The organism is Streptomyces sp. NPDC048111, assembly GCF_043202815.1.
Lineage (GTDB): Bacteria > Actinomycetota > Actinomycetes > Streptomycetales > Streptomycetaceae > Streptomyces.
On the sequence record NZ_JBIDBD010000043.1, the window covers coordinates 1 to 43,178 of the forward strand.

39 protein-coding genes are annotated in these 43,178 nt (G+C 71.2%); 28 read left to right on the forward strand and 11 right to left on the reverse strand.

The features are described from left to right. The first annotated feature begins 82 nt into the window (after nt 1-82). The 12 genes from uvrC to pgi all read left to right on the forward strand — a co-directional run bounded on the left by uvrC (nt 83) and on the right by pgi (nt 15,433). Entirely contained in the window at nt 83-2,191 is a 2,109-nt protein-coding gene (uvrC, locus tag ACGF3I_RS33275; protein ID WP_393138703.1) for an excinuclease ABC subunit UvrC, read from the forward strand. Continuing rightward, nucleotides 2,188-3,132 carry an RNase adapter RapZ gene (gene rapZ / locus ACGF3I_RS33280; RefSeq protein WP_393138705.1) on the forward strand — a complete coding sequence of 315 codons (945 nt, stop codon included), beginning with the start codon at nt 2,188-2,190 and terminating at the stop codon, nt 3,130-3,132. Before uvrC ends, rapZ begins: the two co-directional genes overlap by 4 nt. Beyond that, nucleotides 3,129-4,151, forward strand: coding sequence for a uridine diphosphate-N-acetylglucosamine-binding protein YvcK (gene yvcK / locus ACGF3I_RS33285; RefSeq protein WP_393138707.1), 1,023 nt, complete (start codon nt 3,129-3,131; stop codon nt 4,149-4,151). The genes rapZ and yvcK overlap by 4 nt, the downstream gene beginning before the upstream one ends. Beyond that, entirely contained in the window at nt 4,142-5,131 is a 990-nt protein-coding gene (whiA, locus tag ACGF3I_RS33290; RefSeq protein WP_120724474.1) for a DNA-binding protein WhiA, read from the forward strand. The genes yvcK and whiA overlap by 10 nt, the downstream gene beginning before the upstream one ends. A 164-nt stretch (nt 5,132-5,295) precedes the next feature. Next, nucleotides 5,296-8,244, forward strand: coding sequence for a M14 family zinc carboxypeptidase (locus ACGF3I_RS33295; protein ID WP_393138709.1), 2,949 nt, complete (start codon nt 5,296-5,298; stop codon nt 8,242-8,244). A gap of 211 nt (nt 8,245-8,455) precedes the next feature. Continuing rightward, complete coding sequence (gene gap / locus ACGF3I_RS33300; protein WP_393138711.1) at nt 8,456-9,466, forward strand: type I glyceraldehyde-3-phosphate dehydrogenase; 1,011 nt, start codon at nt 8,456-8,458, stop codon at nt 9,464-9,466. Nucleotides 9,467-9,586: 120 nt separating this feature from the next. Further along, nucleotides 9,587-10,798 (forward strand): phosphoglycerate kinase, encoded by a 1,212-nt coding sequence (locus ACGF3I_RS33305; protein WP_393138713.1) that lies wholly within the window; start codon nt 9,587-9,589, stop codon nt 10,796-10,798. A gap of 6 nt (nt 10,799-10,804) precedes the next feature. Beyond that, on the forward strand, nt 10,805-11,581 hold the full coding sequence (tpiA, locus tag ACGF3I_RS33310) for a triose-phosphate isomerase (protein WP_393138715.1): 777 nt from the start codon (nt 10,805-10,807) through the stop codon (nt 11,579-11,581). Between the two features lie 106 nt (nt 11,582-11,687). After that, nucleotides 11,688-11,921 carry a preprotein translocase subunit SecG gene (gene secG, locus ACGF3I_RS33315; RefSeq protein ID WP_393138717.1) on the forward strand — a complete coding sequence of 78 codons (234 nt, stop codon included), beginning with the start codon at nt 11,688-11,690 and terminating at the stop codon, nt 11,919-11,921. A 113-nt stretch (nt 11,922-12,034) separates the two neighbouring features. After that, complete coding sequence (locus ACGF3I_RS33320) at nt 12,035-12,370, forward strand: RNA polymerase-binding protein RbpA (RefSeq protein WP_003976875.1); 336 nt, start codon at nt 12,035-12,037, stop codon at nt 12,368-12,370. 120 nt (nt 12,371-12,490) lie between these two features. Further along, complete coding sequence (locus tag ACGF3I_RS33325; protein ID WP_393138719.1) at nt 12,491-13,714, forward strand: MFS transporter; 1,224 nt, start codon at nt 12,491-12,493, stop codon at nt 13,712-13,714. Nucleotides 13,715-13,780: 66 nt separating this feature from the next. Beyond that, nucleotides 13,781-15,433, forward strand: coding sequence for a glucose-6-phosphate isomerase (gene pgi, locus ACGF3I_RS33330; RefSeq protein WP_393138775.1), 1,653 nt, complete (start codon nt 13,781-13,783; stop codon nt 15,431-15,433). Nucleotides 15,434-15,516: 83 nt separating this feature from the next. Here pgi and pgl read toward each other — a convergent pair whose 3' ends face one another. From pgl to tkt, 5 genes are read right to left on the reverse strand one after another with little or no spacing between them, the layout of a single operon-like run. Next, the gene (pgl, locus tag ACGF3I_RS33335; RefSeq protein WP_393138721.1) at nt 15,517-16,299 is read right to left on the reverse strand and encodes a 6-phosphogluconolactonase; all 783 of its coding nucleotides are present in this window, start codon (nt 16,297-16,299) and stop codon (nt 15,517-15,519) included. Continuing rightward, on the reverse strand, nt 16,296-17,339 hold the full coding sequence (gene opcA / locus ACGF3I_RS33340; RefSeq protein WP_393138723.1) for a glucose-6-phosphate dehydrogenase assembly protein OpcA: 1,044 nt from the start codon (nt 17,337-17,339) through the stop codon (nt 16,296-16,298). Before opcA ends, pgl begins: the two co-directional genes overlap by 4 nt. Continuing rightward, entirely contained in the window at nt 17,336-18,859 is a 1,524-nt protein-coding gene (gene zwf, locus ACGF3I_RS33345) for a glucose-6-phosphate dehydrogenase (protein ID WP_393138725.1), read from the reverse strand. Before zwf ends, opcA begins: the two co-directional genes overlap by 4 nt. A gap of 3 nt (nt 18,860-18,862) precedes the next feature. Then, the gene (tal, locus tag ACGF3I_RS33350) at nt 18,863-19,981 is read right to left on the reverse strand and encodes a transaldolase (RefSeq protein ID WP_393138727.1); all 1,119 of its coding nucleotides are present in this window, start codon (nt 19,979-19,981) and stop codon (nt 18,863-18,865) included. A 35-nt stretch (nt 19,982-20,016) separates the two neighbouring features. Continuing rightward, nucleotides 20,017-22,104, reverse strand: a complete 2,088-nt coding sequence (gene tkt, locus ACGF3I_RS33355; RefSeq protein ID WP_393138729.1) for a transketolase — start codon at nt 22,102-22,104, stop codon at nt 20,017-20,019. A 307-nt stretch (nt 22,105-22,411) separates the two neighbouring features. Here tkt and ACGF3I_RS33360 point away from each other — a divergent pair, with 307 nt between their 5' ends. The 3 genes from ACGF3I_RS33360 (at nt 22,412) to ACGF3I_RS33370 (ending at nt 24,955) form a co-directional block, all read left to right on the forward strand. Then, entirely contained in the window at nt 22,412-23,365 is a 954-nt protein-coding gene (locus ACGF3I_RS33360; protein ID WP_393138731.1) for a heme o synthase, read from the forward strand. Nucleotides 23,366-23,454: 89 nt separating this feature from the next. Beyond that, complete coding sequence (locus ACGF3I_RS33365; protein ID WP_393138733.1) at nt 23,455-23,796, forward strand: hypothetical protein; 342 nt, start codon at nt 23,455-23,457, stop codon at nt 23,794-23,796. 76 nt (nt 23,797-23,872) lie between these two features. Then, complete coding sequence (locus ACGF3I_RS33370) at nt 23,873-24,955, forward strand: amidohydrolase (RefSeq protein WP_393138735.1); 1,083 nt, start codon at nt 23,873-23,875, stop codon at nt 24,953-24,955. A 36-nt stretch (nt 24,956-24,991) separates the two neighbouring features. Here the strand turns inward: ACGF3I_RS33370 and ACGF3I_RS33375 are convergent, their stop codons facing one another. The 4 genes from ACGF3I_RS33375 to ACGF3I_RS33390 all read right to left on the reverse strand — a co-directional run bounded on the left by ACGF3I_RS33375 (nt 24,992) and on the right by ACGF3I_RS33390 (nt 28,707). After that, entirely contained in the window at nt 24,992-25,987 is a 996-nt protein-coding gene (locus ACGF3I_RS33375) for a heme A synthase (protein WP_393138737.1), read from the reverse strand. A gap of 95 nt (nt 25,988-26,082) precedes the next feature. After that, the gene (locus ACGF3I_RS33380; RefSeq protein WP_393138739.1) at nt 26,083-26,850 is read right to left on the reverse strand and encodes an ABC transporter permease; all 768 of its coding nucleotides are present in this window, start codon (nt 26,848-26,850) and stop codon (nt 26,083-26,085) included. After that, entirely contained in the window at nt 26,847-27,827 is a 981-nt protein-coding gene (locus ACGF3I_RS33385) for an ABC transporter ATP-binding protein (protein WP_393138742.1), read from the reverse strand. Before ACGF3I_RS33385 ends, ACGF3I_RS33380 begins: the two co-directional genes overlap by 4 nt. A gap of 58 nt (nt 27,828-27,885) precedes the next feature. Next, nucleotides 27,886-28,707: an aminoglycoside N(3)-acetyltransferase gene (locus ACGF3I_RS33390; RefSeq protein ID WP_393138744.1), complete on the reverse strand. Its 822-nt coding sequence runs from the start codon at nt 28,705-28,707 to the stop codon at nt 27,886-27,888. 172 nt (nt 28,708-28,879) lie between these two features. Here ACGF3I_RS33390 and ACGF3I_RS33395 point away from each other — a divergent pair, with 172 nt between their 5' ends. From ACGF3I_RS33395 to ACGF3I_RS33435, 9 genes are all read left to right on the forward strand, one after another. Next, nucleotides 28,880-29,632, forward strand: a complete 753-nt coding sequence (locus ACGF3I_RS33395; RefSeq protein WP_393138746.1) for a helix-turn-helix transcriptional regulator — start codon at nt 28,880-28,882, stop codon at nt 29,630-29,632. Then, entirely contained in the window at nt 29,629-31,050 is a 1,422-nt protein-coding gene (sufB, locus tag ACGF3I_RS33400) for a Fe-S cluster assembly protein SufB (protein ID WP_393138748.1), read from the forward strand. The genes ACGF3I_RS33395 and sufB overlap by 4 nt, the downstream gene beginning before the upstream one ends. A 62-nt stretch (nt 31,051-31,112) precedes the next feature. Beyond that, nucleotides 31,113-32,294 carry a Fe-S cluster assembly protein SufD gene (gene sufD / locus ACGF3I_RS33405; protein WP_393138750.1) on the forward strand — a complete coding sequence of 394 codons (1,182 nt, stop codon included), beginning with the start codon at nt 31,113-31,115 and terminating at the stop codon, nt 32,292-32,294. Beyond that, entirely contained in the window at nt 32,294-32,611 is a 318-nt protein-coding gene (locus ACGF3I_RS33410) for a bifunctional 3-phenylpropionate/cinnamic acid dioxygenase ferredoxin subunit (protein WP_267053846.1), read from the forward strand. The genes sufD and ACGF3I_RS33410 overlap by 1 nt, the downstream gene beginning before the upstream one ends. 7 nt (nt 32,612-32,618) lie before the next feature. Then, nucleotides 32,619-33,383: a Fe-S cluster assembly ATPase SufC gene (gene sufC / locus ACGF3I_RS33415; RefSeq protein ID WP_393138752.1), complete on the forward strand. Its 765-nt coding sequence runs from the start codon at nt 32,619-32,621 to the stop codon at nt 33,381-33,383. After that, a complete protein-coding gene (locus ACGF3I_RS33420; RefSeq protein WP_393138754.1) occupies nt 33,380-34,651 on the forward strand; it encodes a cysteine desulfurase in 1,272 nt (423 codons plus the stop codon). The genes sufC and ACGF3I_RS33420 overlap by 4 nt, the downstream gene beginning before the upstream one ends. A 10-nt stretch (nt 34,652-34,661) precedes the next feature. After that, on the forward strand, nt 34,662-35,126 hold the full coding sequence (gene sufU, locus ACGF3I_RS33425) for a Fe-S cluster assembly sulfur transfer protein SufU (protein WP_393138756.1): 465 nt from the start codon (nt 34,662-34,664) through the stop codon (nt 35,124-35,126). Continuing rightward, nucleotides 35,123-35,461, forward strand: a complete 339-nt coding sequence (locus ACGF3I_RS33430) for a metal-sulfur cluster assembly factor (protein ID WP_393138758.1) — start codon at nt 35,123-35,125, stop codon at nt 35,459-35,461. Before sufU ends, ACGF3I_RS33430 begins: the two co-directional genes overlap by 4 nt. A 205-nt stretch (nt 35,462-35,666) precedes the next feature. After that, the gene (locus ACGF3I_RS33435) at nt 35,667-37,061 is read left to right on the forward strand and encodes a DUF3616 domain-containing protein (RefSeq protein ID WP_393138760.1); all 1,395 of its coding nucleotides are present in this window, start codon (nt 35,667-35,669) and stop codon (nt 37,059-37,061) included. 7 nt (nt 37,062-37,068) lie between these two features. On the opposite strand, the gene ACGF3I_RS33440 is transcribed toward ACGF3I_RS33435, so the two are convergent. Further along, nucleotides 37,069-38,214, reverse strand: coding sequence for a hypothetical protein (locus ACGF3I_RS33440; protein WP_393138762.1), 1,146 nt, complete (start codon nt 38,212-38,214; stop codon nt 37,069-37,071). 134 nt (nt 38,215-38,348) lie between these two features. On the opposite strand from ACGF3I_RS33440, the gene ACGF3I_RS33445 reads away from it, so the two are divergent. Together ACGF3I_RS33445 and ACGF3I_RS33450 are read left to right on the forward strand one after the other, a co-directional pair. Next, nucleotides 38,349-38,894, forward strand: a complete 546-nt coding sequence (locus ACGF3I_RS33445) for a TetR/AcrR family transcriptional regulator (RefSeq protein WP_393138764.1) — start codon at nt 38,349-38,351, stop codon at nt 38,892-38,894. A gap of 147 nt (nt 38,895-39,041) precedes the next feature. Then, on the forward strand, nt 39,042-39,365 hold the full coding sequence (locus ACGF3I_RS33450) for a DMT family transporter (protein ID WP_393138767.1): 324 nt from the start codon (nt 39,042-39,044) through the stop codon (nt 39,363-39,365). Between the two features lie 6 nt (nt 39,366-39,371). Here the strand turns inward: ACGF3I_RS33450 and ACGF3I_RS33455 are convergent, their stop codons facing one another. Continuing rightward, a complete protein-coding gene (locus ACGF3I_RS33455) occupies nt 39,372-40,253 on the reverse strand; it encodes a winged helix-turn-helix transcriptional regulator (protein ID WP_393138769.1) in 882 nt (293 codons plus the stop codon). A 136-nt stretch (nt 40,254-40,389) separates the two neighbouring features. On the opposite strand from ACGF3I_RS33455, the gene ACGF3I_RS33460 reads away from it, so the two are divergent. Together ACGF3I_RS33460 and dapD are read left to right on the forward strand one after the other, a co-directional pair. After that, nucleotides 40,390-41,622, forward strand: a complete 1,233-nt coding sequence (locus ACGF3I_RS33460) for an MFS transporter (RefSeq protein WP_393138771.1) — start codon at nt 40,390-40,392, stop codon at nt 41,620-41,622. Between the two features lie 10 nt (nt 41,623-41,632). After that, the gene (gene dapD, locus ACGF3I_RS33465; protein WP_393138773.1) at nt 41,633-42,628 is read left to right on the forward strand and encodes a 2,3,4,5-tetrahydropyridine-2,6-dicarboxylate N-succinyltransferase; all 996 of its coding nucleotides are present in this window, start codon (nt 41,633-41,635) and stop codon (nt 42,626-42,628) included. Nucleotides 42,629-43,178 lie beyond the last annotated feature (550 nt).

Consider the following 43,178-nt stretch of genomic DNA (forward strand, 5'->3'; position numbering starts at 1 on the left):
GTAGCCGGTTGAGCGCGTTGCGGGGGCCCCGGTCCCGGTACGGGGGGCGGGGTTGTCGGTGGGCGACAGTAGGGTGGTGGGCATGGCAGACCCCTCCAGCTACCGCCCCAAGCCGGGACAGATCCCCGACTCGCCGGGGGTCTACAAGTTCCGCGACGAACACCGCAGGGTGATCTACGTCGGCAAGGCCAAGTCCCTGCGAGCCCGGCTCGCCAACTACTTCCAGCCGCTGACGAGCCTGCACCCCCGCACCGCCACCATGGTCACCACGGCCGCCTCCGTGGAGTGGACGGTCGTCGCCACCGAAGTCGAGGCGCTCCAGCTCGAATACTCCTGGATCAAGGAGTTCGACCCCCGCTTCAACGTCAAGTACCGCGACGACAAGAGCTATCCGTACCTCGCGGTGACGATGAACGAGCAGTTCCCCCGGGTCCAGGTGATGCGCGGCGCCAAGAAGAAGGGCGTGCGCTACTTCGGCCCGTACGGGCACGCCTGGGCGATCCGCGAGACCGTCGACCTGATGCTCCGCGTCTTCCCCGTGCGCACCTGCTCCGCGGGCGTCTTCAAGCGCTCGGCCCAGATCGGGCGCCCCTGTCTGCTCGGCTACATCGGCAAGTGCGCGGCCCCCTGCGTCGCCCGCGTCACGCCGGAGGAACACCGCGAACTGGCCGAGGACTTCTGCGACTTCATGGCCGGCCGCACCGGCGCGTACCTGCGCCGCGTCGAGCAGCGGATGATGGAGGCGGCCGAGGACATGGAGTACGAGCGCGCCGCCCGGCTGCGGGACGACCTGGGGGCGCTGCGCAAGGCCCTGGAGAAGAACGCGATCGTCTTCAACGACGCCACCGACGCCGACCTCGTCGCGCTCGCCGAGGACGAGCTGGAGGCGGCCGTGCAGATCTTCCACGTGCGCGGCGGCCGGGTCCGGGGCCAGCGCGGCTGGGTCACCGACAAGGTGGAGGCCGTCGACACCGCGGGTCTGGTCGAGCACGCCCTCCAGCAGCTGTACGGCGAGGAGACGGGCGACTCGGTGCCCAAGGAGGTCCTGGTCCCCGCCCTGCCGGAGGACGCGGACGCGGTGGGCCGCTGGCTGGCGAGCCGGCGCGGTTCGGCCGTCTCGCTGCGCATCCCGCAGCGCGGCGACAAGAAGGCCCTGATGGAGACGGTCGCGCGCAACGCCCAGCAGGCGCTCACGCTGCACAAGACCAAGCGCGCGTCCGACCTGACGACGCGCTCGCGGGCCCTGGAGGAGATCGCCGCGGCCCTCGACCTCGACAGCGCGCCGCTGCGCATCGAGTGCTTCGACATCTCCCACCTCCAGGGCGACGACGTGGTGGCGTCCATGGTCGTCTTCGAGGACGGCCTCGCCCGCAAGAGCGAGTACCGGCGCTTCCAGATCAAGGGCTTCGAGGGCCAGGACGACGTCCGGTCCATGCACGAGGTGATCAGCCGCCGCTTCAAGCGCTACCTGGCGGAGAAGGCGCGCACGGGGGAGTGGGCCGACGAGGAGGGCGAGGGGCCCGGGCGCGACGGCGCGCAGGCGCTCGGCCCGGAGCCCGGCGCGGTCCCGGCCGCCGCGCCCGGGGCAGCCGCGTCCGGCACGGTCCCCGACACCCTGCCCGCGGCGGTGTCCGGCGAGGTCTCGGCGCTCCAGGACGAGGACGGCCGCCCCAAGCGCTTCGCCTACCCCCCACAGCTCCTGGTCGTCGACGGTGGACAGCCGCAGGTCGCCGCGGCCAAGCGGGCCCTGGACGAGCTGGGCATCGACGACATCGCGGTGTGCGGCCTGGCCAAGCGCCTCGAAGAGGTCTGGGTGCCCGAGGAGGACGACCCGGTGGTGCTGCCCCGCTCCAGCGAGGGCCTCTACCTCCTCCAGCGGGTACGGGACGAGGCCCACCGCTTCGCCATCACCTACCAGCGGGCCAAGCGGACCAAGCGCTTCAAGGCCGGGCCCCTGGACGCCGTGTCCGGCCTCGGTGACACCCGCAAACAGGCGCTGATCAAGCATTTCGGCTCGGTGAAGAAGCTCAGGTCGGCGACAATCGAGGAGATCTGCGAGGTCCCCGGCATAGGCCGCAAGACGGCCGAGACCGTTGCCGCGGCCCTCGCGGAAGCGGCCCCGGCCGCACCCGCCGTGAACACGGCGACAGGAGAGATCATGGAAGAGGACGACGGGGGCAGCACGAGATGACCGAGCAGCACGATGAAGACCGAGAAGCGGGAGTAGACGTGAGTACGGGCACGACGATCGAGGCCGGCGGGGCCGATGCGCCCATCCCCGAGCTGGTGATCATCTCCGGCATGTCCGGTGCCGGGCGCAGCACCGCGGCCAAGTGCCTGGAGGACCTGGGCTGGTTCGTCGTCGACAACCTGCCGCCCGCGCTGATCCCCACCATGGTGGAGCTCGGCGCCCGCTCCCAGGGCAACGTGGCCCGCATCGCCGTCGTCGTCGACGTACGCGGCCGCAGGTTCTTCGACAATCTGCGCGAGTCCCTCGCCGACCTGGACGCCAAGGAGGTCACGCGGCGGATCGTCTTCCTGGAGTCCTCCGACGACGCCTTGGTGCGCCGCTTCGAGTCGGTGCGCCGCCCGCACCCGCTCCAGGGCGACGGCCGCATCGTCGACGGCATCGCCGCCGAGCGCGACCTGCTGCGCGAGCTGCGCGGTGACGCGGACCTGGTGATCGACACCTCCAGCCTCAATGTCCACGAGCTGCGCGCCAAGATGGACGCCCAGTTCGCCGGCGACGAGGAGCCGGAACTGCGCGCCACCGTCATGTCGTTCGGCTACAAGTACGGCCTGCCGGTCGACGCCGACCTGGTGGTCGACTGCCGCTTCCTGCCCAACCCGCACTGGGTGCCCGAGCTGCGCCCGTTCACCGGTCTGAACGAGGAGGTGTCGGGCTACGTCTTCAACCAGCCGGGCGCCAAGGAGTTCCTCGACCAGTACAGCGAGCTGCTCCAGCTGATCGCGACGGGCTACCGCCGCGAGGGCAAGCGGTACGTGACCATCGCGGTGGGCTGCACCGGCGGCAAGCACCGCTCGGTCGCCATGTCGGAGAAGCTCGCGGCCCGCCTCGCCTCCGAGGGGATCGAGACCGTCGTCGTACACCGGGACATGGGGCGCGAGTGAAGGTGTACCGCCGGCGCACCGCCGGACCGGTGCTGCGCACCGGCCGCAAGCGGGGCGCCCAGCCCAAGGTCGTCGCCCTCGGCGGCGGCATGGGCCTGTCGGCCTCGCTCGCGGCGCTGCGCCGCATCACGGGCGACCTGACGGCCGTCGTCACCGTGGCCGACGACGGCGGCTCCAGTGGCCGCCTGCGCGCCGAGCTCGGCGTGCTGCCCCCCGGGGACCTGCGCAAGGCGCTCGCCGCCCTGTGCGGGGACGACGACTGGGGCCAGACCTGGTCCCGGGTCATCCAGCACCGCTTCCAGTCCCAGGGCGAGCTGCACGAGCACGCGGTGGGCAACCTGCTGATCGTCGCCCTGTGGGAACAGCTGGGCGACCATGTGCAGGCCCTCGACCTGGTCGGCAAGCTGCTCGGCGCGCAGGGCCGGGTCCTGCCGATGTCGGCCGTGCCGCTGGAGCTCGAAGCGCTGGTACGGGGCCACGACCCGGCGCGTCCCGAGGACGTGGACACCGTGCGCGGCCAGGCCACGGTGGCGCTCACGCCCGGCGAGGTGCTCTCCGTCCAGCTGGTCCCGCACGACCCGCCGGCCGTCCCCGAAGCGGTCGCCGCGGTGCTCGACGCGGACTGGGTGGTGCTCGGTCCGGGCTCCTGGTTCTCCTCCGTCATCCCGCACCTGATGGTCCCCGAACTGCTCGACGCGCTCACCGGGACCAAGGCCCGCAAGGTCCTCTCGCTGAACCTCGCGCCACAACCGGGTGAAACCGATGGCTTCTCTCCGCAGCGTCATTTGGAGGTTTTGGGACGACACGCCCCTAAACTCGCCTTCGACGTGGTGCTGGCCGACGAGGCCGCCGTGCCCGACCGGGGGAGCCTGACCGATGCCGCGAAACGGCTCGGAGCCGAGGTCGAGCTGGCGCCCGTGGCCAGACCCGATGGTTCTCCGAAGCACGATCCGGAGCTGTTGGCCGCCGCGTACGACCGTATTTTTCGGATGCATGGAAGGATCGGCCCATGGCGATGACGCCGGCGGTGAAGGACGAGATTTCCCGGCTGCCCGTCACCCGGACCTGCTGCAGGAAGGCGGAGGTCTCGGCGATTCTTCGATTCGCGGGCGGGCTGCATTTGGTGAGCGGCCGCATTGTGATCGAGGCGGAGCTGGACACCGCGATGGCGGCACGCCGGCTCAAGCGGGACATTCTGGAGATCTTCGGGCACAGCTCCGAGCTGATCGTGATGGCTCCTGGCGGTCTGCGCAGAGGCTCACGGTTCGTCGTACGGGTCGTGGCGGGCGGCGATCAGCTGGCCCGCCAGACCGGGCTCGTCGACGGCCGCGGCCGTCCCATCCGCGGCCTGCCGCCCCAGGTGGTCTCGGGGGCCACCTGTGACGCCGAGGCCGCCTGGCGCGGCGCGTTCCTGGCGCACGGCTCGCTCACCGAGCCGGGCCGCTCCTCGTCCCTCGAGGTCACCTGCCCGGGCCCGGAGGCCGCCCTCGCCCTGGTCGGCGCGGCGCGGCGGCTCCAGATCGCGGCCAAGGCCCGCGAGGTCCGCGGTGTGGACCGGGTGGTGGTCCGCGACGGCGACGCGATCGGCGCGCTGCTCACCCGGCTCGGCGCGCACGAGTCGGTGCTGGCCTGGGAGGAGCGGCGGATGCGCCGCGAGGTCCGGGCCACCGCCAACCGCCTGGCCAACTTCGACGACGCCAACCTGCGCCGCTCGGCGCGGGCCGCGGTCGCCGCCGGGGCACGCGTCCAGCGCGCCCTGGAGATCCTGGCCGACGAGGTGCCCGAGCACCTGGCGGCGGCCGGCCGGCTGCGCATGGAGCACAAGCAGGCCTCCCTGGAGGAGCTGGGCGCGCTCGCCGACCCGCCGCTGACCAAGGACGCGGTCGCCGGCCGCATCCGCCGCCTGCTGGCCATGGCCGACAAGCGGGCCCAGGACCTGGGCATCCCCGGGACGGAGTCCAACCTGACCGAGGAGATGGCGGACGGCCTGGTCGGCTGAGCCGTCCCGACCCTCAACCCGCCCGGTCCGGCGCCCACTTGATGGGCGCCGGTTCCGTTTGCGGGCAGGCACTGTCGGCGGATCCGGCACTATTGACATGATCATGAAGTGTCATGAGCCTGGCGTCTGTCCACTTCCGTGGCACACACCAGCAAGGGGGGCTCATGAGACGCAGAGCGAGAGCGATCCTCGCCGCTGCATCACTCCTGACGGCCGGACTGGCGGTGGCACCCGCCGCCCAGGCCCGTCAGAGCGGACCGGACGGCGAGGGCATCGTCGTCTGGAACGCCCAGGTCAGCCGGGCGCAGCTGCCGCTGCTCCTGGAGGCCGGCGCCGATGCCCAGGAACTGGGCGCACGCCTGCCCGCCAAGGGCTCGGCCGGCGTCGAGCTGTACCTGACCGCGTCACAGGCCGCGGCCCTGCGCGGCAAGGGCGTCGAGCTCACCGAGCACAAGGTCCCGGCCCAGGCCCAGAACCGCCTCAAGGCCGCGGGCGACGGGGTCTTCCGCCCGTACAGCGGCCCGAACGGTCTGAAGCAGGAGATCCTCGACACGGGGAAGGCCAACCCCTCCCTCGCCAAGGTCGAGTCGATCGGCCGGACCACCAACGGCCAGGACATCCTCGCCGTCAAGCTGACCAAGGGCGCGAACAAGTCCCGGGACGGCTCCAAGCCCGCCATGCTGTACATGTCCAACCAGCACGCCCGTGAGTGGATCACCCCCGAGATGACCCGGCGGCTGATGCACTACTACCTCGACAACTACGGCAAGGATCCGCGCGTCACCAAGATCGTGGACTCCACCGAGCTGTGGTTCGTGCTCTCCGCCAACCCGGACGGCTACGACTACACCTTCACGCCCGGCAACCGGCTGTGGCGCAAGAACCTCCGGGACAACGACGGCGACGGGAAGATCACGTCCGTCGACGGTGTCGACCCGAACCGCAACTTCCCCTACAAGTGGGGCTACGACAACGAGGGTTCGTCCCCCGACCCCTCGGACGAGACCTACCGGGGACCCAGCGCGGGCAGCGAACCCGAGACCAGGGCGCTGGACTCCTTCGAGAAGCGGATCCACTTCAATTACGCGATCAACTACCACTCCGCCGCCGAGCTTCTGCTCTACGGCGTGGGCTGGCAGGTCGCGACGCCGACCCCCGACGACGTCATCTACAAGTCGCTCGCCGGGACCCCCGACAAGCCCGCCATCCCGGGCTACCTCTCGGAGGTCTCCTCCGCGCTCTACACCACCAACGGCGAGGCCGACGGACACGCGGCGAACGTCAACGGCACGATGATGTTCACCCCCGAGATGTCGACCTGCGCCACGGCCTCCCGCGTCGACCCGAACGACGAGTGGAACGCGGCGGACTGCCCCTCCGACTTCAACTTCCCCGACAGCGAGAAGCTGATCCAGGGCGAGTTCGAGAAGAACATCCCCTTCGCGCTCTCCGTCGCCGAGACCGCCACCCACCCCGACCAGCCGTCCTCCCCGGTCGGCATCGAGGCCCCGGACTTCACTCCGGACGCCTTCGCCACCTCCTACGCCCGCGACGACGACCAGCAGATCGCCGTCACGGCCCGCAGGTCGGTGCGCGACAAGACCCTCAACTACCGCGTGGGCAACGGCCGTACGCACACCGAGGAGCTGAAGCCCTGGAAGGGCGGCGAGCGGTACGGCGGCCAGGACAACATCCGCTTCGACCAGTACCGCGCCAGGATCGAGGGCCTGGACGCGGGCGACCGCGTCCAGGTCTGGTTCACCGGGCGCACCGCCGCCGGGAAGAAGACCTCCAGCACCCCCTTCACGTTCACCGTGGCCGAGCGGCCCCGGGCGGACACCCTGGTGCTCGCCGAGGAGGGCGGTGGCGCCCCGGCGCAGAACGCCGCGCTCTACGCCCGGGCGCTCGCCGACAGCGGCCACCGCGCCGCCGTCTGGGACGTGGCGGCCCAGGGCACCCCGAGCGCACTCGGCGTGCTCAGCCACTTCAAGAACGTGCTCTGGTACACCGGGAGTTCCCGGCCGGCCGCGGCCACCATGTTCACCGTGCGCGACTTCGTGAACGAGGGCGGCAAACTGGTCACCGCGGGCGAACAGGCCGGCGGCAGCGTCGATCTGGGCGGCGGCGCCCTGTCCGACGACTTCTCGCAGTACTACCTCGGCGCCTACAACAAGGCCGGCCTCAAGTCGCCGCCGGCGTTCGCCGGGACGGGACGGCTCGCGGGCACCAAGGCGGCGCTCGCCGCGGGCCCCGGCAGCCCGCTCACCGCGGCCGGTGCGTACACCATCACCTCCGACACCCTGGACCCGAAGACCTTCCCGCAGTTCGCCGGCGCCTCGGCGGGTGACTATCCGGGCGTGCGCAGTCCGTTCGAGCCCGCCGAAGGCTCCTGGTTCGCCGCGGCCAGGCACCGCGACGACGCCTATATGCGCCTGGCCCGCACCGTCGATCTGACCGGGACGAGCGCCGCGCAGAAGCCGAGCCTGGACTTCCAGCTCAGCTACGACACCGAGCCCGGCTACGACCAGGTGATCATCGAGGCGCACACCGTCGGCCAGGACGACTGGACGACGCTGCCCGACCTGAACGGCGCCAGCACCACCGGCGTGCCCAGCCAGTGCGAGCAGGGCTACCTCCTCCAGGAGCACCCCTTCCTCACGCACTACCTCACACCCGGCTCGCCCTCCTGCACCGCGAGCGGCACCAGCGGCGCGTGGAACCGCTTCACCGGCTCCTCCGACGGCTGGCGGCAGGTCTCGGTCGACCTCGCCGCCTACGCCGGCAAGCAGGTCGAGCTGGCCGTCGCCTATGTGTCCGACCCGGGCACCGGCGGCCTCGGCGCCTTCGTCGACGACACCCGCCTGGTCATCGGCGGCGCTCCCTCGGGAGCCGAGGGCTTCGAGACCGCGCTCGGTCCCTGGAGCGTGCCGGGAGCGCCGGCCGGCAGCCCCGGCAACAGCGGCGACTGGGCGCGCTCGCAGGCGCTCTTCCACTCCTCGGCCGCCGTGACCACCCGGGACACGGTGCTGCTCGGCTTCGGCCTGGAGAACGTCCCCGCCGCGGCCGACCGCGCCCGGCTCGTCGGCCGGGCGCTCAGCGCACTGCACCGCTGACACCGTGTAGTGGGGCCGAAGGTCCCCGGTGGCCCGTACCCGCAGGTAGGTACGGGCCACCGGGCCGACCCGGGCACTGATTCGGAACCTTCCGGACGCGCTCGATGTCACTTCGGCGCCCTTGGGGAGGTAGGGTCGTAACCGGTCGGGGACATCCCATACAACTCGCCGGCGTCGAGAAACCCGGCGTACCTAACGAGGAGATCGGTTCGTGACGATCCGCGTAGGCATCAACGGCTTCGGCCGCATCGGGCGCAACTACTTCCGGGCGCTCCTTGAGCAGGGTGCAGACATCGAGATCGTGGCTGTCAACGACCTTGGTGACACCGCGACCACTGCGCACCTGCTGAAGTACGACACCATCCTGGGCCGCCTCAAGGCCGAGGTCACCCACACCGCCGACACCATCACCGTGGACGGCCACACCATCAAGGTGCTCTCCGAGCGCAACCCGGCCGACATCCCGTGGGGTCAGCTGGGCGTCGACATCGTCATCGAGTCGACCGGCATCTTCACCAAGAAGGCCGACGCCGAGAAGCACATCGCCGGTGGCGCCAAGAAGGTCCTCATCTCGGCTCCGGCCAAGGACGAGGACATCACGATCGTGATGGGCGTCAACCAGGACAAGTACGACGCGGCCAACCACCACGTCATCTCCAACGCCTCCTGCACCACCAACTGCGTGGCGCCGATGGCCAAGGTCCTCGACGAGAACTTCGGCATCGTCAAGGGTCTGATGACGACGGTCCACGCGTACACCAACGACCAGCGGATCCTGGACTTCCCGCACTCGGACCTGCGCCGCGCCCGCGCCGCCGCCGAGAACATCATCCCGACCACGACCGGTGCCGCCAAGGCCACCGCCCTGGTCCTGCCGCAGCTCAAGGGCAAGCTCGACGGCATCGCGATGCGCGTGCCCGTGCCCACCGGCTCGGCCACCGACCTGGTCGTGGAGCTCCAGCGCGAGGTCACCAAGGACGAGGTCAACGCCGCGTTCAAGAAGGCCGCCGACGACGGCGACCTGAAGAACATCCTCTACTACACCGAGGACCCGATCGTCTCCTCCGACATCGTGGGCGACCCGGCCTCCTGCACCTTCGACTCCTCCCTGACCATGGTCCAGGAGGGCAAGACGGTGAAGATCCTCGGCTGGTACGACAACGAGTGGGGCTACTCCAACCGCCTCGTCGACCTGACCGTCTTCGTCGGCGGCCAGCTCTGACCTCGGTACGGTAGGCACCTGATGTGAGCGACAGGGCTCGGGCAGCGCAACGAAGCGCTGTACGGGCCCTGTCGCCTGTCCAGACCGTCCGTCCCGTACCTCGCAAGGAGTCACCCCCGAATGAAGACGATCGACGAACTTCTCGCCGAAGGGGTCGAAGGCAAGCGGGTATTCGTCCGCGCCGACCTCAACGTGCCGCTGGCCGAGGGCCGCATCACCGACGACGGCCGCATCCGCGCCGTGCTGCCGACCGTCAAGGCGCTCGTCGCCGCCGGTGCCAAGGTCGTCGTGGCCTCGCACCTGGGCCGCCCCAAGGGCGCCCCTGACCCGCAGTTCTCGCTGCGCCCCGCCGCCGACCGGCTCGCCGAACTCCTGGGCACCTCCGTCGCGTTCGCCGAGGACACCGTCGGCAGCGCCGCCCACGACGCGGTGAACGGGCTCGGCGCCGGTCAGGTCGCGGTCATCGAGAACCTGCGGTTCAACGCCGGCGAGACGTCCAAGGACGACGCCGAGCGCGCCGTGTTCGCCGAGCGGCTGGCCGCCCTCGCGGACGTCTACGTCGGCGACGGCTTCGGGGCCGTGCACCGCAAGCACGCCTCCGTCTTCGACCTCCCGGCGCGCCTGCCGCACTACGCCGGCTACCTCATCGCCACCGAGGTCGGCGTCCTCAAGAAGCTGACCGAGGACGTCAAGCGCCCCTACACCGTCGTGCTCGGCGGCGCCAAGGTCTCGGACAAGCTCGCCGTCATCGACGAACTGCTCGGCAAGGCCGACCGGCTGCTCATCGGCGGCGGCATGGCCTACACCTTCCTGAAGGCCAAGGGCTACGAGGTCGGCATCTCGCTGCTCCAGGAGGACCAGATCCCGGTCGTCCAGGAGTACATGAAGCGGGCCGAGCAGACCGGTGTCGAGCTGGTCCTGCCGGTCGACGTGCTGGTCTCCAAGGACTTCCCGGACCTGAAGACCAAGGCCCCGGCCACCTTCCGGACCGTCGACGCGGACAAGATCCCCGCGGACGAGGAGGGCCTGGACATCGGCCCCAAGTCCCGCGAGCTGTTCGCCTCGAAGATCACCGACGCCGAGACCGTCTTCTGGAACGGTCCGGTCGGTGTCGCCGAGCACCCCGACTACGCGGGCGGTACCACCGCCGTCGCGCAGGCCCTGCTCGACAGCAAGGGCTTCACCGTGGTCGGCGGCGGCGACTCCGCCGCGGCCGTCCGCAACCTGGGCTTCGACGAGTCGAAGTTCGGCCACATCTCGACCGGTGGCGGCGCCAGCCTCGAATACCTCGAGGGCAAGACGCTTCCCGGCCTCGCCGCACTGGAGGACTGAACACCTGTGAGCACCCGTACCCCGCTGATGGCGGGCAACTGGAAGATGAACCTCAACCACCTCGAGGCCATCGCGCACGTCCAGAAGCTCGCCTTCGCGCTCGCCGACAAGGACTACGAGGCCGTCGAGGTCGCGGTCCTGCCGCCCTTCGTCGACCTGCGCTCCGTGCAGACCCTCGTCGACGGCGACAAGCTCAAGATCAAGTACGGCGCCCAGGACATCTCGGCGCACGAATCCGGTGCCTACACCGGTGAGATCTCGGGCGCCATGCTGTCCAAGCTGAAGTGCGCCTACGTCGCCGTGGGCCACTCCGAGCGCCGGCAGTACCACGCCGAGAGCGACGAGCTCTGCAACGCCAAGGTGAAGGCCGCCTACCAGCACGGCCTGACCCCGATCCTCTGCGTCGGCGAGGGCCTGGACGTCCGCAAGGCCGGACAGCAGGTCCCCTACACGCTGGCCCAGCTCGACGGCGGCCTCAAGGACGTCCCGGCCGAGCAGGCCGAGTCCATCGTGATCGCGTACGAGCCGGTGTGGGCGATCGGCACCGGCGAGGTCGCCACGCCCGAGGACGCGCAGGAGGTGTGCGGGGCGATCCGCGCCCGCCTGGCCGAGCTGTACTCGCAGGAGCTCGCCGACAAGGTGCGCATCCAGTACGGCGGCTCGGTGAAGTCCGGGAACGTCGCCGCGATCATGGCCCAGCCCGATGTGGACGGTGCCCTGGTCGGCGGCGCCGCCCTGGACGCCGACGAGTTCGTCAAGATCGTCCGCTTCCGCGACCAGTAAGTATGCGGTAGCGCGGATCCGTCGTACCCTTGCGGGGGCCGGAACAGGGATGTCACATGTCCCCCGGCCCCCGTCGCCATATCAGTCCTAGGAAGTTGGTCCAGCCGTGATTGTCGGGTTCTCGATTGCCCTGATCGTCTTCAGCCTGCTGATGATGCTGCTGGTGCTGATGCACAAGGGAAAGGGCGGCGGCCTCTCCGACATGTTCGGCGGCGGCATGCAGTCCTCCGTCGGCGGTTCCTCGGTCGCCGAGCGCAACCTCGACCGCATCACCATCGTGGTCGGTCTCTGCTGGTTCGCGTGCATTGTCGTACTTGGTCTGCTGATGAAGCTCAAGTAAGCCGTCGTCGTTCGGCGTTTCGGGGGTGGGGTGTAACTCCAATCACTGGACGCGCGTTGGGCCTTACGTAGACTGGGGCATCTTCGAGCACCATCACGCAGGGAGTTACGACCGTGGCAAGTGGCAACGCGATCCGGGGAAGCCGGGTCGGAGCGGGGCCGATGGGGGAGGCCGAGCGGGGCGAGTCCGCACCGCGCCTCCGCATCTCCTTCTGGTGCTCGAACGGGCACGAGACGCAGCCGAGCTTCGCCAGTGACGCACAGGTTCCGGAGACGTGGGACTGCCCGCGCTGCGGATTCCCCGCAGGACAGGACCGGGACAATCCGCCGGACCCGCCGCGCACCGAGCCGTACAAGACACACCTCGCGTACGTGCGCGAACGGCGCAGCGACGCGGACGGCGAGGCGATCCTCGCCGAAGCACTCGCCAAGCTGCGGGGCGAGATCTGACAGAGGAAGGGCCCCCAGGGTGAACTCGGTTCATCCACAGGGCCCTTCGGTGCATCCGGGCCCGTCCGATTGTCAGTGGCGCCCCCTACCGTGTGAAGCAGGCGATCACGAGGGGGAGTTGTGGCAGCAACGCAGGCCGTGGAGGGGGCGCGGGCGACAAGTCCCGCCTGGCGCGGGGGATTCGGCCGGCTCTGGACGGCCGCGGTCGTCAGCCGTTTCGGTGATTCCCTGCGCACCGCCGCGCTGCCCCTGCTCGCCACCACCCTCACCACCGACCCCTTCCGCATCGCGCTCGTCACCGCCTGCGGCTACGTTCCGTGGCTGCTGTTCGGACTGCTCGGCGGCGCGGTCGCCGACCGGGTCGACCAGCGGCGCGCGATGTGGGCCGTCGATTTGGTCCGCGGCGCCCTGGTCGCCGCCTTCGCCGCGGCCGTCGCCCTCGGGCACGCCTCGATCGCCCTCCTGATGGCGCTCGCCTTCGCGCTCACCGCCCTCGGCACCCTCTTCGACAACGCCGCCACCGCCCTGCTGCCCTCACTGGTGCCCGCCGAGGCGCTGGGCAGCGCGAACGCCCGGGTGATGACCGGACAGCAGATCGCGGGCAGCTTCCTGGCGGGCCCGCTCGTGCCGCCGCTGCTCGCCGTATCGGCCGCCGCGCCCTACGGGGCGGACGCGGTGAGCTACGTCCTGGCCGCCGCCCTGGTCGCCTCGCTGCGGCCGGCCGCCCCCGAGCGGGCCGCCCGCGCGACCGGATCCACCCTGCGGGCCGAGATCCGGGCGGGCCTGCACGCCCTGTGGGCCGACCGGGCGCTGCGCGGGCTGTGCGCGGCCACCACCGTCTGCAACATCGGCATGGGCGCGCTCATCGCCACCCTCGTCCTGCACATCACCGGCTGGCTCGGCGCCGGCCACGCCGGGTACGCGGCGACCATCACGGCGTACGGGGCCGGCAGCGTGGCCGGCGGCCTGATCGCCCAGCGCCTGGCCCGCGGGCTGGGCCGGATACGGGCGGTGCTGCTCGCCGGCGCCGTGCAGACCGGCTGCCTGGTGGCGATGGGCTGCGTGCGCGCCCTCGGAGTCACCGTCGCCGCGATGGCGGTGTTCGGTCTCATGGGCATGGTGTGGAACGTGAACCTGACGACCCTGATGCAGGAGCGAGCCCCCGCGGCGATGCTCGGGCGGGTGAGCGCGGCCTTTCGCACCCTGGCGGTGGCGGGCGCGCCGCTGGGCGCCCTGATGGGCGGAGCGGCCGCCGCGTCCTGGGGGCTCAACACCCCGGCCCTGCTGGCGTCCGGCTTGTTCGTGGCCGCCGTCGCCGCGCTGATTCCTGCCCGCGCCGCCTGATCAATTAGGTTGGACGGGCAGCGGGGCAGGTACGCACGTACGAGAAGAAATGGGCTGATGCCGCAGATGAACGCAGGACGCCGTACCAGGCTCAACCAGATGCCCGAGTGGATCGCACTGGGCAAGCACCGGGAGCAGTTGGGCGACACCCACCTGCGGGAGCTGTTCGCCGCCGAGCCCGGCCGGGGCACGGCGTACACCCTGCAGGTCGGCGATCTCCACCTCGACTACTCCAAGCACCTGGTGACCGACGAGACCCTCGCGCTGCTGCGTGAGCTGGCCGCGGCCACCGACGTCGCGGGGCTGCGGGACGCCATGTTCCGCGGCGAGAAGATCAACACCACCGAGGACCGCGCCGTGCTGCACACCGCGCTGCGCGCCCCGCGGGACGCCGTGATCGAGGTCGACGGCGAGAACGTGGTGCCCGGCGTGCACGAGGTCCTCGACAAGATGGCCGCGTTCTCGGACAAGGTCCGCTCGGGGGAGTGGACCGGCCACACCGGCAAGCGCATCAAGAACGTCGTCAACATCGGCATCGGCGGCTCCGACCTCGGCCCGGCGATGGCGTACGAGGCCCTGCGGTCGTTCACCGACCGGGAGTTGACGGTCCGCTTCGTCTCCAACGTGGACGGCGCCGACCTGCACGAGGCGGTCCGTGACCTGGACGCGGCCGAGACGCTGTTCATCATCGCGTCCAAGACGTTCACCACCATCGAGACCATCACCAACGCCACCTCGGCGCGCGACTGGCTGCTCACCGAGCTGAAGGCCGGTCAGGACGCCGTCGCCCGGCACTTCGTGGCCCTGTCGACCAACGCCGACAAGGTCGCCGAGTTCGGCATCGACACGGCCAACATGTTCGGCTTCTGGGACTGGGTCGGCGGCCGGTACTCCTTCGACTCGGCCATCGGGCTCTCCCTGATGATCGCCGTCGGCCCGGAGCGCTTCCGCGAGATGCTGGCCGGCTTCCACCTCGTGGACGAGCACTTCCGCACGGCGCCCGCCGAGTCCAACGTGCCGTTGCTGATGGGCCTGTTGGGCGTCTGGTACGGAGCGTTCTTCGACGCCCAGTCGCACGCGGTGCTGCCGTACTCGCACTACCTGTCGAAGTTCACCGCCTACCTCCAGCAGCTGGACATGGAGTCCAACGGCAAGTCGGTGGACCGCGACGGCAACCGGGTCGACTGGCAGACCGGGCCCGTGGTGTGGGGCACCCCGGGCACCAACGGGCAGCACGCGTACTACCAGTTGATCCACCAGGGCACCAAGGTCATCCCCGCCGACTTCATCGGCTTCGCCGAGCCGGTCGCCGACCTGGAGCCGGGCCTGGTCGCCCAGCACGACCTGCTGATGGCCAACTTCTTCGCCCAGACCCAGGCCCTCGCCTTCGGCAAGACGCCCGACGAGGTCCGGGCCGAGGGCGTCGCCGAGGAGCTGGTGCCGCACAAGACGTTCCAGGGCAACCACCCCACCACCACGATCCTGGCCAAGGAGCTGACGCCGTCCGTCCTCGGCCAGCTCATCGCGCTCTACGAGCACAAGGTGTTCGTGCAGGGCGCCATCTGGAACATCGACTCCTTCGACCAGTGGGGCGTCGAGCTCGGCAAGGTCCTCGCCAAGCGCGTCGAGCCGGCCCTGACCGAGGGCGCCGACGTGCCGGGCCTGGACGCCTCCAGCACGGCGCTGGTCGCCAAGTACCGCGCGCTGCGCGGGCGTTGAGCCGCCGGGGGCGCGGCGCGCCCGCATGACGAAGCGGCCCGGTCCACCCCCGAGGGGGCGGGCCGGGCCGCTTCGCGTGCGCGTCAGGCGGAGGCCGCGGGATACAGCGAGCGCGGCAGCTCGGAGGCGGCCGCCGCGTCCAGGAGCCACAGCGTGCGGGCCCGCCCGTAGGCGCCCGCCGCCGGGGCCTGTATCTCGCCCGCGCCGGACAGGGCCAACTTCGCCGCGTGCGCCTTGTCCTCACCGGCCGCGAGCAGCCAGACCTCGCGCGCCGCCCGGATCGCCGGGAGGGTGAGCGAGATCCGGGTGGGCGGCGGCTTCGGAGCGCCGTGCACCCCGACGACCGTCCGCTCGGTCTCCCGCACCGCGGGCAACTCCGGGAACAGCGACGCCACATGGGTGTCCGGGCCGACGCCCAGCATCAGCACGTCGAACGTCGGCACCGGGCCGTGGTCCTCGGGACCGGCCGCCTCGGCGAGCTCCGCCGCGTAGGCGGCGGCCGCCGCGTCCGCGTCGTTGCCGTACGCGCCGCCGGAAACGGGCATGGCGTGCACCCGCTCGGGATCCAGCGGCACGGCGTCGAGCAGCGCCTCACGGGCCTGGGTGTCGTTCCGCTCGGCGTCGCCCTCGGGCAGGAACCGCTCGTCGCCCCACCACAGGTCGAGCCGCGACCAGTCGATCGCGTCCCGGGCCGGGGAGGAGGCCAGCGCCGCCAGCAGCCCGTTGCCGTTGCGGCCACCGGTGAGCACCACGGACGCGGTGCCGCGGGCGGCCTGCGCGTCCACCACCCGGGTGATCAGACGCGCCGCCGCGGCCTCGGCCATCAGCGCCTTGTCCCGGTGGACGACGAGTTGCGGCGTGCTCACTTGGCCGCTGCCTTCTTGGCCGGGGCCGCCTTCTTCGCGGGCGCCGCCTTGGTGTCGGCCGCGGAGCCGGCACCGTTCTGGGCGCCGGCGGCCGAGGCGGACTTCTCCTCGACGCCCGAACCCAGCTTGTCCACGCCGTACTTGAGCGCGGAGGCGTAGGTGTCGTCCGGGTCGAGACGGCGCAGTTCCTCCGCGATGAGCTCGGCGGTCTCGCGCCGCTTGAGTGCCACCGCGCGGTCCGGCTGGCCCTGCACCGAGAGGGTGGCGAGCGAACCGTCCGCACGGTCGAGGACGATCGGGCCGCCGTCCGTCTCCATGCGGACCGCGGTCAGACCCGGGCCCGCCGACAGGGTGCGCTTGACCGGCACGTCGAGCCGGTCGGCGAGCCACATGCCGAGCAGTTCGCAGCTCGGGTTGAACTCCTCGCCCTCCACCTCGACCCCGGTCACCTTGCAGGCGATCTGGTCGAGGGCCGCGGCCAGCATCGAACGCCAGGGCGTGATGCGGGTCCACGACAGGTCGGTGTCGCCGGGGGTGTACGCCTCGGCGCGCGCGGTCAGCTCCTGGATGGGCTGCTCGGCCGCGTAGGTGTCGGTCACCCGGCGCTGGGCGAGCGCGCCCAGCGGGTCCTGCGCCGGGTCGGTCGGCGCGTTCACCGGCCACCAGACGACGACCGGCGCGTCCGGGAGCAGCAGCGGCAGCACCACCGACTGGGCGTGGTTGAGCACCTCGCCGTACAGCCGCAGGATCACCGTCTCGCCGGTGCCCGCGTCCGCGCCGACCCGCACCTCGGCGTCCAGGCGCGAACTCGTGCGGTCACGGGGCGAGCGCGAGACGCGCTTGATGACGACCAGGGTGCGCGAGGGGTGCTCGCGCGAGGCGTCGCCCGCGGCGCGCAGGGCGTCGTAGGCGTTCTCCTCGTCGGTGACGATGACGAGGGTGAGCACCATGCCGACGGCCGGGGTGCCGACCGCGCGACGGCCCTGTACGAGGGCCTTGTTGATCTTGCTGGCCGTGGTGTCCGTAAGGTCGATCTTCATGGCCGACGCCAGCTCCGTCCGTCTCGTGCGAGCATTTCGTCCGCCTCGTCCGGACCCCAGGTCCCCGAGGGGTACTGGGCGGGCTTGCCGTGCTTGTCCCAGTACTGCTCGATCGGGTCGAGGATCTTCCAGGACAGCTCGACCTCCTCCACGCGCGGGAAGAGGTTGGAGTCGCCGAGGAGCACATCGAGGATGAGGCGCTCGTAGGCCTCGGGGCTCGACTCCGTGAAGGACTCGCCGTAGGCGAAGTCCATGGAGACGTCCCGGACCTCCATCGAGGTGCCGGGCACCTTGGAGCCGAAGCGCACGGTGACGCCCTCGTCCGGCTGCACCCGGATGACCAGGGCGTTCTGGCCCAGCTCCTCCGTGGCGGTGTGGTCGAAGGGGGAGTGCGGGGCGCGCTGGAAGACCACCGCGATCTCGGTCACGCGCCGGCCGAGGCGCTTGCCGGTGCGCAGATAGAACGGGACGCCCGCCCAGCGGCGGTTGTCGATCTGCAGCTTGATCGCGGCGTAGGTGTCGGTCTTCGACTTGGGGTCGATGCCGTCTTCCTGGAGGTAGCCGACGGCCTTCTCGCCGCCCTGCCACCCGGCCGCGTACTGGCCGCGCACCGTGTCCTTGCCGAGGTCCTTGGGCAGCCGCACGGCGCCGAGCACCTTGGTCTTCTCCGCCGCCAGCGCGTCCGCGTCGAAGGAGGCGGGCTCCTCCATGGCGGTCAGCGCCAGCAGTTGGAGCAGGTGGTTCTGGATGACGTCACGGGCCGCGCCGATGCCGTCGTAGTAGCCGGCCCGGCCGCCGATGCCGATGTCCTCGGCCATCGTGATCTGCACATGGTCGACGTAGGAGCGGTTCCACAGCGGCTCGAACATGGTGTTCGCGAACCGCAGGGCCAGGATGTTCTGAACGGTCTCCTTGCCCAGGTAGTGGTCGATCCGGAAGACCTCGTTGGGCGGGAAGACCTCGTGCACGACCTGGTTGAGCTCCTCGGCGGAGACCAGGTCGTGGCCGAACGGCTTCTCGATGACCGCGCGGCGCCAGGAGCCGTTCTTCTGGTCGGCGAGCCCGTGCTTCTTGAGCTGCTGGACGACCTTGGGGAAGAACTTCGGCGGTACCGACAGGTAGAAGGCGAAGTTGCCGCCCGTGCCCTGCGCCTTGTCGAGCTCCTCGATCGTCGACTTCAGCGTCTCGAACGCCTCGTCGTCGTCGAAGTCGCCCTGTACGAAGCGCATCCCCTGGATGAGCTGCTGCCAGACCTCCTCGCGGAACGGCGTACGCGCGTGCGCCTTGACCGCGTCGTGGACCTCCTGCGCGAAGTCCTCGTCCTGCCATTCGCGGCGGGCGAAGCCGATCAGCGAAAAGCCCGGCGGAAGCAGACCCCGGTTGGCGAGGTCGTACACGGCGGGCATCAACTTTTTACGGGACAAATCGCCCGTGACGCCAAAGATCACCAGGCCCGACGGCCCCGCGATGCGCGGGAGCCGTCGGTCTGCGGCGTCACGCAGCGGATTGCTGCTTGACAAGATCTACGCCTCCGAGGGTGCGAGGCGCTTGAGCTCCGCCTCGGTGGACTTGAGCAGGTCGTTCCAGGCGCCCTCGAACTTCTCGACGCCCTCGTCCTCGAGCAGCTGCACGACCTCGTCGTAGGAGATCCCGAGCTTCTCGACGGCGTCCAGGTCGGCGCGCGCCTGCTCGTAGGTGCCGGTCACCGTGTCGCCGGTGATCTGCCCGTGGTCGGCGGTCGCCTCCAAGGTGGCTTCCGGCATGGTGTTCACCGTGTTCGGGGCGACCAGGTCGTCCACGTACAGGGTGTCCTTGTAGGCCTTGTCCTTGACGCCGGTCGAGGCCCACAGCGGGCGCTGCTTGTTGGCGTGCGCCTTGTCCAGGGCGTTCCAGCGGTCGGAGGAGAAGACCTCCTCGTAGGCCTGGTAGGCCAGGCGCGCGTTGGCCAGACCGGCCTTGCCGCGGGCGGCCTTCGCCTCGTCGGTGCCCAGCGCGTCGATCCGCTTGTCGATCTCGGTGTCCACGCGGGACACGAAGAAGGACGCCACGGAGTGGATCTTCGACAGGTCCAGGCCGCGCTCCTTGGCCTTCTCCAGGCCGGCGAGGTAGGCGTCCATGACCTTGCGGTAGCGCTCCAGCGAGAAGATCAGCGTGACGTTGACGCTGATGCCCAGGCCGATCGTCTCGGTGATCGCCGGCAGGCCGGCCTCGGTCGCCGGGATCTTGATGAGCGTGTTCGGCCGGTCCACCAGCCAGGCCAGCTGCTTGGCCTCGGCCACGGTCGCCCGGGTGTTGTGCGCCAGGCGCGGGTCGACCTCGATGGAGACCCGGCCGTCCTGGCCGTCGGTGGCGTCGAAGACCGGGCGCAGGATGTCGGCGGCGTCCCTCACGTCAGCCGTCGTGATCATGCGGATGGCCTCTTCGACGGTCACCTCGCGGGCCGCCAGGTCGGTCAGCTGGGTGTCGTAGCCGTCACCCTGGCTGATCGCCTTCTGGAAGATGGACGGGTTCGTCGTGACGCCCACCACGTGCGACTGGTCGATCAGCTCGGCCAGGTTGCCGGACGTGATCCGCTTGCGCGACAGGTCGTCGAGCCAGATCGCGACGCCTTCGTCGGAGAGGCGCTTGAGTGCGTCTGTCATGAGAAATGCATCTCCTACTAGTTCGTGTACCGGCGTCAGCGCGCTGCGGCCGCGAGAGATTCCCGGGCCGCCGCCGCCACGTGGTCGGCGGTGAAGCCGAACTCCTGGAACAGCACCTTGCCGTCGGCCGAGGCACCGAAGTGCTCCAGCGAGACGATGCGGCCCGCGTCACCCACGAAGCGGTGCCAGGTCAGACCGATGCCGGCCTCGACCGCGACCCGCGCCCTGACGGACGGCGGAAGCACGCTGTCCCGGTAGGCCTGGTCCTGCTCCTCGAACCACTCCACGCACGGCATCGAGACCACACGGGTCGGGATGCCGGCGGCCTGGAGCTGCTCGCGCGCGCCCACGGCCAGCTGGACCTCGGAGCCGGTGCCGATGAGCACGACCTGCGCGTCGCCGCCTTCGGCGTCCAGGAGCACGTAACCGCCCTTGGCGGCGTCCTCGTTGACGTCGTACGTCGGCACGCCCTGACGGGTCAGCACGAGGCCGTGCGGGGCCCCCTTGCCGTACACCTTCGTGTAGCGCTTGAGGACCTCGCGCCAGGCGATGGCGGTCTCGTTCGCGTCCGCGGGGCGCACGACGTTGAGGCCGGGGATCGCGCGCAGCGAGGCCAGGTGCTCGACCGGCTGGTGGGTCGGGCCGTCCTCGCCGAGGCCGATCGAGTCGTGCGTCCACACGTAGGTGACCGGCAGGTGCATCAGCGCGGACAGCCGCACGGCGTTGCGCATGTAGTCGGAGAACACCAGGAAGGTGCCGCCGTAGATGCGCGTGTGGCCGTGCAGCGCGATGCCGTTCATCTCCGCGGCCATGGAGTGCTCGCGGATGCCGAAGTGCACGGTGCGGCCGTACGGGTCGGCCCCGGGCAGCGGGTTGCCGGCCGGCAGGAACGACGACGTCTTGTCGATGGTCGTGTTGTTCGAGCCGGCGAGGTCGGCGGAGCCGCCCCACAGCTCGGGCATGACCGCGCCGAGCGCCTGCAGGATCTTGCCGGAGGCCGCGCGGGTGGCGACGCCCTTGCCCGTCTCGAAGACCGGCAGGTGCGACTCCCAGCCCTCGGGCAGCTCGCCCGCGTTGATGCGGTCGAACTCGGCGGCGCGCTGCGGGTTGGCGGTGCGCCACGCGGCGAAGGACTTCTCCCACTCGCCCTTGGCCTCACGGCCGCGGTCAAGGGCCCGGCGGGTGTGCGCGAGCACCTCGTCGGCGACCTCGAAGCTCTTCTCCGGGTCGAAGCCGAGGACGCGCTTGGTGGCGGCCACCTCGTCGTCGCCGAGCGCCGAGCCGTGCGCGGCCTCGGTGTTCTGGGCGTTCGGGGCGGGCCAGGCGATGATCGAGCGCATCGCGATGAACGACGGCCGGTCGGTGACCGCCTTGGCGGCCTCGATCGCGTCGTACAGGGCCTCCGGGTCCAGGTCGCCGTCCGGCTTGGGCGCGACGCGCTGGACGTGCCAGCCGTAGGCCTCGTACCGCTTGACGGTGTCCTCGGAGACCGCGGTCTCGGTGTCGCCCTCGATCGAGATGTGGTTGTCGTCCCACAGCAGGATCAGGTTGCCGAGCTTCTGGTGGCCGGCCAGCGAGGACGCCTCGGAGGAGATGCCCTCCTGGAGGCAGCCGTCACCGGCGATCGCGAACACGAAGTGGTCGAACGGGGAGGTGCCGGGGGCCGCCTCCGGGTCGAACAGGCCGCGCTCGTACCGGGCGGCCATCGCCATGCCCACGGCGTTGGCGACACCCTGGCCCAGCGGGCCGGTGGTCGTCTCGACGCCGGTGGTGTGGCCGTACTCCGGGTGGCCGGGGGTCTTGGAGCCCCAGGTCCTGAACGCCTTCAGGTCATCCAGCTCCAGGCCGAAGCCGGCCAGGTACAGCTGGATGTAGAGGGTCAGTGACGAGTGGCCCGCGGACAGGACGAACCGGTCGCGTCCGACCCAGTCGGCGTCCGCCGGGTCGTGGCGCATCACCTTCTGGAAGAGGGTGTACGCGGCCGGGGACAGGCTCATCGCCGTACCGGGATGGCCGTTGCCGACCTTCTGTACGGCATCCGCTGCCAGTACGCGGCCGGTGTCGACGGCCCGCTGGTCCAGCTCGGTCCACTCGAGGTCTGTGGTGGTCGGCTTGGTGCTCACCCTGAGTCAGGGCTCCTCTCCACATGTCGAATCCCGGTGACTGAGGGCGCACCGGGCGCTGTCGAGCCTACCCCTGACGGAACGCTCATTTTTTCGACTGACTGCCCGTTGAGACGGACAGCTCCAGGGTGCCGGGAACCGGTGAAATCCGCCTCCCGGACAACCACTCCCAACACGACCCCACCCCCGGGGACGGCGGCCTATGGGCAACGTCTACAGTGGCGTGGTACGCGCAAGTCTTTACCGGGCCTTCACGTCCGGGAACGGCCCGGATCACCGGGGACTTGCTGGGAATTCTCTGTCAGGGGTGTGCGTGACGGCCGTCGAGTCCCGACCCGCAGGGGTCGTCTTGACTCCCAGCCCGGGGGGCCATCGGCCATTCGGGGCCCGCGTCAAGGCCTTTGTGGCGCTGACCAAGCCACGAATCATCGAACTGCTCCTCATCACCACCATTCCGGTGATGTTCCTTGCCCAGCAGGGCGTGCCCCCGCTGTGGCTGGTCTTCGCGACCACCTTGGGCGGGTACCTCTCCGCGGGCGGCGCAAACGCCCTGAACATGTACATCGACCGCGACATCGACGCGCTGATGGACCGCACGTCCCAGCGTCCCCTGGTGACCGGCATGGTGTCGCCGCGCGAGTGCCTGGTCTTCGGCATCTCCCTCGCCGTCTTCTCGACGCTGTGGTTCGGCCTCCTGGTCAACTGGCTGTCGGCGGCCCTGTCGCTCGGCGCGCTGCTCTTCTACGTCGTCGTGTACACGATGATCCTCAAGCGCCGGACCTCGCAGAACATCGTCTGGGGCGGCATCGCGGGCTGTCTGCCGGTGCTCATCGGCTGGTCCTCGGTGACCAACTCGATGTCCTGGGCGCCGATCATCCTGTTCCTGGTGATGTTCTTCTGGACGCCGCCGCACTACTGGCCGCTGTCCATGAAGGTCAAGGAGGACTACGCGCGGGTCGGTGTGCCGATGCTGCCGGTCGTCGCCTCCAACAAGGTGGTGGCCCGCCAGATCGTCCTCTACAGCTGGGTGATGGTCGCCGTCTCGCTGCTGCTCACGCCGCTCGGCTACACCGGCTGGTTCTACACCGCGGTGGCGCTCGTCTCCGGCGGCTGGTGGCTGTGGGAGGCGCACGCGCTGCATTCGCGCGCCAAGTCCGAGGAGCCCGGCACCAAGCTGAAGGAGATGCGGCTGTTCCACTGGTCCATCACCTACGTCTCGCTGCTCTTCGTGGCCGTCGCGGTGGACCCGTTCCTGCGCTGACCTCGTCGCTCGCACACCGAAGGGGCCAGTGGCGCAAGCCACTGGCCCCTTCGGTCGCTCCCGTGACTACCCGCTAGTAGCATCGCCGCATGGCAGACACCCAGGTTGACGAGAAGCAGGCCGCCCGGGCCGAGAAGCGGGCGGAGCGGCTGGCCCGGCAGATCGGCTCCTTCGCCAAGGAGCACGGCGGCGCCGAGGGCCAGGTCGCGTACATCGGAGAGAAGGGCGCGCGCATCGTGCTCGTCGGCGGGGACGGCGGCTGGGGCGACCTGGTGGCCCCGAGCCACGCCATCGCCGTCAGCGCCGTCGAGAAGTCCGGCATCACCGTGCACGAGGACTTCGACGGCGAGTTCGCGGCCAAGGTCAGGACCGGCCCGTACGAATGGAGCCGCATGGCCGGAATCCAGGTCGGCGGCCCGAAGAACGGCTGAGCGCCGGCCGATCAATACCGATCCGGGGCCCACCCGTTAGGAGGGGTACAAGCGCGTCCACCCCAGGGAGCCCCGGATGATCGACACCCCGACCCTGGTGGACCAGCATTGCCACGGCGTGCTGCGCACCGAACTGGGCCTCGGCACCTTCGAGACGGCGCTCGGCCGCACCGACGCCCTGCCCGCGCCCGGCACCACCTTCTTCGACACCCAGACCGGCTTCGCGGTACGCCGCTGGTGCCCCCCGCTCCTGGGCCTCGAACCGCACTGCCCTCCGGCCCGCTATCTGGCCCGGCGCCGTGAACTGGGCGCCCTGGAGGCGGGCCGGCGCCTGCTGCGGGGCTCCGGGATCGCCACCTATCTGGTGGACACCGGGCTGCCGGGCGATCTGACCGCCCCGCACGAGATCGCCGCGGCCGGCGCGGCCGAGGCCCACGAGATCGTCCGCCTCGAACCCCTCGCCGAGCAGGTCGCCGACACCTCGGGGAGCGTCGAGTCCTTCCTCGCCAACCTCGCCGAGGCCGTGCACACCGCCGCCGCCTCCGCCGTCGCCTTCGCCTCCGCGGCCGCCGGGCGCGCGGGGTTCGATCCGGCGCCGCCGGGCCCGGGGGAGGTGCGCGGCGCGGCCGGGCGGTGGCTGGCCGGACGGTGCAGGCACGGCCGCCTGAGCGATCCCGTCCTGCTGCGCCACCTGCTGTGGAGCGCGGTCGCCACGGGCCGCCCGCTCCAACTGCGGCTGGGCATGGCCGATCCGATGCCGCTGGCCGCGTTCGCGAGCGCGACGGGCGGGCTCGGTACCGACCTGGTGCTGCTGCACGGCTACCCCTACCACCGCCAGACGGCCCACCTGGCCGGCGTCCACCCGCATGTGTACGCCGACGTGGGGCCCGCCCTGGTGCGGACGGGGGCCGGGGCCGCCGCGGTCCTCGCCGAGGTCCTGGAGCTGGCCCCGTTCGGGAAGCTGCTCTATTCGAGCGGCGCGCGCGGGCTTCCCGAACTGCACGTGGTGGGCGCCCGGTTGTTCGGCGAGGCTCTCGGGCGGGTGCTGGGCACCTGGGTGGCCGAGGGCGCGTGGGCACGCGCCGACGCGCAGCGGGTGGCGCGGATGATCGCGGCGGACAACGCGCGCCGCGTCTACGGTCTGTCGGACGCCGGCTAGCGCGGCGGTCCGTCGGGCGCCGGCCGGCGCGGCCCGTCAGGCGTCGGCCAGCGCGGCGTCGGCCCGCACCGGCACCTCCGCGGTGACCGCGGGCCGCTCGCGCAGCGACAGCAGGACGCGCAGCACGGCGATCCACACCAGGCACGAGCCGAGCATGTGCAGGGCGACCAGCACCTCGGGCGTCTTCAGGAAGTACTGGACGTAACCGATCACGCCCTGGGCGAGGAGCACCAGGAACAGGTCACGGGCGCGGGCGCGCGGGCCGGGCGGGGCGTCGACGGCCTTCAGGACGAACCAGACCGCGACCGCCAGCGCCACCACGACCCAGGCGAGGTCCGCGTGCAGCTGGGTGATCATCGTCCAGTCCAGCGGAACGCGCGGCACGTCCTTGGAGTCGCCCGGATGGCGGCCGGCGCCGGTGACGATCGTGCCGACCGCGATCAGCGCGGCGCAGGCGCCCACCAGGAGCCAGGTCAGCTGCACAACCGCCTTGCCCACCAAGGGCCTTGGCGCGCCGTCGCCCTCCTGGGTGCGCTGCCAGGTGACCACCGCGACCGCGATGAGCGCGCTGGAGAGCAGGAAGTGCGCGGCCACCGTGTACGGGTTGAGGCCCACCAGGACGACGATGCCGCCGAGGACCGCGTTGCCCATGACCACCCAGAACTGCACCCAGCCGAGCCGGGTCAGCGGGCGCCGCCAGGGCTTGGCGGAGCGGGCGGCGATGATCGCCCAGCCGACCGCGGCGCACAGCACGTAGGTGAGCATGCGGTTGGTGAACTCGATGGCGCCGCGGAAGCCCATCTCGCTGGTGGCGGTGAGGCTGTCGGCCGTGCACTTGGGCCAGGTGGGGCAGCCGAGCCCGGAGCCGGTGAGCCGGACCGCGCCGCCGGTCACCACGATGGCGACAGCCATGACGAGGGCGGCGAGGGCCGCGCGCCGCACGATCTTCGGGGAGGCGGTCCAACGCTCCGCGATGTAGAGAAGCGGATTGCGCGCCGCTGCGGTCACATCGGCGGGGGTCACTTTCGGCATGGGCCCTATCGTAGGCGCCCGATTGTGCATGTTTTCACGAGGGGGGTGCGCCGGGCCGTACCGGGAGGAACGTCACCGTCCGGCAGGGCGGCGGCTCACTCCCAGCGGAAGAACGTCGCGGCGGCGCCGAGCCCGAGGACGGCCCACACCGCCAGGATCCCGAGGTCGCCCCAGGGCATGGCCGCACCGTGCTGGAGCACCGAGCGCAGCCCGTCGGACAGGGCCGAGATGGGCAGCAGGTCGAGCACGGCCCGCACGCCGCCGGGGAACTTGTCCATCGGCACGATGACGCCGCCGGCCACGAGCAGCAGCAGGAACACCAGGTTGGCCGCGGCCAGCGTCGCCTCGGCCTTGAGGGCGCCCGCCATCAGCAGCCCGAGTCCCGAGAAGGCCGCGGTGCCCAGCACCAGCAGGAGCAGCACCGCGAGCGGGTTGCCGTGCGGGGACCAGCCGAGCGCGAAGGCGATGACCGTGAGCAGGGCGACCTGGAGCACCTCGGTGACGAGCACCGCGAGCGTCTTGGACGTCATCAGGGCCCAGCGCGGCAGCGGCGAGGCGCCGAGCCGCTTGAGCACCCCGTAGCGCCGCTCGAAGCCGGTCGCGATGGCCTGGCCGGTGAAGGCGGTCGACATCACGGCGAGGGCGAGGACGCCGGGCGCGAGGAAGTCGACGGACCGGCCCGCGCCGGTGTCGATGATGTCGACGGTCGAGAACAGCACCAGCAGCAGGCTCGGGATGATCACGGTGAGCAGCAGCTGTTCGCCGTTGCGCAGCAGCATCCGCGTCTCCAGCGCGGTCTGCGCCCCGATCATCCGCCCCAGCGGCGCGGCCCCGGGCTTCGGTGCGTACGTACCGGCGCTCATGCGCGCAGCTCCTTGCCGGTCAGGTCGAGGAAGACGTCCTCAAGGGTGTGGCGCTCGACCGCGATGCCGTCGGGCAGCACGCCGTGCTGGGCGCACCAGGTGGTGACGGTGGCGAGCAGCTGGGGGTCGACGGTGCCGGTGATGCGGTAGGAACCGGGCATCGGTTCGGCCGCGGCGGTCCCGTCGGGCAGCGCCTTGAGGAGGGAGTTGAGGTCGAGGCCGGGGCGGCCGGTGAAGCGCAGGGTGTTCTCGGCGCCGCCCCGGCACAGCTGCTCGGGGGAGCCCTGGGCGACGACCCGGCCGGCGTCCACGATGGCCACGTCGTCGGCGAGCGACTCGGCCTCGTCCATGAAGTGCGTGGTGAGGACCACCGAGACGCCGTCGGCGCGCAGTTCGCGCACCAGCTCCCACGTGGCGCGGCGGGCCTGCGGGTCGAGGCCGGCGGTCGGCTCGTCGAGGAAGACGAGCTCGGGGCGGCCGACGACGGCCATCGCGAGGGCGAGGCGCTGCTGCTGGCCGCCGGAGAGCCTGCGGTAGGTGGTGCGTCCGCAGCCGCCGAGGCCCAGGCGCTCGATGAGGGCGTCCACGTCCAGCGGGTGGGCGTGGAGCTTCGCCATGTGGCGGAGCATCTCCTCGGCGCGGGCGCCGGAGTAGACGCCGCCGGACTGGAGCATCACGCCGATCCGGGGCTTGAGCCGTTCGCCGTCGGCGACGGGGTCGAGGCCGAGGACGCGGACGGTGCCCGCGTCGGGCCTGCGGTAGCCCTCGCACGTCTCGATGGTGGTGGTCTTGCCGGCGCCGTTGGGGCCGAGGACGGCGGTCACGGTGCCCGCGCCGACCGTGAGGTCGAGGCCGTCCACCGCGGTCTTGGCTCCGTACCGTTTGACCAGGCCGGTGACCTCGACGACGGGACGCGACCCGCCGGGCCGCCCCGCGGGGCGGCGGCCGGGAGACGGCAGGGCGGGCTCGCTGTTCATGACCGGCAAGTCTAGGCGGGCGCCGACACCCCTCCGGCGCGGGGGCCCGGGGCCCGCTTCAGTCCGTGCGGGGGCGGTGCGCCGGCAGCCAGCGCTCCGCGTACGCGACGGCGTCGCGGACCGGGAAGAGGCGGCAGACGGCGGCGCCGACCCGGCCGCGCACCACCGTGCCCGCCCCCCGCTCCAGCGCCTCCCGCTCGAAGTCCGCGCCGAGCCGTGCGAAGTCCGCGCTGTCGAGCGCCGTGTCCCGGACCGTGAGCCACCGCCGGCCCCCCGCGGTCCCGGCCGCGAAGGACACGTCGGCCTGCGGCCCCTCGACCCGGTACTCGGCCAGATGGAAGCAGGTGCAGGAGCCGAATCCCGCGCCGAGCAGCAGCACCCGGGCGCCCTCCTCCTCCAGGCGGGCCAGCGGGCTGCGCTCGCCGAGCGCGCAGTCCTGCGGGTGGCCCGCGGTGATGCGCGACGCGCCCGGGCCGACGGCCGCGAAGGACGTCTGCGGATGGGCGCTGCGCCGGGCGCCCGGCCAGGTGCGGACGGTCTCGGGGAGCACGCCGATGCCCCGGGTCGGCGTGGTGAGCGGGTCGTAGGCGGGCATGGCCTCACGGATGGCCGGCCACCACGCCTCGGGGACCGGCGGGTGGCTCCATTCGGCGGGGTCGGAGTTCTCCCCGGAGTGCGCGGGGACCACCAGGGTGCCCGTTTCGCCCAGCGTGTCGAGCAGCGCCTGGACGACCGCGACGGCCCCTCCGCAGACCCAGCCGAGGGATTTCAGGGAGGAGTGCACGAGGACGGTCTCGCCGGGCCGCACGCCGAGCTCGGAAAGATCGGCGGCGAGGGAGGCGCGGGTGCACAAAGGGCCGGTCACCAGGGGTGTGGACATGGTCGGAGAGTGTGCCGCAGGCCCGTTTCCAGGGCCACTCGATTCGGCGCGGACCGATCGATCAAAGATCGTTTCCGCAGGTCACGTTAGGTATACCTAAGTGAGGTACCGCACCGGCCGATGATCGGAACGTGGGTTGTCAGGCCCCGAGGAATTACGCAACAATGGTGTTGTGAAAAACGTCGGCGAGGCTCCCCAGGAGGAACTCGCGACCGGTGAGCGGTCCACCCGCAACCGGGTCGCGCGCTCCATCCTGGACCACGGGCCCTCGACCGTGGCGGACCTCGCCAAGCGCCTCGGCCTCACCCAGGCCGCCGTCCGCCGCCACCTCGACGCCCTCGCATCCGACGGGGTCGTGGCGCCGCGCGACCAGCGCGTGTACGGGGCGCGGACCCGCGGCCGCCCGGCCAAGGTCTTCGCGCTCACCGACTGCGGGCGGGACGCCTTCGAGCAGTCCTACGACAAGCTCGCCGTCGAGGCCCTGCGCTGGATCGAGCAGTCGGCGGGCGGCGGCGCGGCCGGCGAGGAGGCCGTGGCGGCGTTCGCGCGGGCCCGCGTGGAGGCTCAAGCCGGGGCGTACAAGGACGCGATCGAGGCCGTACAGCCTGAAGAACGCACCCAAGCCCTGGCCAGGGCCTTGAGCGCCGACGGGTACGCTGCTACGGCGCGCAGCGCGCCCCAGCCCCAGCGGGGCGAGCAGCTCTGCCAGCACCACTGCCCGGTCGCCCACGCGGCCGAGCGGTACCCGCAGCTGTGCGAGGCGGAGACCGAGTTCTTCTCCCGCCTCCTGGGAACCCATGTGCAGCGCCTGGCGACGATCGCCCACGGCGACGGCGTCTGCACCACGTTCATCCCGCACGGCGCGCCACCACAGACCACACACCAGCAAGCATCTGCAAGCACGGCCGGGAGGAACCCCGCATGACTCTCCCCACGGAGACTGCCCACCCTGAGCTCGATGGCCTGGGCACGTACGAATACGGCTGGGCCGACTCCGACGCGGCCGGAGCCGCTGCCAAGCGCGGTCTCTCCGAGGCTGTCGTCCGCGACATCTCGCAGAAGAAGAACGAGCCCGAGTGGATGCTGAAGCTGCGCCTCAAGGGCCTGCGGCTGTTCGACAAGAAGCCCATGCCGAACTGGGGCTCCGACCTCTCCGGCATCGACTTCGACAACATCAAGTACTTCGTGCGCTCGACCGAGAAGCAGGCGGCGTCCTGGGAGGACCTGCCCTCGGACATCAAGAACACGTACGACAAGCTCGGCATCCCCGAGGCGGAGAAGCAGCGCCTGGTGGCCGGTGTCGCGGCCCAGTACGAGTCCGAGGTCGTCTACCACCAGATCCGTGAGGACCTGGAGGAGCAGGGCGTCATCTTCCTCGACACCGACACCGCCCTGAAGGAGCACCCCGAGCTCTTCCAGGAGTACTTCGGCACCGTCATCCCGGTCGGCGACAACAAGTTCGCGTCGCTGAACACCGCGGTGTGGTCCGGCGGCTCGTTCATCTACGTGCCCAAGGGTGTTCACGTCGACATCCCGCTCCAGGCCTACTTCCGGATCAACACCGAGAACATGGGCCAGTTCGAGCGGACGCTGATCATCGTCGACGAGGACGCCTACGTCCACTACGTCGAGGGCTGCACCGCCCCGATCTACTCCTCGGACTCGCTGCACAGCGCCGTCGTGGAGATCATCGTCAAGAAGGGCGGCCGCTGCCGCTACACGACGATCCAGAACTGGTCGAACAACGTCTACAACCTGGTCACCAAGCGCGCCGTGGCGTACGAGGGCGCGACCATGGAGTGGATCGACGGCAACATCGGTTCCAAGGTCACCATGAAGTACCCGGCCGTCTACCTGATGGGCGAGCACGCCAAGGGCGAGACGCTCTCCATCGCCTTCGCGGGCGAGGGCCAGCACCAGGACGCCGGCTCCAAGATGGTCCACATGGCGCCGAACACCTCCTCCAACATCGTCTCCAAGTCGGTGGCGCGAGGCGGCGGCCGCACCTCCTACCGCGGTCTCGTCGAGATCGGCGAGGGCGCCCACGGCTCCAAGTCGAACGTGCTCTGCGACGCCCTGCTCGTCGACACGATCTCCCGCTCGGACACCTACCCCTATGTGGACGTGCGCGAGGACGACGTCTCCATGGGCCACGAGGCGACCGTCTCCAAGGTCTCCGAGGACCAGCTCTTCTACCTGATGAGCCGCGGTCTGACCGAGTTCGAGGCGATGGCGATGATCGTGCGCGGCTTCGTCGAGCCGATCGCCAAGGAGCTCCCCATGGAGTACGCCCTTGAGCTCAACCGGCTGATCGAGCTGCAGATGGAGGGCTCGGTCGGATAACGACCGTTCCCCGTCCGGCAGTTGAGCAGATTCTGATTCAGGAAGAGAGCACTACGACAGCCATGGCTGAGGCTCAGAACATCCCGGCCGGTTCCACCACGGCCGGCTCGATCGCGGTGGCCGCCGAGTCGACCGTCGCCACCCGCATGAGCGCCCCCCCGTCCTTCGACGTCGCGGACTTCCCGGTCCCGCACGGCCGTGAGGAGGAGTGGCGGTTCACGCCGCTGGAGCGGCTGCGCGGGCTGCACGACGGCACCGCCGTCGCCACCGGCGACGGGGTGAAGGTCGCCGTCGAGGCGCCCGAGGGCGTCACCGTCGAGACCGTCGGGCGCGACGACGCCCGCCTCGGCAGGGCCGGCACCCCGGTGGACCGCGTCGCGGCCCAGGCCTACTCCTCCTTCGAGCAGGCCTCCGTCGTGAGCGTCCCCAAGGACACGGTGCTCACCGAGCCGATCCGCATCGCCGTGCACGGCGAGGGCGGTGTGGCCTACGGCCACCAGGTCATCGAGCTCGGCGCCTTCGCCGAGGCCGTCGTGGTCATCGACCACACCGGCGACGCGGTGCTCGCCGCCAACGTCGACTACCTCCTGGGCGACGGCGCCAAGCTGACCGTCGTCAGCGTCCAGGACTGGGACGACAAGGCCGTCCACGTCTCCCAGCACAACGCCCTGATCGGCCGCGACGCCACCTTCAAGTCGTTCGTGGTCACCTTCGGCGGCGACCTGGTGCGGCTGCACCCGCGGGTCGCCTACGCCGGCACCGGCGGTGAGGCCGAGCTGTTCGGCCTGTACTTCACCGACCACGGCCAGCACCAGGAGCACCGCCTCCTGGTCGACCACAACACCCCGCACTGCAAGTCCAACGCCGTGTACAAGGGCGCCCTCCAGGGCGAGGACGCGCACGCCGTGTGGATCGGCGACGTCCTCATCCAGGCCGCGGCCGAGGGCACCGACACCTACGAGATGAACCGCAACCTGGTTCTGACCGACGGCGCCCGCGTGGACTCCGTGCCGAACCTGGAGATCGAGACCGGCGAGATCGCCGGCGCCGGTCACGCCTCGGCCACCGGCCGCTTCGACGACGAGCAGCTCTTCTACCTGATGTCCCGCGGCATCCCGCCGATGGAGGCCCGCCGCCTGGTCGTGCGCGGCTTCTTCGCGGAACTCGTCCAGCAGATCGGCCTGCCGGACGTCGAGGAGCGCCTGCTGGCGAAGATCGAGACGGAGCTGGAGGCCTCCGTCTGATGGCCTTCGTCAAAGCCTGCGCGCTGAGCGAGCTGGAGAGCGACACCCCCAAGCGGGTGGAGATCGACGGCACGCCGGTGTCCCTCGTCAAGACCGGGGGCGAGGTGTTCGCGATCAACGACATCTGCTCGCACGCGAACGTGTCGCTCTCGGAGGGCGAGGTCGAGGACTGCGCCATCGAGTGCTGGCTGCACGGCTCCAGCTTCGACCTGCGCACCGGCAAGCCCTCCGGCCTTCCCGCGACGCGCCCCGTGCCCGTATACCCCGTACAGATCCAAGGGGACGATGTGCTCGTCTCCGTCACCCAGGAGTCCTGAGTTCCCCATGGCAACGCTTGAAATCCGCGACCTGCACGTCTCCGTCGACACCGAGAACGGTACGAAGGAGATCCTCAAGGGCGTCGACCTGACCGTGAAGCAGGGCGAGACCCACGCCATCATGGGCCCCAACGGCTCCGGCAAGTCCACCCTGGCGTACTCGCTGGCCGGGCACCCCAAGTACACGATCACCAGCGGCACCGTCACGCTCGACGGCGAGGACGTCCTGGAGATGTCCGTCGACGAGCGCGCCCGCGCCGGCGTCTTCCTCGCCATGCAGTACCCGGTCGAGGTCCCCGGCGTCTCGGTCTCCAACTTCCTGCGCACCTCCGCCACCGCCATCCGCGGCGAGGCGCCCAAGCTGCGCACCTGGGTGAAGGAGGTCAAGTCCGCGATGGAGCAGCTCCAGATGGACCCGGCCTTCGCCGAGCGCAACGTCAACGAGGGCTTCTCCGGCGGTGAGAAGAAGCGCCACGAGATCCTCCAGCTGGAGCTCCTCAAGCCGAAGATCGCGATCCTCGACGAGACCGACTCCGGCCTCGACGTCGACGCGCTGCGCCAGGTCTCCGAGGGCATCAACCGCGTCCGTGAGAACGGCGAGGTCGGCACCCTCCTGGTGACCCACTACACGCGCATCCTGCGCTACATCAAGCCCGACCACGTCCACGTCTTCGCGGGCGGCCGCATCGTCGAGTCCGGCGGCGCCGAGCTCGCCGACAAGCTGGAGTCCGAGGGCTACGCGTCGTACACGAAGGGTGGCGCTTCCGAGTGACACAGCTGCCGGGCCTCCTCACCGAGTCCGCTCTCCTGGACGAGGCGATCCGCAAGGACTTCCCCTTGCTGGACCGTGTGGTCCACGACGGGAAGAAGATCGTCTACCTCGACAGCGCCGCGACCTCGCAGAAGCCGCGCCAGGTGCTCGACGCGCTCAACGAGTACTACGAGCGGCACAACGCCAATGTGCACCGTGGTGTGTATCTGGTCGCCGAGGAGGCCACGGCGCTGTACGAGGGCGCCCGTGACAAGGTCGCCCGTTTCATCAACGCGCCGAGCCGCGACGAGGTCATCTTCACCAAGAACGCCTCGGAATCGCTCAACCTGGTCGCCAACATGCTGGGCTGGGCCGACGAGCCCTACCGCGTGGACAGCGACACCGAGATCGTCATCACGGAGATGGAGCACCACTCCAACATCGTGCCGTGGCAGCTGCTCGCACAGCGCACCGGAGCCAAGCTGAAGTGGTTCGGCCTGAGCGACGACGGCCGGCTCGACCTGTCGAACATCGACGAGATCATCACCGAGAAGACGAAGATCGTCTCCTTCACGCTGGTCTCCAACCTGCTCGGCACCCAGAACCCGGTCGAGGCGATCGTGCGCCGCGCGCAGCAGGTCGGCGCGCTGGTCTGCATCGACGCCTCGCAGGCCGCGCCGCACATGCCGCTGGACGTCCAGGCGCTCCAGGCCGACTTCGTCGCCTTCACCGGCCACAAGATGTGCGGCCCGACCGGCATCGGCGTGCTGTGGGGCCGCCAGGAACTCCTGGAGGACCTGCCGCCGTTCCTGGGCGGCGGCGAGATGATCGAGACGGTCTCGATGCACTCCTCCACCTACGCGCCGGCACCCCACAAGTTCGAGGCCGGTACGCCCCCGATCGCGCAGGCCGTGGGCCTGGGCGCGGCCGTGGACTACCTCTCCGCGATCGGCATGGACAAGATCGCCGCGCATGAGCACGCGATCACCGAATACGCGGTCAAGCGCCTCCTGGAGGTTCCCGACCTGCGGATCATCGGCCCCACCACGGCCGAGGACCGCGGCGCCGCGATCTCCTTCACGCTCGGCGACATCCACCCGCACGACGTGGGCCAGGTCCTGGACGAGGAAGGCATCGCCGTCCGCGTCGGCCACCACTGCGCGCGCCCGGTCTGCCTGCGCTACGGAATTCCCGCGACCACGCGAGCGTCGTTCTATCTGTACTCCACGCCCGCCGAGGTCGACGCCTTGGTGGACGGCCTGGAGCACGTACGAAACTTCTTCGGCTAGGAGTCGACACGTGAAGCTGGATTCGATGTACCAGGACGTCATCCTGGACCACTACAAGCACCCGCACGGCCGGGGCTTGCGGGACGGTGACGCCGAGGTGCACCACGTGAACCCGACGTGCGGCGACGAGATCACCCTGCGCGTGAAGTACGACGGCTCCCGCATCGAGGACGTCTCGTACGAGGGCCACGGCTGCTCCATCAGCCAGGCCAGCGCCTCCGTCCTCAACGACCTCCTGGTCGGCAAGGACCTGGCCGACGCGCGGCGCATCCAGGAGACCTTCCTGGAGCTGATGCAGTCCAAGGGCCAGCTGGAGCCCGACGACGCGATGGAGGAGGTCCTGGAGGACGCGGTGGCCTTCGCCGGCGTCTCCAAGTACCCCGCACGCGTGAAGTGTGCTCTGCTGAGCTGGATGGCCTGGAAGGACGCGACCGCCCAGGCACTGGGCGAGGTCGCCGAAAGGAAGACGGCATGACCGAGAACGCACAGGCGGCGATCAAGCCGGCGACCGAGGAAGAGATCCGCGAGGCGCTGTACGACGTCGTCGACCCCGAGCTGGGCATCGACGTCGTCAACCTCGGCCTGATCTACGGCATCCACATCGACGACTCCAACGTCGTCACGCTGGACATGACCCTGACGTCCGCGGCCTGCCCGCTGACCGACGTGATCGAGGACCAGGCGAAGGCCGCGACCGACGGCATCGCCAACGAGCTGAAGATCAACTGGGTCTGGATGCCGCCGTGGGGCCCCGACAAGATCACCGACGACGGCCGCGAGCAGCTGCGCGCCCTGGGCTTCAACGTCTGAGCCGACCGTCGTGCACAAAAGCCCCCGCCACCCATGGTGACGGGGGCTTTCGCATGGCAGGGTGCGGGAACGGATTCCGGGCGCCGCCCCGGCCGGGCGACCGCTGATCGGCCGACGTTCGCCCGCCGGACGCCTCCCGTACGCCCGCGCGTGGCGCGGCGACCGGAACCTACTCGACGAGACCCCGCCGACGAGAGGCAACCCCGTGCCGCATCACCCCCCGCTCCGCCGTACCCGGGCCGCCGCGGCCACCACCGGAGTCCTCGCCCTGGCCTCCCTCGGACTCAACCCCCCGGCGCACGCCGCGAGTTACGGCACGCCCACCATCGCGCTCTCTGCGTCCTACCTGTCCGGAGCCGTCGGTGCCAGTGGTGACCCCGTGGTCACCGTGACCGTCGCGCAGAGCGGCGCCGACGCCTCCGCGCTCACCGTCGCCGCGTCCGCCAGCAGCAGAAGCTCCGTCGCCGCGACCGGGGACGTCCACGTCAGCGGGACCGGCGCCGGGCGCCAGGTGTCCGTGACTGCGCACCAGCGCGGCTACACCGACCTCACCCTCAAGGTCACCGGCCTCGGCGGCAAGAGCGCCACCAAGACGCTGCACTACGCCGCCTCCGCCGCCGTGCGCGGCGCCGCCGACACCCGCTACCTCACCGGCTCCAGCGACGCCTCCGCCGCCGTGGACGTGGGCGGCGGCTACGTCGTCGTCGCCGACGACGAGTCCAACACGCTGCGCCTGTACGACCGTTCGGCCTCCGGCGCGCCGGTCAGGACCTGGGACTTCAGCTCCCGGCTCGGCGTCTCCAAGGAGATCGACATCGAGGGCGCGGCCCGCGTCGGCAACACCATCTACTGGACCGGCTCGCTCGGCAACAACAAGGACGGCGAGTACAAGGCCGACCGCAACACCGTCTTCAGCACCACCGTCACCGGCTCCGGCGCCGCCACCCAGCTCGGCGTCGGCGGCTCGTACAAGAAGCTGCGCGACGGCCTCGTCGCCTGGGACCACGCCAACGGCGACCGCTTCGGCTTCGCCGCCGCGACCGCCGACGGGCAGGCACCCAAACAGATCGACGGATTCAACGTGGAGGGCCTGGAGTTCGCACCCGGCTCCACCAGCACCGCCTACCTCGGCTTCCGCGCCCCACTGGTCCCGCCGGCCAACGGCGGCAAGGCACTGATCGTGCCCGTCACCAACTTCGACAAGGTGGTGGCCGCCGGCGCCAAGCCCGCCTTCGGCACCGCCATCCAGCTCGACCTCGGCGGACTCAGCATCCGCGACATCCGCAAGAACGCCGCCGACCAGTACCTCATCGTCGCCGGGTCCTGGGCCGCGGACGACAACTCCGACCCCTACGCGGTCTACTCGTGGGACGGCGTCGCCGCCCACGCCCCCGTCAAGCGCGCCGACCTGCCGACCGACGACCCGGGCGGCTGGGAAGCCGTGGTGGACGTGCCCGACCTCCAACAGCCCGGCGCCCGCGCCCAGTTCATCACCGACGACGGCTCCGCCGACCTCTACGGCGACGGCACCGACGCCAAGGACCTCACCCACGCCGAGTGGAAGAAGTCCCGCGCCACCTGGTTCACGGTGACCGGCTGACCCGCCGCTACCAGGAGCCCGCCGGCGCAGCCGCCGCCGGCGGGACACCGGCCGCCCGGGCCAGGCCGGGAGCCAGCTCCTCGCGGCGGATGCGCTGGTCGATGTAGAGCAGCCCGGCGCCGAGCTGGGGCAGCGTCGTCGTCAGGAACTGACTGATGACCGTGCCGACCAGATACAGCACCACGAGGACCACGACGGCCCCCACCGCGGCCCCGGCCGAATGGCTCGACATCGCCAGCGGCATGGCGGCGAACAGCCCGCCGTAGGTGAACGGCAGCTGGACGAAGTAGCCGATCACCCCGCTGATCACGGCCACCAGGGCCAGAATGCCGAAGGTGCGCCACCAGGCGCCCTTCACCAGCCGCGACGACCGGCGCAGCGCCTCGACGGGCCCCTGGTTCTCCAGCACCGCCGCCGCCGGCGCGAAGGCGAAACGCACCCACAGCCAGATCCCCACCGGGGTCAGCGCCAGGGTGGACAGCGTGAACCCGACCATCAGCAGGACCGGCAGTTCGCGGTGCGCGGAGCCGGCCAGGAGCCCCGCCACCATCAGGGCGACGAACAGCAGCGTCGCGGCCAGCACGACGCCCCACTGCGCGGCCAGCGTGCCGAGCACCGCCGGAAAGCGCGACCAGGCCTTGCGCCACACCGCCCCGAACGGTGAACGCCGGCCGAGCACCGCGTCCTGGAGCACGGCCGGCGCCACCGCGTACATCAGCGCCGTCGCCACCAGCCACAGCGCCATCGCCACCACCAGGACGACCGCCCCGGCGATGATCACCGGATCCACGTCCGAGCGCGCCACGTGCCACGTGCCGTAATGCGCTTCGAAGACCGGGTCCACGTGGTCGTGGACCGCGGCCACGGCGATCGCGACGACCCCGCCGAACACCAGCGCCGCGACCCCGTACGCGATGAGCGCCACCCCGAACAGCTGCTTCCAGTGGCGGCCCAGCGCGCTGAAGGAACCGCCGAGCACATCGCCGAGGGCCAGCGGCCCGAGCGGTATCACTCCGGGCTTCGGCGGCGGCGGCGTCCAGCCCCCGCCCCAGCCGGGCCCCCACATCGGCGGCGGCCCGCCCGGGCCCCATCCGGGCGGCGGCCCCGCCGGACCACCCTGGCCACCAGGGCCCCATCCCAGGTCGTGCGTCATCGCGAACCCCCCGCTTCCCGTGCGACCACGCACGTCCCGTCCCCTGACCGATCGCCCTTACGGTAGTGGGCCCCACCTGCCGGTACGGTCGGGGGCATGCTCTGTGACCTGGCCGGAACACGCGGGGACCGCTGATGGGCCGCCGTTACGACCCCGACCGGCGGCGGCGCATCATCGACGCGGCGATCCGGGTGGTCGGCGAGCGCGGCATCGCGGGCCTCAGCCACCGCAGCGTGGCCGCCGAGGCCGATGTGCCGCTCGGCTCGACGACGTACCACTTCGCGACCCTCGACGAACTCCTCGTCGCCGCGCTGCGCCAGGCCAACGAGGGCTTCGCCGCGGCGGTGCGCGACTGCGCGAGCCTGGAGGCGCCCGGCGCCGATCTGGCGGTCGAACTGGCCCGCCTCATGGGGGAGTGGCTCACCGGGGACCGGGCCCGCGCCGAGCTGGAGTACGAGCTCTACCTCGCGGCGCTGCGCCGCCCCGCCCTGCGGCCGGTCGCCGCCGAGTGGACGGAGTCGCTGGCCCGCCTCCTGGGCCGGCACACCGACGAGGTCACCGCACGCGGACTGGTCGCCGTGATGGACGGCATCTGCCTCCAGTCCCTGCTCACGGGCGACGCGTACGACGAGACGTACGCGAAGGAGCTGCTCGGCCGGGTGGCGCGCCGGACGCGGTAGTGCGGTTGCGCGGCAGGGCAGTGGCGCGCCGGACGCGGCAGGGCGGCAGCGCGGTTGCGCGGCAGGGCGGTGGCGCGGCAGCGCGGTGGCGCGGGAGGGCGGTGCGCGATGTGTACGGGTGTACGCATCGACGGATATCCTTCCCCCATGCCCTACGTCCTGCTCGCCTGCGCGATCGGCTCGGAGATCGTCGCGACGTCCGCGTTGAAGTACAGCGAGGGCTTCACCCGGCTGTGGCCCTCGCTGATCACCGGCGCCGGGTACCTGCTGGCCTTCTTCCTGCTGTCCCTGACGCTGAAGTCGATGTCCGTGGGCACCGCGTACGCGATCTGGTCCGGAGTGGGCACCGCCGTCATCGCCGCCGTCGGCATGCTGTTCATGGGCGAGGCGATGACGGCCGCCAAGCTCGCCGGGATCGCCCTGATCATCGGCGGTGTGGTGCTGCTCAATCTCGGCGGCGCCGCGCACTGAACGACGTCACGCGCCGGCCCGCACCACCGCGTCGAGCGCGGCCCGCACGCTCTCCTCGATGTCGGTGATCGGATACAGCGCCTCGATCACCGTACGGTCCCGGTCGACCACCAGGGTCAGGCGCTTGAGCCGGCTCACGCCCGCCGTGCGGAAGGTCGGCAGGCGGAGCGCTGCCGTCAGGTCGAGGCCGGCGTCCGAGAGCAGCGGGAAGCGCAGGGCCTCCTTGTCGGCGAACGCGCGCTGCTCGTCCGGGCGTTGGGTGGAGACGCCGTGCACGCTCGCGCCGGCGGCCGTGAAGGAGGCCAGCTGGTCGCGGTAGGTGCAGGACTCCAGGGTGCAGCCGCGCGCGCCGGGGATCCCGGCCCAGCCCGGCGGGTAGGACTCGGCGCGGGCGTAGGCGCCGGGGAAGCAGTACAGGACCGTGTAGGGCGTCGACGGGGCGACGGGATCCCTCAACTGTCCGTCAAAATCTGTCAGTTGAAGCTCCGGCACCCGGGTGCCGACCAGCTCCCGCACCCGGTCGGTCTCGCCCGACGCCTCCGTCGAGGTGGCCATGGTCTCTCCTTCTCCCAGCACCCAGGTGTCTCCCCAGTCCTGGAGTGCGATCAGTACGGGCAGCAGGGCACGGCCGCGCGGGGTGAGGCGGTACTCGTGGCGCACCGGGCGCTCCTGGTACGGCTCGCGCACCAGGACCCCGTACTCCACGAGCAGCTTGAGGCGTTCGGTGAGCACCTTGCGGGACATGCCGAGCTCCCGCTGGAGCGCGTCGAAGCGGTGCACTCCGCGCGCCGTGTCGCGCACGATCAGCAGGGTCCACCAGTCGCCCACCACGTCCAGGGCCTGGGCGATGGCGCAGTGTTCGTCGTCGAGTCGGGTGCGTTGGGGCATGCGCCCATCCTTCCGTGACGGGGGTGGCCCTTCGTCCCCACCCGGTTGACCTGCCGAGAAGCATGCTGCCATAGTCAGTTCCCATAAGGAACTCACACCGGTCCGTCAGGGGCCGCGAGCTCGGGGGGCGGGCGGAGTGACCACACTGCGGGCGGTACCGAAGGCCGTACGGCTGCTGTGCTGCGGCATCTTCTTCAACGCCGTCGTCAGCTTCACCTTCATCTACCTCTTCGTCTGGCTGACCGGCCCGCGCGGGCTCACCGTCGCCCAGGCCGGACTGATCAGCGGGATCGGCGGGGTCGGTCTCGTCGCCGGGAACTTCACGGGCGGGTGGTTCGGCGACGTGTACGGCCACCGCCGGGCCCTGCTGGCCGGCGCCGCGCTGAGCGGCAGCGCCCTGTGCGTCGTCGCGCTGCTGCCGACCGCCGCCCTCTACGTCGTGCTGCCGCTCGCCCAGTACGCGGCCGGCGTGGTCAGGGCGGCCACCTCCGCACTCATCGCGGTCGGGGTCCCCGAGGGCGCCCGCCGCCAGGGCTTCGCCGTGATGCGCTTCGCGAGCAACGCCGGATTCACCATCGGGCCGCCGCTCGGCGCGCTCGCCGCCGCGCGCTTCTCCTACGACTGGCTCTTCGTCGCCGACGGCGTGGGCACCCTGCTCTTCGCCGCGTACGCGGCGCGCGTGCTGCCCGGACGCGGCGCCGGCCGGCCGGCCGTACCGCGCGCCACCGGGGGGCCGGGGCTGGCCGCCGAACTGAAGGCGCGCCCCGCCGTCCTCGTCCTGCTCGCCGCGATCGTCTGCGTCGACCTGGTCTACCGCCAGCAGTACTGCACCCTGCCCGTCTTCCTCGGCGACCACGGCTTCGACGCCCGCGCCTACGGCTGGCTCCTCGCCATCAACGGCGGCGTCATCCTCTGCCTCGAACTCCCCGCCGCCCACGCCCTGCGCCGGCACGCCCCGCTCCCCGTGATCGGCGCGGGTCTTGTCCTGGTCGGACTCGGGTACGCGGCTCTGGTGCCCGGCGCCTCGCCCGGAGCGGCCGTCGCCCTGATGGTGTCGCTCACCCTCGGCGAGATCCTCTACAAGACCACCGCCACCGCATACGTCGCCGACCAGGCACCCGCTCATGCCCAGGGCCGCTTCCAGAGCCTGTACGCGGGCGCGTCCATCAGCGGGCAGGTGCTCGCCCCGCCGCTCGGGGGCGCCCTGTACGCGGCGGCGCCCGGACTGCTCTGGCCGCTGTGCGCGGGGCTCGCGGTCCTGGCGGGCGTGGTCGTGCTGGGTGCGGGGCGGCTGCCGGGACGGGGCCCCGCCGCGGACACGGGCCCGTCACTTGAGACCGGTTCGCCCCGGCGGGCCGCGGCCGGTTAGGTTTTGGGTCATGACCGACACGACTGCTCCTGCTTCGACCGGCGCCGCGGCCGCCGGACTCGCCACCATCGCCGCCGACGGCACCGTCCTCGACACCTGGTTCCCCGCCCCCGAGCTCCTCGCCGTCGCCGAGCCGGGCCCCGCCGGAACCGAGCGGCTGTCCGCCGAGCGTGCCGCCGAACTGCTGGGCGCCGGTGCGCTCAAGGCCGTCGGCGCCGACGAGCGCCGCGGGGTCGAGGTCGTCGCCGTCCGTACGGTCATCGCCTCGCTCGACGACAAGCCGCTGGACGCGCACGACGCCTACCTGCGTCTGCACCTCCTCTCGCACCGGCTCGTCAAGCCGCACGGCCAGAACCTGGACGGCCTGTTCGGGCTGCTCTCCAACGTGGCCTGGACCTCGCTCGGCCCGGTCGCCGTCGACGATCTGGAGACCGTCCGCCTCAACGCCCGTGCCGAGGGGCTGCACCTCCAGGTGACGTCCGTCGACAAGTTCCCGCGCATGACGGACTACGTCGCGCCCAAGGGCGTACGCATCGCCGACGCCGACCGGGTGCGCCTCGGCGCGCACCTCGCCGAGGGCACCACGGTCATGCACGAGGGCTTCGTGAACTTCAACGCGGGCACGCTCGGCACGTCCATGGTCGAGGGTCGCATCTCGGCCGGGGTCGTCGTCGGCGACGGCTCCGACATCGGCGGCGGCGCGTCCACGATGGGCACGCTGTCGGGCGGGGGCAACGTCCGCATCGTCATCGGCGAGCGGTGCCTGGTCGGGGCCGAGGCCGGGGTGGGCATCGCGCTCGGCGACGAGTGCGTGGTCGAGGCGGGGCTGTACGTCACCGCCGGTACGCGGGTCACCATGCCGGACGGGCAGATCGTGAAGGCGCGGGAGCTGTCGGGGGCGTCCAACATCCTGTTCCGGCGGAATTCGGTGACGGGGGCGGTTGAGGCTCGGCCCAACAATGCGGTGTGGGGTGGGCTGAACGAGGTTCTGCACGCTCACAACTAAGGTTCTGAGCTCTTGGCCGGCCCGGCTGACCCCCGCGGTGCGCCCCGGCCCCGGGTCTGGCCCCGGGCCTGCCCCGGTTCTGGTTCCGGGCCTGCGCCGGCCCCCGGGGTGTGCCTCGGCCCCGGGCCTGCGCCGGCCCCGGACCTGCCCCGGCCCCGGACCTGCCCCAGCCCCCTGGGGTGTGCCGGCCCCGGGTCTGGCCTCGGCCCCCGGGCCTGCCCCGGCCTCCGGGGTGTTGGGCGGCCCGTCTGTGACGGGGGTTGTACGGGCCGGTCTGGGCGGGGCTGGGCCGCGGGCCCCGCAGTGCTGACCAACCGGTCTGTCCGTGACGGGGGTTGGATGGGCAGCCGGCCTCCTGGGGCTCCGCCCCAGACCCCGAGGGGTTCGCCCACCCGCCCGCCCGTGCAGGGGGCTGGATAGGCCCGGCCCCTGGGGCTGTGCCCCAGACCGCTGAGGGGCTCCGCCCCTCGGACCCAGGCGGGGCTTTGCCCCTGCACCCCCGGGGGTTTGCCCACCCGCCCGCCCGTGCAGGGGGGTTGGAGGGTGACGG

Excerpts from the sequence above, each read along its gene's own strand:
- uvrC (WP_393138703.1), top strand. The coding sequence starts at position 83 with ATGGCAGACCCCTCCAGCTACCGCCCCAAGCCGGGACAGATCCCCGAC.
- rapZ (WP_393138705.1), top strand. The coding sequence starts at position 2,188 with ATGACCGAGCAGCACGATGAAGACCGAGAAGCGGGAGTAGACGTGAGT.
- whiA (WP_120724474.1), top strand. The coding sequence starts at position 4,142 with ATGGCGATGACGCCGGCGGTGAAGGACGAGATTTCCCGGCTGCCCGTC.
- ACGF3I_RS33295 (WP_393138709.1), top strand. The coding sequence starts at position 5,296 with ATGAGACGCAGAGCGAGAGCGATCCTCGCCGCTGCATCACTCCTGACG.
- ACGF3I_RS33305 (WP_393138713.1), top strand. The coding sequence starts at position 9,587 with ATGAAGACGATCGACGAACTTCTCGCCGAAGGGGTCGAAGGCAAGCGG.
- pgi (WP_393138775.1), top strand. The coding sequence starts at position 13,781 with ATGAACGCAGGACGCCGTACCAGGCTCAACCAGATGCCCGAGTGGATC.
- opcA (WP_393138723.1), bottom strand. The coding sequence starts at position 17,339 with ATGAAGATCGACCTTACGGACACCACGGCCAGCAAGATCAACAAGGCC.
- tal (WP_393138727.1), bottom strand. The coding sequence starts at position 19,981 with ATGACAGACGCACTCAAGCGCCTCTCCGACGAAGGCGTCGCGATCTGG.
- ACGF3I_RS33365 (WP_393138733.1), top strand. The coding sequence starts at position 23,455 with ATGGCAGACACCCAGGTTGACGAGAAGCAGGCCGCCCGGGCCGAGAAG.
- ACGF3I_RS33370 (WP_393138735.1), top strand. The coding sequence starts at position 23,873 with ATGATCGACACCCCGACCCTGGTGGACCAGCATTGCCACGGCGTGCTG.
- ACGF3I_RS33375 (WP_393138737.1), bottom strand. The coding sequence starts at position 25,987 with ATGCCGAAAGTGACCCCCGCCGATGTGACCGCAGCGGCGCGCAATCCG.
- ACGF3I_RS33380 (WP_393138739.1), bottom strand. The coding sequence starts at position 26,850 with ATGAGCGCCGGTACGTACGCACCGAAGCCCGGGGCCGCGCCGCTGGGG.
- ACGF3I_RS33385 (WP_393138742.1), bottom strand. The coding sequence starts at position 27,827 with ATGAACAGCGAGCCCGCCCTGCCGTCTCCCGGCCGCCGCCCCGCGGGG.
- ACGF3I_RS33390 (WP_393138744.1), bottom strand. The coding sequence starts at position 28,707 with ATGTCCACACCCCTGGTGACCGGCCCTTTGTGCACCCGCGCCTCCCTC.
- sufB (WP_393138748.1), top strand. The coding sequence starts at position 29,629 with ATGACTCTCCCCACGGAGACTGCCCACCCTGAGCTCGATGGCCTGGGC.
- sufD (WP_393138750.1), top strand. The coding sequence starts at position 31,113 with ATGGCTGAGGCTCAGAACATCCCGGCCGGTTCCACCACGGCCGGCTCG.
- ACGF3I_RS33410 (WP_267053846.1), top strand. The coding sequence starts at position 32,294 with ATGGCCTTCGTCAAAGCCTGCGCGCTGAGCGAGCTGGAGAGCGACACC.
- sufC (WP_393138752.1), top strand. The coding sequence starts at position 32,619 with ATGGCAACGCTTGAAATCCGCGACCTGCACGTCTCCGTCGACACCGAG.
- ACGF3I_RS33430 (WP_393138758.1), top strand. The coding sequence starts at position 35,123 with ATGACCGAGAACGCACAGGCGGCGATCAAGCCGGCGACCGAGGAAGAG.
- ACGF3I_RS33440 (WP_393138762.1), bottom strand. The coding sequence starts at position 38,214 with ATGACGCACGACCTGGGATGGGGCCCTGGTGGCCAGGGTGGTCCGGCG.
- ACGF3I_RS33445 (WP_393138764.1), top strand. The coding sequence starts at position 38,349 with ATGGGCCGCCGTTACGACCCCGACCGGCGGCGGCGCATCATCGACGCG.
- ACGF3I_RS33450 (WP_393138767.1), top strand. The coding sequence starts at position 39,042 with ATGCCCTACGTCCTGCTCGCCTGCGCGATCGGCTCGGAGATCGTCGCG.
- ACGF3I_RS33455 (WP_393138769.1), bottom strand. The coding sequence starts at position 40,253 with ATGCCCCAACGCACCCGACTCGACGACGAACACTGCGCCATCGCCCAG.
- dapD (WP_393138773.1), top strand. The coding sequence starts at position 41,633 with ATGACCGACACGACTGCTCCTGCTTCGACCGGCGCCGCGGCCGCCGGA.